Here is a 57,671-nt window from a genome sequence, read left to right on the forward strand (position 1 = left end):
GCAGATGTAACAACAGGCATACCGTCACCGGCAATGGAAAGATTGGAGGTATCAATCAATCCTTTGGAGATGGAAACGGTTAAAAATTCATGGTTGTAAATCTTGAAAAGAGAAGCATATGGTTGGTCATCAATAGAAAAAGAAGAAGATTCCATGGATTTAAAAAGTTGTTCCACTGTGATTTTTTCAATAGATTCTGCTTTTTCTCCCTTCTGTTTTGGCTTTTGCACTTTTTTCTTTTTTAAAGGATGTATATGGGGAGAAAGATTATCAGAATCGGAATCCCAAAGCCTGTTAAGAAAGTCATAGAAAGTGCCGACTCCAGGAGTGTCACCAAAGCGAAACCCACTGAGGATTGCATAGAGTGGATTGATTTTCAATTGAGCAGCCCAGTCGGTAAGTGAATGAACTTTAAAATCAATGGAGAGAAGATAAGAACGCTGCATACAGGAAGGAGTCCTTGGTTTTGGACCAAAGACAGAATATTTGCTGCGGAGCAGTTCGTCGGTATAAGAAAGATCAAGATTCCAGAAACGTTCGATGATATCCCACGTTGATTTAGAAAAAACAGTGGGATCAGGATAATATTTACGAAGGTTTTCAAGTAAAAAAGTCTGATAGGCGGTATGACCGCCGGAATAAACAGGTAACATAAAAATCGCCCTCCAGTCGATAAAAATAAAATATATTTAATCGGCTTCGCCGCAAATTTTGAGCGATTTGTCAAGTCTTTTTTGACAAAAAAGTGGGGGATTTTAATAAAATGGAATCTACAAGCCTTGATTTTACTGGGCTGAAGATTCCGAGAGATTATTTTATAAAAATGGAGGTAAGAGTATTATGAAGAAATCCACTATGAATGAGTATCCTTTGAACGTTCCTTCTCCAAGTCATTACAGTTTTGCAGTTCGGGATATCCCGAGTGTGACAGTAGAACAGCGGGAACGTGCACTGAAAGCTACCCATTACAACGAGTTTGCATTTCCGGCAGGTATGCTGACGATTGATATGCTGTCCGACTCAGGAACGACAGCAATGACAAATCAGCAGTGGGCATCCTTGTTTCTGGGGGATGAGGCTTATGGGCGTAATACAGGATATTATGTCTTGCTGGATACCTTCCGTGATATTTTTGAGCGCGGGGGTGAAAAGAACTGGAAGAGATCCATTGATTTAGTCCGCACAGATTGCAGGGACGTCGAAAAGATGATGGATGAGTTGTATCTGTGCGAATATGAAGGAGGCCTGTTTAACGGTGGTGCTGCACAGATGGAACGTCCTAATACTTTTATTATTCAGCAGGGCCGTGCAGCAGAATCTGTTCTGATGGAGATCGTAAAAAAGATTTTGGCTCAGCGCTATCCCGGAAAAGTTTTCACTATCCCGTCAAATGGTCACTTTGACACTACTGAAGGAAACATAAAGCAGATGGGTTCAATTCCTCGAAATTTATACAATAAGGAGCTGTTGTATGAGATTCCGGAAGGTGGAAAGTATGATAAGAATCCATTTAAGGGAAATATGGACATCGAGAAGTTGGAGCAGCTGATCCAAATCTGTGGACCTGAAAATGTACCATTAGTTTTTGCCTGCATTACCAACAATCCGATTTGTGGTCAGGCTGTATCTATGGAAAATCTGAAAGAAATCAACCGTGTTGCGCATAAGTATGATATTCCTTTGGTGTTTGACGTCGCTCGCTGGGCTGAGAACTGCTACTTTATTAAAATGAATGAGGAAGGCTATGCTGACAAATCAATCGCAGAGATTGCTACGGAAATGTTTTCTTTATGTGATGCGTTCACTATGTCTGCGAAGAAGGACGGTCATTCTAATATGGGTGGCATGCTGGCATTCCGCGATAGAGGATTGTTTTGGAAGAAATTTTCAGACTTCAATGAAGATGGAACAATCAAGACGGACGTGGGTGTTTTATTAAAGGTAAAGCAGATTTCCTGTTACGGCAACGATTCCTATGGCGGTATGTCAGGGCGTGATATTATGGCTCTTTCCGTAGGTCTGTATGAGAGCTGTGATTTCAACTATATGCATGATCGAGTAGGTCAGTGTAACTATTTGGCTGAGGGCTTCTATAATGCCGGAATTAAAGGCGTGGTACTGCCGGCCGGCGGGCATGCCGTGTACATCAATATGGATGAATTCTTTGATGGAAAACGTGGTCATGATACTTTTGCCGGTCAGGGATTCAGCATTGAACTGATTCGGCGTTATGGGATTCGTACTTCTGAGTTAGGCGATTATTCTATGGAGTATGATCTGAAGACACCTGAACAGCAGGCGGAGCTGGCAAACGTAGTTCGGTTCGCAATCGACCGAAGCCGGTTGACCAAGGAGCATTTAGATTATGTCATTGCTGCTGTGAAGGCATTGTACGAAGATCGTGAGAATATTCCTAATATCAGGATTGTCTGGGGACACAACTTGCCAATGCGTCACTTCCATGCGTTCCTGGAACCTTACCCTAACGAAAATAAATAATGATCTATAATTTGTAATCTTATAAATTTTGCGTCGACTTTTATGCGACCGCAGGCGGTCTTTTTGAAAGGTGGCTTGCGGTCGTATTTTAGGATTGCGGGAAAGGCCTTGATTAATACAAAACTTCAACCGCATCCAAACTGTGAATTTAAAGAAGATCGGTATTATCCGAAGGAGGGATACCAATGAAAAATGTTAATACAATTCAAAAAAACCGTGACGGATTTCAATCAAAATGGGGCTTTATTCTGGCCTGTGTCGGTTCTGCAGTTGGTATGGGTAACATCTGGCGTTTGCCCATTATGGTTTCCAAATACGGTGGTTTGACTTTTTTGATCCCCTTTTTTATTTTTATTGTGTTGATTGGAGCTTCCGGCGTTATTGGCGAATTTGCGCTGGGCCGTTCCGCTGGCGCTGGCCCTGTAGGCGCATTTGGCAAGTGTACAGAACTGCGTACTGGAAGCAAAAAGCTCGGTGAAACTATCGGTGCTATTCCAATCATCGGCTCGCTGGCGCTTGCTATCGGCTACACATGTGTCATGGGCTGGGTATTTAAATATACAATCATGGCAATTTCCGGTTCTATGTTTTCTATGGGGCAGGATATGAATGTTATTGTTGGAACTTTCAATTCTACTGCGAGTAGCTGGGGCGCTAATACCTGGATTCTAATCGCTGTTATTGCCAGTTTTGCCATCATGTCCATGGGAATTTCAGGCGGAATCGAAAAGGCTAATAAAATCATGATGCCTCTTCTGTTCATAATGTTTATGGCTCTCGGAATTTATATTGCTACACTGCCAGGAGCGTCCAACGGGTACAAGTATATTTTTTCCTTAAATCCTGAAGTGTGGATTTTTGCTTTTGGACAGGCGTTCTTTTCCATGTCTGTTGCGGGAAATGGATCTGTCATTTATGGATCATATCTTGGAAAAAGTGAATCCATTCCAGGGGCAGCCCGTAATGTAGCATTTTTTAATTCTTTGTCTGCGATGCTGGCAGCTTTCGTCATCATTCCTGCCATGGCAGTTGGAAATGCGGAATTGACTGCTGGCGGTCCCGGCTTGATGTTTATTTATTTAGTAAATGTTATGAATGGAATGGTAGGAGGACGGATTGTCGGAGTGATTTTCTTCCTGTGCGTGACTTTTGCCGGTATCAGTTCTATAATCAATCTGTATGAGGCTCCGGTGGCTTTTTTACAGGAAAGATTCGGAATTAAACGGATCTTTGCTACAGGTACGGTTCTGGTACTGGGAGCTGTCGTAGCTTTGTTTATTCAAGCAATAGTCTCTGGATGGATGGATATTGTTTCTATCTATCTTTGTCCTTTGGGGGCTCTATTGGCTGCTGTTATGTTTTTTTGGGTTGCGGGGAAAGAGTATGTTCTCAAGGCAGTAAATGAAGGGGCGAAAAAACCAATTGGTTCGTGGTTTTATCTGCTGGCAAAGTATGTCTACTGCCTTTGTGCGATCGTTGCTTTGATCGCTGGTGCATTTTATGGCGGTATCGGATAAATTATTTTAAAATACATAAAAAATAAAGATTAAAAGCTTGTATTTACGAATTTTATGGAAATACGAGCTTTTTTAATGCAACCCATGGAAATCCCCTTGACAAACGATTTTCTCCCACTTATAATTAGAAAATGCGCGTAGATATCTATGTGCAACAACAGATCATAAGTAACTACAGCAGAAAACATGCATGGAGGTGAAAATTAATGCCAACTTTTAACCAATTAGTTAGAAAAGGGAGAAAGACATCTACAAAGAAGTCTACCGCACCGGCTCTTCAGAAAAGTTTTAACTCTTTAAAGAAGAGATCAGTAAACGCAAGCTCTCCTCAGAAGAGAGGGGTTTGTACAGCTGTTAAGACTGCGACTCCTAAAAAGCCTAACTCTGCTCTTCGTAAGATTGCCAGAGTACGTCTTTCTAACGGTATCGAAGTAACAAGCTATATCCCGGGTGAGGGACATAACTTACAGGAACATAGTGTTGTTCTGATTCGTGGTGGTCGTGTTAAGGACTTACCAGGTACCCGTTACCATATCGTTCGTGGAACACTTGATACAGCAGGTGTTGCAAACAGAATGCAGGCTCGTTCCAAATACGGAGCTAAGAGACCGAAGAAATAATCAAACGAAACTAAATTGGTACAAAGCAGCGTAACATTACGCTACCTTGTATAGTTGTGCCGGAAATGAATGTTTTCCCTGTAGTACAGGAGATAGATATAAATTCTGGCACGATCAGGCATTGAGCGCTTGAAGACCGGCGGAAAGCCGGTAACTGCGCAAGGATGAATGAGTACCGATGAATTAAGGCCGGCGGCATGTCAGAAAAAGGTATAATATTTCTGCCGTTGGCAATTATTAAGGAGGGAAGAAACGTGCCACGTAAAGGACATATTGCGAAAAGAGATGTTTTGGCGGATCCTATTTACAATAACAAAGTTGTGACCAAACTGATCAACAACATCATGTTAGACGGTAAAAAAGGAGTTGCCCAGAAGATCGTATACGGTGCATTCAACCGTATTGAAGAGAAAGCTGGAAAGCCTGCCCTTGAAGTATTCGAAGAGGCAATGAACAATATCATGCCTGTGCTGGAAGTTAAAGCAAGACGTATCGGTGGAGCCACCTATCAGGTACCGATCGATGTACGTCCGGACAGAAGACAGGCCCTTGCACTCCGCTGGTTGACTTTATACTCTCGTAAAAGAGGAGAAAAGACCATGGAAGAAAGGCTTGCAAATGAAATCTTTGATGCATCCAACAACACCGGAGCATCCGTAAAGAAAAAAGAAGACATGCACAAAATGGCAGAAGCAAACAAAGCATTCGCACATTACAGATTTTAATCTGGTGTGCGGGGCCTACCGCTTTATCCGAAAAACAATAGGAGGAAAAGATCTTGGCTGGAAGAGAATATCCATTAGAGAGAACCAGAAATATTGGAATCATGGCTCATATCGATGCTGGGAAAACCACTTTGACAGAGCGTATCCTCTATTATACTGGTGTAAATTATAAGATCGGTGATACTCATGAGGGAACTGCTACCATGGACTGGATGGAGCAGGAACAGGAAAGAGGTATCACGATCACTTCTGCAGCGACCACATGTCACTGGACTCTCCAGGAAAACTGCAAACCGAAGGATGGAGCATTAGAACACCGTATCAACATCATTGATACACCGGGACACGTTGATTTCACAGTAGAAGTAGAACGTTCCCTGCGTGTACTTGACGGTGCGATCGGAGTATTTGATGCAAAGGGTGGAGTAGAGCCACAGTCTGAGAACGTATGGCGTCAGGCAGACACTTACAATGTACCTAGAATGGCATTCATCAATAAGATGGATATTTTAGGTGCTGATTTCTACGGATCTGTGGAACAGATCAAAGACCGTCTCGGTGCCAATGCAGTTGTAATTCAGCTGCCAATCGGCAAAGAAGATGATTTCCAGGGTATCATTGACCTGTTTGAAATGAAAGCCTACATTTACAATGATGATAAGGGAGAAGACATTTCAATCACAGATATCCCTGATGATATGAAAGATGATGCAGAAATGTATCACACTCAGTTAGTAGAGCAGATCTGTGAGTTAGACGACGATCTGATGATGGAATACCTGGAAGGGGAAGAGCCATCTGTGGAAGCATTAAAAGCTGCACTTAGAAAAGGAACATGCGAATGTACAGCAGTTCCGATCTGCTGCGGTACTGCTTACCGCAACAAAGGTGTTCAGAAATTACTGGACGCTGTTCTTGAGTTCATGCCGGCACCGACAGACATCGCTGCCATCAAGGGTGTGGATGAAGACGGAAATGAAATCGAAAGACATTCATCTGATGATGAACCTTTCGCAGCACTTGCATTTAAGATCATGACAGACCCATTCGTTGGAAAGCTTGCTTTCTTCCGTGTGTACTCCGGAACAATGAATTCAGGTTCCTACGTATTAAATGCTACAAAACAGAAAAAAGAGCGTGTTGGACGTATCCTTCAGATGCATGCCAACAAGCGTGAAGAGTTAGACAAAGTTTACGCAGGTGATATTGCAGCTGCCGTAGGTTTCAAGATCACAACAACAGGTGATACGATCTGTGACGAGAAGAGTCCGGTAATCCTGGAATCCATGGAATTCCCAGAGCCGGTTATCGACGTAGCGATCGAGCCTAAGACAAAAGCAGGCCAGGGCAAGATGTCAGAAGCACTTGCAAAACTTGCAGAAGAAGATCCGACCTTCAAAGCTCATACTGATGAAGAGACAGGACAGACAATCATTTCCGGAATGGGTGAGCTTCACCTGGAAATCATCGTAGACCGTCTGCTTCGTGAGTTTAAAGTAGAAGCGAATGTAGGTGCGCCTCAGGTTGCTTACAAAGAGTCCTTCACGAAAGAAGTGGATGTGGACAGCAAGTATGCAAAACAGTCTGGTGGACGCGGTCAGTACGGACACTGTAAAGTACACTTTGAGCCAATGGATGCCAACGGTGAAGAACTGTTCAAGTTTGAATCCACTGTTGTCGGCGGTAACATTCCTAAGGAATATATCCCGGCAGTCGGAGCTGGTATCGAAGAAGCTGCTCAGTGCGGTATCCTTGGAGGATTCCCGGTACTCGGTGTAAAAGCTACAGTATACGACGGATCTTACCACGATGTCGATTCCTCAGAGATGGCGTTTAAGATCGCCGGTTCCATGGCCTTCAAGGAAGCGATGCAGAAAGCCGGGGCTATCATCTTAGAGCCGATCATGAGAGTCGAAGTTACAACTCCTGAAGATTACATGGGAGACGTTATCGGTGATATCAACTCACGCCGCGGACGTATTGAGGGTATGGATGATGTCGGAGGCGGAAAGATCATCAGAGCTTTCGTTCCTCTTGCAGAAATGTTCGGATACTCAACAGACCTTCGTTCCAGAACACAGGGCCGTGGAAACTACTCTATGTTCTTCAACAGCTACGAGCCGGTACCGAAGAGCGTACAGGAAAAAATCATCGCAGACAAAGCAAAATAAGCAGGTTTTTTTGATAAAAAATATGCTTGAATTCTTCAAAGAAATGAAATATAATCAAGGGTAGGACGGCCTTTGGTAAGGTGATTCGTCGACCCGGTAGTAAATAATAATTTATCTATTTGCCCAAAGGGCTAATAAGGAGGACATTTAAAATGGCTAAAGAAAAGTTTGAGAGAACCAAACCTCATTGCAACATTGGTACCATTGGTCACGTCGATCATGGTAAAACTACTTTAACAGCTGCTATCACAAAGACATTAAGTGCCAGAGTAGATGGAAACGCAGCCGTTGATTTCGAAAATATCGATAAAGCTCCGGAAGAAAGAGAACGTGGAATCACTATCTCCACAGCTCATGTAGAATATGAAACAGATAACCGTCACTACGCACACGTTGACTGCCCAGGCCATGCCGATTATGTAAAGAACATGATCACTGGTGCTGCTCAGATGGACGGAGCTATCCTTGTAGTAGCTGCAACTGACGGTGTTATGGCTCAGACAAAAGAGCACATCCTTCTTTCCCGTCAGGTAGGCGTACCTTACATCGTAGTATTCATGAATAAATGTGACATGGTAGACGATGAAGAGTTATTAGAATTAGTAGAAATGGAAATCCGTGAGTTATTAAGCGAGTACGAATTCCCAGGTGATGACACTCCAGTTATCCAGGGATCTGCTTTAAAAGCTCTTGAAGATCCTAACAGCGAGTGGGGAGATAAGATCATGGAACTTATGGCTGCAGTTGACAGCTGGATTCCAGACCCACAGCGTGACACAGACAAACCATTCCTTATGCCAGTAGAGGATGTATTCTCTATCACAGGACGTGGTACTGTTGCAACAGGTAGAGTTGAAAGCGGTGTACTTCACGTATCTGAAGAAGTTGAAATCGTTGGTATCAAAGAAGAGACAAGAAAAGTTGTTGTAACTGGTATCGAAATGTTCCGTAAACTTCTTGACGAAGCTCAGGCTGGTGACAACATCGGTGCTCTTCTCCGTGGTGTTCAGAGAGAAGAAATCGAAAGAGGGCAGGTTCTTTGTAAACCAGGTTCTATCACATGCCACACTAAGTTTACAGCTCAGGTATACGTTTTAACAAAAGACGAAGGTGGACGTCATACTCCTTTCTTCAACAAATATCGTCCTCAGTTCTACTTCAGAACAACCGACGTAACAGGTGTTGTTGAATTACCGGAAGGTGTTGAAATGTGCATGCCTGGTGACAACGTAGAAATGACAATCGAACTGATTCACCCAATCGCTATGGCTCAGGGATTATCTTTCGCTATCCGTGAAGGTGGACGTACAGTTGGATCAGGACGTGTTGCTACTATCATCGAATAATATACGCGTTAGCATTAAACCATGCTAAAATGAAAAAATGAAACCGCTGAGTGCTTTGCACTCAAGCGGTTTTTGTTATATACACGGAATTTCTTTTATTTAAAAATTACCACATTTTATCTATTGTTTTTTGGAGGATTTACTGGAAAAATAAAAAAATGTACCATATTAAAACGCCCGTAATTGATAATCTAAGTAAAAGGAACCGTGCTATAATTTAAACCATCATAAGGGAGGAGGTGCAGACAGAACTTACATAATGATTGAGAGGAGACGAAGGAAGAATGAAACGTTCGAAAGAGAAGTTTTATATGAAACAGATTTTAGGTTGTATCATGGACGGCGAAATCATGGCGACCGGGAAAATTGCAAAAGAAGTCGGACTCTCTGAAAAATCCGTAAGAAATAAACTTAATGAACTGGATGATTTTTTAACTCAAAATAATCTTGGAATTATTCAGAGAAAACCAAGAGTAGGTATTTGGCTGGAGATATCAGAAGAAAAAAAAGAAAAATTGGAAGCCTATCTGGATCGGCCGGGAGAACTTCAGTTAGAATCTTATAATCCGAAAGAACGAGTTACGGAAGCTTTAAAGGTTTTATTTAATTTACGACCGTGGCAGACAATTACTACACAGAAGTTATCAGAGAAACTATATTTAAGTGTTCCAACAATGCTGAAGGTAATGAAAGAATGTGAAGAATGGCTTAGTTACTATAACATCAAACTGGTAAACGAAAGAAGTCGCGGATATCGATTGTTAAGCAGAGAAAATGAATATCGGATTGCATTGAGGAATCTGATGATGGAACGAAGTACCTCGGCTACAATTAATCAGAATCTGGATTATTTTTTTCCGAACATTGATGTATCAACAGTGCGAAAATGTATCATACAGGCAGAAAACGAATGGGATTATCGATTTACAGATGAATCATTTTATGAAATTCTTATTTACTGTTGTATAGCATATCAGAGAAAAGAGTTCGACAATCCATTGATGATGGAGAATCATATGGAAGAACTGGAAATTCTTCAAAAATATAATGAGTATGCGTTTACTGTAGCTATCTTTGAAAAATTGGAAGAAGTATTCCATGTACGCTTTTCCCAGGAAGATATTCTTTTTCTTTCCATACAGATTCTATGTTCAAAATTTATAGGAATTTCAGAGATTGAAATTACACTGGAACAAGTAAAAAAATATGACAATCAGCTGGTGAAATTTGTGGATCGGCTGCTGACGGTCATTGGAAACATTATGAATGTAGATTTAGTATCGGACCAGAAAGTAAAAGAAAGCCTTATTGTACATTTGAGACCGACCATTTTCCGACTGCGATACGGAACCCCGCAAAGCAATGATTTAATCGATTTTATTAAAAAAGAGTATAAAAACGTATTTCGGGCAAGCTGGGCAATTAGTATTCTGTTTGAAGAGTGTTACAATGTACAGATTACCGAAGATGAAATCGGATACATCGTTTTGTATATTCAGGCGGCAATTGAGCGGAAGATACATCAGTACAAGGCAATCTTACTGACGAATTTCAATATGGGACATGCGCAGTTGATGAAAGAAAGAATTAAAAAGGTTGTTCCGGAAATTAGAAGTCTGGAAATTGTCAGTACCCATGATTTTAAATTGGATGATTATTATGATATTGATATTATCATCTCATCAAAAGAAACAAAAGTGAAAGACAAACGAATTGTAGTAATTCCTAATATTTTAAGTGAAAATGGTATTCTTGCTTTAAGAAATTATCTGGACACTATTAACTCTAATGTAAGTGAGAATCCTTTTTCTCCAGAATGTTGTCTGCTGTTTTCTCCAGAACTGATTTTCACACACATGAAGGTTCAGTCAAAGGAAGAAATCTTAAAAGTTATGTCAGATGCCATGAAAGAAAAGGGCGTTGTGACAGAAGAATTTTTTGATACGGTAATGGAGAGGGAAAATAAGACAACAACAACGATAGGCAACGGTGTCAGTCTTCCCCATGGTTCACCTGCTGCAGTTAACGAATCCAAGGTTGCAATAGCAATTCTGGATGAGCCAGTGATGTGGGACGATGAGCCAGTGGAAGTAGTATTTCTACTTGGATTCAAGCTAATTACCAAAGATGAAATTAACAGAATTCAGTTATTTTACAAAGAATATGTTTCATTAATTGATACAGATGAAAAAATTCTCATGTTAAAAAGTATGGAAACCAATATTGAAGTTTACAAATATTTAATTCAATGATGAGGAGGAACTATCATGAATGTAAAAGATGTATTAGATGAAAGAGTAATTGACTTGAATATGAAAGCTGCAGATAAGAAAGAAGCTATTACAAATCTGGCAGGAAAGCTGAAAAATGCAGGATATATTGCAGATGTAGAATCCTATGTGAAAGATATTTATCTTCGCGAATCTCAAGGGCAGACAGGAATCGGACATTATGTAGCAATTCCTCATGGAAAAAGTGATTCCGTAACACAGGTTGGAATTGCCATTGGAAAAATGGAAAATGAAATTGAGTGGGAGACACTGGATGGAAAGGGTGTAAAACTGATTTTTTTGTTCGCAGTAGGAAATGACAATGAAAATGCGAAGACACACTTAAAGCTGTTGGCAGAAGTAGCAAGAAATCTTGGAAATGATGAAGCTGTTGAACAGCTGCTTTCTGCAAAAACAGTGGAAGATATAAAAGCAGTATTTTAATCTAGGGAAAATTTAAAATTCAATGCTTAAAACATTCATAAAAAGATCATCGGATTCCCGGTGGTTTTTCTTTTATGAACTATTTACAGCTTAAAAATTACCGTATTAAAATGCCCGGAAAAACAAAAAAATAAAAAAAACAGAAAAAAAGTGCCACATTAAAAAGCCCTTAATCAATGAACACAGAAAGAATATCCATGCTACTATTTTAGTGTAAGGAATAACAAATAGGAACTATGAAAGGAGATGTTAAATTATGAAAATTGTTGCAGTTGCAGCATGTACATCAGGTATTGCACATACGTACATTGCGAAAGAAAAATTAATTCGTGCTGCTGAAAGTATGGGACACACCATTAAGGTGGAGACACAGGGTACAATTGGTATCGAAGATGAATTAACAGCAGATGAGGTGAAAGAAGCTGACATTGTAATTCTGGCAGTGGATATTGCAATTACTGGAACAGAGCGCTTTGAAGGAAAACCTACAATTAAAGTACCTACAAATGTGTGTGTGAAGGCACCCAAGCAATTAATTCAGAAAATTGAAAATGAATTGAAAAAGTAACAAAGGAGAAGAGAGATTATGAAAAAAATAGGAGCAGAATTAAAACAACATGCGTTGACTGCTATTTCATACATGCTGCCATTGGTTGTAGCATCAGGATTATTAATTGCAGTTGGTAACTTAATGGGTGGAGAAAATGTAACAGAATTATCAAAAATGACAATTCCAAATGCATTGACTTCTCTTGGTGTTTTAGGAATGGGATTATTACCATCATTTATTGCAGGGTATATTTCTTATTCTATTGCTGATCGCCCTGGTATTGCACCTGGTTTCTTAATGGGACAAATTGCTTCATTCTTGGGAGCTGGATTCTTAGGTGGTATGATCGGTGGTTACCTGGTTGGATATATTGCATTATTTATTAAAAAGAATTTGAAAGTTCCAAAATGGGCAGAAGCTCTTATGCCAATGATGATTATTCCAACATTATCTGCAATTATTGCCGGATTGATTATGTTCTTTGTTATTGGAAATCCAATTGTATGGGCAACAAACGCATTAACAAACTTTATTACAGGGTTAGACCAGTCTTCTAAAGGAGTATATGGCTTTGTTATCGGAGCATTAGGGTGTATTGACTTTGGTGGACCAATCAGTAAGGTGCCAAACCTGATTTGTGATGGTTTGCTTCTGGAAGGAATTACAGAACCTGAAGCAATCAAAGTGTTAGCAGCTATGGTTCCTCCTCTGGGAGTTACATTCTCATTAGTATTATCTAAATTTATGAAAAAACCTATTTATTCTTCTCAGGAAGTAGAAAATATCAAAATTGCATTTCCGATGGGATTATGTATGATTTCTGAAGGTGTTATTCCAATTGCGATGAACGATTTAATTCGTACAGTGATTTGTACAGCAACAGGTTGTGGAATTACAGGAGCGATTAGTTTTTCATTGGGTGTAGGAAGTAAAGTACCGTCTGGAGGAGTCTTTGTTATTCCAGCAATGTCAAATCCAATCGCTGCACTGATTGCTTTACTGGCAGGTACTGCAGTAACGGGCGTATTGTTAGTTTTAATTAAGAAGAAAAAAACAGAAGTTGACGAGCCGGTTGCAGATGAAAAAGAAGAGGAAATGGATTTATCAGGAATCAGCATTTCATAAGGTACCAGATTAGAAAGGAAATTGTAAAATGTACGTATCAATGAAGGGGATGCTTGAAAGAGCAAATGAAGGTAATTATGCAGTTATGGCGATTAATTGTTTCAATATTGAAACGGCCAGAGCGGTGATTCAGGCAGCACAGTCATTAAGAGCACCAATTATTGTAAACATTGTGCAGGAACATATGGTAAATCACTGTGATAGTGATTTGATTGCACCGATTGTAAAAAAACTTGCCGAGAGAGCTAGTATAGAGGTGGCGTTGAACTTTGATCATGGAGAAGAAGTTGGATTATTAAAGAAAGCACTTGCAGATGGATATTCCAGTGTTATGGTAGACGCTTCCAGATATGATCTGGAAGGAAATATTAAAATGACCAGAGAAATCGTGGAGTTCGCAAAACAGTTTGATGCCAGTGTCGAAGGGGAAATCGGATGCATGGGTGCAAGTGATGGGGATAACTATACAGATGATGATATGAAAACAAATCCAGATGAAGCACTGCGCTTTGCACAGGAAACCGGAATTGACGCATTAGCAATTTCTTTTGGAAGTTCCCATGGAAACTATCCAGAAGGTTATGTACCGGAATTTGATTTTGAAAGATTAAAGGAAATCAAAGAAAAGACACAGATGCCTCTGGTACTTCATGGAGGCAGCGGATCTGGGGATGAGAATATCCAAAAATGCGTCGAATACGGCATTAATAAGATTAACGTAGGCTGTGATTTTATGAATGCCAACGTTGACAGTATTAAAAAGCATTTAAAAAAGGAACCAGATATTAACTATTGGGTCATGATGCACCAGGTGGAGATTGACAGCCAGGAACTGGTAAAGAAATACATCAAATTATCAAAATCAGAAGGAAAATCATTATAAGAGATTAAAGGAGATATTTACTATGTTAATGAACATGAAAGAGCTGTTAAAAGTAGCGGACGAAAAAAGATTTGCAGTACCAGCATTTAATATTGGAAGCGATCAGTTATTGAAAGCTGTGATGCAGAAAGTCAAGGAAATGAAAAGTCCTGTTATTTTGGAAATGTCACCGGATGAATTTAACTTTGTAGAAAACAGCTTAATTCAGGCTATGATTTATGAAGCATCCAAAACAGATGTACCAGTCGTTATCCATCTGGATCATGGAGACAAATTTGAAACAGTTGTAAGAGCAATTCAGGCAGGATTTACTTCTGTAATGATTGACGCATCCAAGCTTCCATATGAAGAAAACGTAGCAGTTACACAGAAAGTTTGTGAAGTTGCCCATTTAGCAAATGTATCTGTGGAAAGTGAATTAGGAACCATCGGAACAACAGGAAACTCCATTGAAGGCGGAACAACAGGAATCATTTATACAGATCCGGATCAGGCAAAAGATTTCGTAGAGAAGACTGGAATTGATACATTAGCTGTTGCAATCGGAACTGCACATGGAATTTATCCAAGCGATATGAAACCAGAATTACGTCTGGACATCTTACAGACATTAAAAGATACTTTGGATATCCCATTAGTATTACATGGCGGCTCCAGCAATAAAGATGAGGAAATTGCAAAAGCAGTAAAAATTGGAATTTCTAAAATTAATATTTCCAGTGATATTAAGGTCGCATTTTATGAAAAATGCAGAGAAGTATTGAATGCTCATCCAGAATACAGAGAACCTCTGGAAATCTATCCAGAACCAATCGAAGCTTGTAAAGCAGTCATTGGAGATAAGATTAATTTATTTGACTCTGCGGATAAAGTAAAATATTACTACCAATAGGAAAAGCGTATGAAATATGCAGTTGGAATTGATGTAGGCGGAACAAATACAAGGGTAGCCTTAATTGATGAAAATTATAAAATCATAGAACGCAGACAATTTCCGACCAATGAGGAGGAACCAGAAACAACTCTGAATGACATAAAAACAGTTATTGACGGATTTGGATATCCAGTGGAGGGAATCGGTATTTCCTGTCCGGGACCGTTGGATTTAATCAATGGGGTTGTACTGACTCCTCCGAATCTTCCGGGATGGCATTATTTTGAACTGACCAAATGTCTGGAAGTAAAAACAGGACTGTCTGTGTATTTGGAGAATGATGGAAATTTGGCGTGCTTGGCTGAGGCAGCAATCGGAGCAGGAAAAGGAAAAGGTTATGTGCAGTTTCTGACGATTTCCACAGGAATTGGGGCAGGTTTTTGTGTAAATCAAAATATTTTCCGAGGAGCAAAGGGATTTGCACAGGAAGTTGCCAATTCTATTTTGTGGAAAAACGGTCCATTCCAGGGGAATTTAAAGAAAGGTTCCATCGAATCCATTGCCAGCGGAACAGCTATTACCAAGAGGGCAAATGATGCGGGACTTAGGGCAGCTCATGCTGGAGAGGTTTACCAGATGGCACAGGAAGGTAATCAGACAGCAGCGGATATCATGGAAGATGCCTATGAATATCTGTCTAGTTTCCTTGGAATTCTATATGGTGTTCTGGACCCGGATATTTTTGTGCTGGGTGGCAGCGTAGCATTAAAAGTTCCTAGATTTGTTGAAGAAATTGAGGAACGAGTGAAAGAGAAAGTATACGATGCCTTAAAAGATAATGTCCATGTAGTACCCGCAGTGTTAGGAGAAGACTGTGGATTGATTGGAGCAGCATGCCTTGTATTTCAGTCAAAGAAATAAAACCAATATAACTGTTAGCTATATTATCATGAAAAGACCTGAGAGATTTTGATGGGACTATCCCAAAGTTTGTATAAACCTTCAAACTGATGTAAGATAATACTATTCAGTTTGGAGGTTTTATTTATGGCAAGAGGCCCAGTATTTGGGAAAAGGCCATATAAAGACGATCGATTGCACTGCTGATGACTGATAAGGAAGGGAAGTTTTAAAATCGAAAGAAGGATAGATCAAAACTATTGCCGCAGATTGCTGCCAGAGTTTATTTTCTGGCCCTTTACGGTAATCATCGGGTGCAGGAGCGAATATAGTTTAAGAGCAGAATCAGACTCCAGGGAGGAACAGGTATGAACAGGAGATTCAGGCAGCCAGTGACACTGGGACTGTCCATATTATTTATTTGCACTGCTTTATACTGTTATTGGGGAAGGCTGGGATACATGCATGAACTGACCTTTCTCAGCAACTTTTCCGTTGGTATTTTCTTGTTTGATACTGTTCTCTGCAGACTTTCAGGAAGGAAAGTTCCACAGATCCTGTATCTCGATTGTATGATGTTGTTATTCCTGGTCATGATGGTCTGCACGGCATTCACAAACGAATTCAAATTTAACGGCATGTTTCTTTTTCTGCATATGCTTAACCCTGTTTTCATGATACTTTACTATTTTCTGTTCTGCGACATGAACCGTGTACAAAAAAGCAGTCAGGTCCTAAGCGTCATGATCGTTCCGCTTCTCTATCTCATCTTTGCGGTGGCATATGGAAAAGCTACGGGGGATTATATCTATTTTTTTCTGAATATAAAAGAACACGGTTATGTCTACTGTGTTTCCTTTGTGCTAATCCTTTCTGCCGCCGTGGTGATGATGGGCTGTGCCATGTTTTGTCTGAACAGGATAATATTCAAGAATAGGAAGAAATATTGGTTTTGAGAGTTCGGGGATGCTGACATTTCAGTATCCCGCTGTTTCCCTCTCTGTTATTTAAAAATCGTACAGACAAAATGTTCGACAGTAGTTTTACTGACGGAAAACGGGTAATCAAAGAAAAACGCAAACTTTCATTTGTACATCTGGGACATACATAATAAATTTAAAAAACCTTCCTGTTGCAGGAAGGTTTTTTTTGTTATTTTATCTATGATATTGGCTGTATTTTTAATATTTTTATGCAATTTTTTTGTTAACGGGTGGCAGTTTGTTAAAAATAAAACTAAAATTTCTTTTTTTTAAAAATACAAACAATTATTTACTGGTAGTTTATAAAAGTTTGCATTAACTAATCTTAAGGAAAACTAAAAAATTATCTCTTTACTCTCCACATCGTGTATCCGATACAATGAACTTAACAAATAACAGAAACGCAATAAGAAAGGAGCAACTATGAGTGTAATAATGGCCAATGCCATCGGTACCGGAATTTTCTGCTGTCTCTGGCAGGGAGTCGGCTCTGCCCTCGGGCTCGCCACTTGGATAGGATTCGTCGGATGCACGTCGTATTTTTCTGCCGGATGCGGGAAGACAGGGTTTATCAAATCGATGTGCAGCAACTACACAGGGCTGCTGTGGGGAATGCTGATCATCCTGTCCGGCGGCATCAACAACACGATCATATTTGGAGCAGTCGTAACGGGATTCTTTTCCTGGCTGATCGTATTCCAGTCCCACATTGATGTTCTGTCTATGGTGCCCAATACGTTTATGGGAGGCTTTTCTGCATTCGCCAGCGGCGGAGATTGGAAGATGCTCTTAATCTGTCTTCTGTTAGGCAATATTCTCGGAGTGTCCTGCGACTATTCCGGAAGATTCCTTTTTAAGAAATTCGGAAAAGAATAGTGCCGGCTGAACGTCTGAATGTCCCAGTCTCAGATGGAAAACCATGAAATTGATCATATAAAAGGAGTGTGAAACAACCATGAGTAAAATTACAAAAAAAGAGTATGGAGAAGAAATGGAAAAGGGCTTTAACTTGAGAACTGCAATGGAAGAAGCATCCAGATGTCTTCTCTGCCATGATTCACCTTGCAGCAAAGGATGCCCGGCAGGAACAGATCCCGGAAAGTTCATTCGTTCTCTCCGTTTCCGCAATATTAAAGGAGCAGCAGAGACGGTCCGCGAGAATAACCCGCTGGCAGGATGCTGTGCCCAGGTCTGTCCATACGGAAAAATGTGTGAACAGGCGTGCAGCCGGACCGGTATTGATAAGCCGATCGAGATTGGAAAGATCCAGCGTTTCCTCGTAGAAGAAGAGAAAAAACAGAATATGGAATTTTTAAAAGCGGCAGAGCCAAAGAAAGAAAAGATCGCCTGTGTAGGTGCGGGACCGGCCTCTCTTTCCTGTGCAAGACAGCTGGCTCTGGAAGGATATTCTGTGACTGTCTATGAGGCTCAGGATAAAGCAGGCGGTGTCCTTACATATGGTATTATTCCAACCAGACTTCCTCAGGAAGTAGTTGATTTTGATATTCAGACTATTGAAAAACTTGGGGTAGAATTTAAATTTAATGAATCCATAGATGCGGCAAAGCTTGAGGCACTCAAAAGTGATTACGATGCAGTATTCGTAGGAGCAGGTCTCTGGAAATCAAAGATGGTGGATATACCGGGCAAAGATCTGGAAGGTGTGGTAACTGCCATTGACTTTTTGAGGGAAGCTAAGACAAATACAGATCAGCTGTTACTTGGAGAAAATGTAATCGTCATCGGAGGCGGTGATGTGGCTATGGACTGTGTCACAACTGCGAAACAGCTGGGAGCGAAAGCGACTATCGTTTACCGCAGAACCATTGAAGAAGCTCCGGCAGATATGGATGAAGTCAGCTTCGTACAAAGTATGGGTATCCCGATCATTCAGGAATTTGCACCTGCAGAGATCGTCGGAGAAAACGGACATGTCACCGCAATGAGATTTGAAGGACGTGACGGGGAATCCGGACTGACCATGAAAACCGATCAGGTTGTGCTGGCGATCGGACAGGTGGTCGGAGATGATGTAGCAGGCATTGCAGACGGCGATAACGTCTTCACAGGCGGAGACATGGTAAACGGCGGAAAAACCGTAGTAGAAGCTGTCGCTGAAGGCAAAGAGGCCGCAGAAAAGATTGCAGACTATTTTAACAAATAGAAAGGAGGCATTGAATATGTCCGTAAAGAAAGATTTATCAATCGATTTTTTAGGAGTCAAATGTGAAAACCCATTTTTCCTCTCATCCTCTCCGGTGGGAAGCAACTATGAAATGTGTGCCAAAGCGCTGGAGGCAGGATGGGCAGGAGTTTACTATAAGACCATCGGTATTTTTATACCAAATGAGTGTTCTCCGCGTTTTGATATTACCTCAAAGGAAGGAACACCGTGGACCGGATTTAAAAACATGGAAATGATTTCAGATAAACCTCTGGAAGACAATCTGGAATACATGAGAAGGCTGAAACAGGATTACCCGACAAAAGTCATTGTTGCCAGCATTATGGGAAGCAATGAAGAAGAATGGGAGATCCTTGCAAAGAAAGTAACAGAGGCCGGAGTCGATATGATTGAGTGTAACTTTTCCTGCCCTCAGATGACTTCCTCTGCCATGGGGTCCGATGTAGGACAGAATCCGGATCTTGTGCGCAGATACTGTGAGGTTGTTTCCGGTGCTACCCATCTTCCGGTAATTGCAAAGATGACTCCGAATATCGGAAACATGGAGATTCCTGCGATTGCTGCCATGGAGGGCGGAGCTAAGGGAATCGCTGCCATCAACACAGTAAAAGCCATCACAAATATTGATGTTGAAAATATGACTGCAATGCCGGTAGTCAACGGTAAATCATCCATCTCCGGCTATTCAGGAGCGGCAGTAAAACCGATCGCGCTGCGTTTTATCACACAGATGAAACAGCATCCGGAATTAAAAGATGTCCCGATCACAGGAATCGGAGGTATTGAGACATGGAAGGACGCATTGGATTTCATTCTTGTGGGATCTTCCAATCTCCAGGTGACAACGGCGGTTATGCAGTATGGATACCGTATTGTAGAAGACATGATCAGCGGTCTGTCCCATTTCATGGAAGACCATGGAATTGATAAATTGTCTGATCTGGTAGGCGTGGCTCTGCCGAACATCGTACCTGCTGATGACATCGACCGTACTTTCATCCTCTATCCGGATTTCAATAAGGATAAGTGTGTGGGATGCGGAAGATGCTATGTATCCTGCTTTGACGGCGGACATCAGGCCATTACATGGGATGAAAAAGAGAGGAAGCCGGTTCTCAATGAAGATAAGTGCGTCGGATGCCATTTATGCCTGAATGTCTGTCCGGTTATGGACTGCATTACCCCTGGAAAGGTTGAGATGAAGCCGGGAGTTAAAGACCATGAAGTGAAAATAAAAACCATGTATGAGTAAAGCATAAGTCAGATTGGGGGACAATCATATGAAAAAATTCGACTTAGTGATCAAGAATGGTACTGTTGTGACAGCTTCTGATATGTTTTCTGCGGATTTAGGTGTGAAGGACGGAAAGATCGCAGCCATTGCAGAAAATATAGAAGCAGATGCAGATGAAGTGTTTGATGCTGCAGGAAAGCTGGTACTTCCGGGAGCACTGGACGTACACACTCACCTGGCAATGCCGTTCGGCGGTACGATTTCTTCAGACAGCTATCTTTCAGGAACCAGGGCCGCTGCCTGCGGAGGAGTCACAACGGTCTTTGATTATCCGGTTCAGCATACCGGAGAAACAATCCGCGGAGTCATTGCAGAGAAAAAAGCTGTTCTGGAGAAAGAAGCATGTGTGGACTTTGCTTCCCACTGCTGTATCACTGATCTTTCTGACGGAGCGATCATTGAGGAGATGGAAGAGGCCGTAAAAGAGGGAATCACAAGCTTTAAATGCTTCCTGGTGTATAAAAAAGAGGGATGGATGGTAAGCGACGGAACTCTTGCAAAGCTGATGCTGCGCGCGAAGGAACTGGGAGCCATGATCAATGTGCATGCTGAGAATCCGGATCTGATTGATATGTATACAGAGCAGTTCTTAAAAGAAGGCAAGACGAGTGCTTGGTATCATTACATGAGCCGGCCGGAATTTGTGGAGGCTGAGGCAGACAAAAGAGCTGTGCACTGGTCAAGGCATTTGGATGCGCCGCTGTATCTGGTGCATATGGCGGATAAGGAAGGCCTTGAAGCCTGTATTCAGGCAAAAGAAGAAGGGGCACCGGTATTCGTGGAGACTTGTCCGCAGTACCTGGAATTCACCTGTGACGTTTATAAGAGAGAGGACGGACGCAACTTTGTATGCTCCCCTCCGATCAAAGGCCAGGAAAGCCAGGATGCACTGTGGAAAGCGATAAAGAACGGTTCCATTGATACGGTGGCAACGGATCACTGCCCGTTCCAGAGCTATGAGAAAGACTGGGGCAGGGATGATTTCACCAAAATCCCGAACGGATGCTCAGGAATAGAGAACTTATATCCATATATGCTGGATGCGGCAAACTCCGGAAAAATATCTTTTTCAAGGGCAGTAGAGCTTTGCTCCACGAACCCTGCGAAGATTTTCGGATGTGACCAGAAAGGTTCGATTGCAGTCGGTAAGGACGCAGATATTGTTATTTACGACAAGGATAAAGATTTCACGATCAGTGTTGATACAATGCATTCAGATTGTGACCACACGATCTGGGAAGGTAAGAAACTTCACGGATATCCGGTTCGCACATTCCTCCGCGGAAATGTAGTGTATGCAGACGGAGAGTTTAAGGGAACTCCCGGAATGGGCAGGTTTGTGAAACGGAGCCCCAGAAAACTGAAATAAAAAAGAGAGGGTACCATGGGCAAGGCAGTGACTAGAAAAGAAGCGGAACAGATGCTTGAAAATGCATTGGAGATCGGCGCACGTATGCTGATCTCCGGTGCAGAGATCAGCCGCGTGGAAGATTCCATCCTTAGAATCTGCACGGCTTATGGATCTGAACGGACTGAGGTGTTTTCTATTACGTATACAATTGTTGCCACTATTTCCTCCAAGAATTTCGGTATCATAACCCAGTCCAGGAGAATCCATGGTTCAGCGTTTAACCTTCAGGAGCTGAAATATCTGAACAACCTGTCCCGGAATGTGTGTGAGAACCTTCCGGACATGGATGAGGTTAGAAGGGATCTGAAACAAATCCATGAACTGCCCAGGTATACCAACCGGCAGGGCATGCTCATTTATGCATTGATATCATCTGCTTTTACCCTGTTTTTCGGAGGGACACTGCTGGATGCTGTGATTTCTGCGGCCATAGGAGTCATGATCAAGGCTGTGGAAATCCCTTTGAAAAACATGAAGATGAACCGGTTTCTGGTCTCATGTCTGTGTTCGCTGGCAGCAGCGGCGCTGGCAGTCATGGCGGCGCGTACAGGCATTGGCTGTTCCTCTGATAAGATCAGTATCGGCAATGTGATGATCCTGATTCCGGGGCTTATGTTCACGAACTGTATCCGGGAGATGATATCCGATAATTTTTTATCCGGCCTGACCCGTTTTGGAGAAGCGGTCCTGCTAAGCCTTTCGATTGCTCTGGGCTTTGCAGCGGTCAGCTGGCTGTGAATTTTTCAGCACTATCTCCGTCCTGCTTTAAAATGCACTCCTCCGATAGTGCTGAAAAACTTTCGCAGGATGCTGCAAGATGAAGTTGAGAGGAGTTTGAGATGAGTGAATTAAATCAAATCGCCGCAGCATTTTTTGGAGCCCTTGGCTTTGCATTTTTATTTAATCTGCATGGGAAAGAGATATTTTATACTTCATTAGGAGGATGTCTTGCGTGGTGTGTATATCTTGCGGCAGGATTTATAGTCCCACAGTACGGAAAACAATATTTTGCAGCGGCATTATTTTTAGGAATTTATGCAGAACTTTTGGCAGTCAGGACAAAGGTACCCGCGACATTATATCTTGCAGTCGGCATGATCCCTCTCATTCCGGGGGCAGCATTGTTTATGATGATGCAGAATGCATTTAAAGCCGACTGGGAACAGTTTGCACAGTACCGGCTCGAAGCGTTTATCACGGGCGCTTCTATAGCCTTTGGAACGATCGTGGCAGCTGTGTGCTGGAACATTTTTAAAAACTATTGGTTCAACAAAAAATAAGGAGGTTCATTTATGTATACATGTGATTTAGGCCGGATGGCGGATAAGATTACAACAATGAGTAAATTTGGAGATGCCGGACACGGAGGCATCACAAGATACTCTCTTTCACCGGAAGCTTTACAGGCAAGAGGAGAATTCGTAAAACGAATGGAAGCCATCGGAGCAGAGATCAAAACAGATGATATGGCAAATGTCTATGCAACTCTCAAAGGTTCTGAGCCTGATCTTCCGAACATCGTTATGGCTTCCCACTGTGATTCAGTAAAGAACGGCGGAAACTATGACGGCATTTTGGGAGTCATGGGAGCGATGGAAGTTCTCGAGACGATTGCGGATCAGGAGATCCCTCATAAACACAACATCACGGCAATGATCTGGACGAACGAGGAAGGTTCTTTATATCCGCCGGCTATGATGTCTTCCGGGGTTATCTGCAACGATTATCTCCCGGATGATATTAAGAAAAATTTCCTCCATGAAAATATGCTGGCGTCTAAATCAGTTCTCGAACCTGAAAAAACATTCGGCGAGGCGTTAGAGGCATCCGGTTATAAAGGAGCAAGAGAAAACCGCCTGAACAACAAGGATTATATGGCAATGTTTGAGCTGCATATTGAACAGGGCCCGATCTTAGAGGCAGCTAATAAAGACATTGGTGTCGTTACCTGTGTTCTCGGAATGATCAACTACAAGATCAAGGTTTACGGACAGTCAGACCATGCCGGAACCACACCGATGCAATACCGCCAGGATGCGTTATATGGGGCGGCAAAGGTTCTCCAGTATCTCCATGATGAATTGGATAAGCTGGACCCTGAATTAGTTTATACAACCGGAGAAATCTACTGTCATCCGAATGTACATACTGTTATTCCTGATTATGTAGAATTCTCTATCGATGCAAGACATGAGAAACCAGAAGTGATTGAACAGGTTGTCAATGTCATCAAGTCTATGCCGAAGGAAGTAGTAAAATGTAAAGTAGACTACGAAGTAGCATGGACAAGAGACACGGTTTACTATGACAAAGAACTGGTTGGTTATGTACAGGAAGCAGTCGATGAACTTGGCTACTCCAACCAGAAAATCAATTCCGGAGCAGGACATGATGCACAGTTTGCGGCATATATGATGCCCACCACTATGGTATTTGTTCCGTCAAAGGACGGACATTCTCACTGTGAACCGGAATATACATCCCCGGAACAGTGTACTCAGGGAGCATCTGTACTCCTGAATGCAGTTCTCAAATGTGATGCCGGCAAGTAGGTAACATCGTTTTCCTTTACGTTAAAATAAGCAAAAAGAACGCTGTGGATTTCAGCGTTCTTTTTGCCGCTATATTCTGGTATAATAGCATTGGCATTTAAAATGTACTGAGGGAGGTGTTTCTTATTTTTATCGACAAGCCTTATTACAGCATAGGGGAACTTTCGGCGATCTGCGATATTCCGCAGAAGACATTGAGATATTATGACGAGATCGGCCTGTTTACTCCGGACCGCAGAAACGAGGAAACCCATTACCGCCTTTATTCAAAGGGGCAGATCATTACCGTCGTCATCATTAAGAATTTGAAACAAATGGGGTTTTCACTGAAGGAGATCAAAGAGATCGTCTCTGAAAATGAAGCCAAGGCGTTAGAAAAGAATATGCTGAAAAAGCTGCAGTCTATGAAGCAGGAGATCGAAGACAGTATCAACCGTTATACGGAATACTGCTATTTTCTTAAAAAAATACAGAGTGGAATTGATATATTGGAAGAACTGTCTGACAGCTGTTCTGACGAGATGAAGATTTCCGTAGAATTTATCCCGGAGATCAATCTCTTATATGATCGCCGTATCATGAAAGATTATGATTATTCTGAGATTTCCCTTGAACGGTGGCTTGGAATCACGGATAAAGCAAAGACAATGAACTGTAAAATCACAGGGCCAGTATATGTCACTTTTTATGACAGTAATATACTGAATAAATTTCTGTCCCAGGACTCTGAGATCGAATTTGCCGTCCAGGTAGAGGAATCAAAGCCCGCTGAACATATACGGCCTTTTGGAGGGATGCTGGCTGCCACAGTCATTCATATCGGAAACTATGAAGAAATTTCAAGCACCTACATACATCTCATCAAGTGGATCAAAAAACATAACTATAAAACGGTTGGGCCGGCTACCGAAGAGTTCATCCTTTCACCTCTGGATGTGAATGATGAAACCAGAAGGGTTACCAAGATCATCATACCCGTAGAAAAGGATTCCTGAAAATTACTTTGTGACAGGGATGATGATTTTAGTAACATGTTCATTTTCATTTCGCAGGTCCACAGGGGAAATGATAAATTCTTCTGAAACCGGACCTGCAACCTTGTAATGATTTTGATTGATCCACTGAATGATTTTGATGTGGGATTTGATAACATCGCTGTACGGTCCAACATGAAAAGCGGTAGCTGCAAGAAAGCCGCCGAACTTTCGGACATGTTTGGAACCGCTTTCTTCTACCTGAATGCCGAACTCAATATCACAGTCTTTAGAAAGAAACTGGTCCAGCAGATCCGTGTAATAGGTGACTGTTATCGGGCCGCATACCTTAAGGCCGTGTCTTGAGACTTCATCGTTGATCTCTACCCACCGCTCAAGGGAGACCTCGTCATTGTGATAAGACTGCATGATCCTGCGGGAGTGATAAAGATTTACTTCAGGCACTTCTTTGACCGTGATCGCATCCATCTCACCGGCCTGGATCTTTTTCAGATCATCATCATAGAGATGAAGGATCTGGGCACCTTCTTTTAATCTCTGTAAAAACTGCTCCCCCTCAAAGTATTTCTGATTCAGAGCTTCAATTTCCTTTTTTATACATACCAGTTTGTCTTCAATTTTCTGTTCCAGGTTCCGGACCTGGTTTGCAGAAACAATTTCTTTAATTTCCTTAATCGAAAAACCGAGCATGCGCAGTTTCCGGATGATAGAGATGGTTACCATCTGATCTTTGCTGTAATAGCGGTATTTGCTCTCCTCTTTCCGGACCTCCGGAACTACCAGCTTGATCTCGTCATAGTAACGAAGCGTCTTAATCGAAGTATTGCAGGTGGCTGCCACTTCCCCGATAGAATAGTAATGATTCCTGTCCAAAATTTTGTCCCTCCACAAATTTCAACCTTTAAAAATATTATACCTTATTGCGCAAGGCACGTCTATTTGAACGGTTTAAAATTTAGTTTTCAAGAAAACAATTCTCAATTTGTCCACAATGCCCATGTGCCATAAAGTAGAATATAGGTATCAAGATAATATTTATTAAAAAATAACCGATTTAGCTAGTATAATCTTTATAAGATATAGATAAACAATAAATAACATGGTATTATTTGTATAACTAAGACATTTATCGCAGCACAAAATGATAATGAAATTGAAATTGTAGATATGAAGCTTGAGAAAGAAGCGGATTTGTTTGCGGTACGTTCCTTAATATCAGAAGATGATTATAATGAATTTATAAGTGAGTCCAATTTTACCAGGCAAAGTATACTGGACTTTGCTGGTCAAATGGGGATTCATCCTGGTATTGTAGTGGGGCGATTACAGCATGACAGATTTGTGGATTTTAGATCACTGAATGATTTAAGAGTAAGATATCAGATTCAATAGACTGATGGTACAAAGAGTAAAGTATACGTTGTCTCCCACATTGTCTTGCTCCCAATGCCGGCAGACAGCAAGGCCTTGGGAGCATTTCAAAATTTGAATTCTTTTAATGCTTACGATATGACTCTGTCGTTTTCATAAAGGCAATGTAGTTAACAATCAGATTCAAGAAAAAGAAGATAAGAATAAAGCTTCCCCAATATATGAAAAGGCTGTCATAGCTCAAATTAAAACTTCGGTAAATAACCTTATGGATACCCACTGTTAATAATATTAAAATGCAATTAATAAAGGACAATGTAACTTTTTTCATTTTCAAATTCCTTTCTCACAAGTGAAGAATTCTGTCAGCGCTTTTTGCCATTTCCATATCATGTGTAACACACACGATAGTCTTGCCCATTTCTTTCATCTGCAAAAACAGTTCAATGATTTTTTTCTTATTATCCTCATCCAGATTCCCCGTAGGTTCGTCAGCTAATATAATCTCACAGGGTTTTAACATTACCCGTGCAAGTGCGATTCGCTGCTGTTCTCCACCGCTCAATTCAAACACTTTTTGATTTTTGCACTCTGTATTCAGACCAACCTTTTGCAAAATTTTATCTGCCGTTTTTTTTGAAAAATCTTTGCTGTAGGGCTTTGACAGGAGCAGATTTTCCATCACAGTCTCATTTTCTATGAGGGCATAATTTTGGAATACATATCCGAGAATGTATCTGCGGAAATATTGAAGATCCTTACCCGATATTCTGCTTTTTTCTTTGATCTGAACCGTTCCTGTATCAGGAGTATCCAATAGTCCGATTAAATTTAAGATTGTAGTTTTTCCTGATCCGCTTGGTCCCATAATGGAGACAAATTCATGCTCCTTTATGTCCATGGAAAAATCTTTGAGTACTTGATGATTTCCAAATGCCTTATCAATATGTTGAAGCGATATCATAGCTGCTCTCCTTTCAAAGTCATTAAGACTCCTTTTTTATTTAAATATTTATATTCTATTCTCAGTACGATTCCCTGCAAAAATATTGAGGCGGCAGGATACAGGAGAATGACATAGCTCCGATTAATAAGAAATATGATTAGTCCCGCCAGAATATCAATCATGAGGAATGAGACAGCAAGTTCTTTCACACTTTGCCAGAAGGAATATCCAAACAGAAATTCCAGGCTCATCCGGTACAACTTTGAATTAAAATAGCACCATATCGCACTGGTTAGAAAAATAAGACCACAAATTCCAGCCGTGATCAGCGTGATTACCTGCTGAAACAATGCATTGTGGATTCTCACAAGTGCTGAACTTGCCTCCCCATAGACATTCTTAACACTATCTACCCCTGTTGATTTCAGATGTTTGACAATAGGAGCAATTTTTTGATATGCATCTCCTTTTGAATGATCTTCCATAAACAAATAAGTATTATACATTGATGCAATATTAGAGGAATCTATCACATTTGTATATACGATGGCAATAGGGTCGGTCACCTGATTCTTTTCGTTTCCTGTGCCGGCACAATAAGTAAAATATGTTTGGTTCGGCTTTGTATAGATAATGTGAACAGATAACTGTTTTTTGGGAGTCTTATTAAGAGTCTTTTTCATTGCCTTTCGATAAATATTGTCTACATCTACTTTTTGAAAATAAAAATAATCTTTATATTCTTTTAAAATATCTTTCTCGTATTTCTTATAGTTTAAAGGTACCAACACGTTTAACGTATTTTTATTGTAAATCATTTGATCTTGAATGGAAATTCCATTTGTGGTCCTGATCGGATTTCGTTTTAAGTAATTTAAATCAACAGTAATGCGTTTTCCATAGGGAGAGCAGACAGCCTCCTTTTCAGACATTCCATCTTCGTAAGCGTAAACTTTTTTTCCACCGCTTTTGGCTGATACTGCAAAATTATCTGATTCGATCATAAAAACTCCGGCCTGATTTTTGGCTGTCTCATAAAATCTCGACAGTTTATCATTTGTCTTTCTCTCAGGAACCAGATCATGCCAAACCGCAGGATTATACTCTGAGTACTCAATCTTAAATATGCTTTTTGACTGATTCCAGAATTCCAGCCCCTGTTTCTTTTCCTCTAGTCTTTGGTAATTTAGTGATGTCAGATTTACCATATAAAAGATGCCCAGCATAGCAGCCGCAAGCAGAGACAATGAAATCCATTTGGCATTTCCAAAAATTCTTTTTCCTTTCACTTGCGACGCAGACAATTCCAAGCATGTTACAACATAAAAAGCAGCCAGATTGATAAGGCTTATGGCAGCAAATATGAAAATGTTAATGGTTAATGCAGCCAAAAAATATTTTATAAAATTGGAGGGACCTTCGGTTCTGTAACATGCCCCGATCCATAAAAATATTTGGGTGGCCCAGATTCCAGCCAGCAGTTTCATAAACTGTATCTGCAATTGACAGAACATCTGTTTTTTAGAATATCCCCAAAGCCTCATGAGGGCAAACTTTTTTGTATTGGAAATCATAAACACAAGAATGCCGGCAATATAAAGCACAAACGCTAAAACTACGATAGATAACATAGAAAAATTCAACAGTTTCAGACTGTCTGCATAGGAAGGATGTATGTCGATTTTTCCATAAACCGAAAACTCTTTCAAAAAAGTTTTTCTTGATTTCTCAGTCATGTTATGAAAATAAAAGGTATCCCCCAAGCCCACGTTTTTAACATCTTGAAACCGATAGACATGAATGTTCCACTTTGTAAAAGGAAACCAGAATGTTCCGGATACTTTGTTTTTATTCCCCTTTTTGTTAGACAAGAATTGTCCCGTCATGGGAAAACTCCCGGTTTTCAACTTTTTTTGTGTGTGAAACATTTCATCAGTGGCATAAACATTCAAATCTGTTTCACTCATGAATTCATACTGCATAACGCCTGTATGAGTATGTTGGGAAAAATCAATCATAGCCTGACGCATATCTTTTGTGTCCGCAGCAGTCCGGTCCGATGTATGATAGTATTCAAAAACTGCTGTCTTTTTATGAAAAAGCTCCTCGGCAAAGCGATAATTATTAAATAGATGAAATCCAAAAATATTTGTGATAGTGATGGTCAGTGCAAGCAGTAAATACATAATCTTTTTCATAATTTAGATTCCTTACAAGAGATATTAATAGAGCCACATACTAAGGCATTCTCCACATGATTTCCGTTCGGCTCTTAGAATGCCTCTCTCCAATCATGCAGAAAATGCCTTTTTAATATTTCAGACAGATAATTATGAGCAGATAATTGCTAAATATATTTTATCCTAGTCTCTAATTAATTATCTTGTACTCCATTTTGCTTTGTTGCCTGTTAAGGTTGAGTAAATCCATTTATGCGCTCTTTTTCCTTTTACAGTCCAAGAACTGGAATAGTATTTACTTGAATTGGAATTTTTTAAGGATACTCGATGTTGATAATAATTATTGTCAAAATAGCCATGTAATTTTTCTGGCTCCCACTCTACCCAGAAATATCCTTTTCTGGCGTTTGGTTTTTTTGGTCTTGATCTGAGCATACTTTGTTTATCGGAAGCATCTTTTTTCACACCATAGATTATCTGAGATGTACTTGGCTTTGAACCTTGCATATATTCGTCCAAATTAATTTCCTGTTCTGTATCGTTATTAAATGTATTAGCAAAAACACCAATTCCCGTGACACAGAAGCAAGTACATAAAATAAGTGCAGTAATAAATAATTTTTTTTTCATAGTTGGCTCTCCTTGATTAAAGTTAAAATTATTCATATTATATAATATTATTGCCTGTAAAAAAATTCTAGAATTGTAGAGTATAATACACATTTTTTTAAATCGTGTCAATATTGAATATATAAAAATATGGTAAATATTTTAGAAGCGTAAATAGAATATTTAAATTCCATCCCTGTAACATCCCCTATGGAAGTTATCCTTGCAATTTTTAGTATATTCTTATCTTGTGATGCTGGTATTGATTGGAGATTCTCATTATGAACAAATATAAACACTTAACCCTGCAAGAACGTTCTACTATTAAACTTTTGTTGGATGCGTTCTCTTCCTTTAAAGTGGAACGTTCCTTTTTTATTTCAACATTAAATTACTTTTTGAATAATAAATATTGCGATAGGAGAAAAATACAATTAAAATGAGAATACATAGAGTAATTAGAGATGAACGAGCATTATGATAAAAAAGTTCTACCTAAAAGGTTATTTTATTTTTACTGGTTTGTTGTGGTACTATAAAATAAAAAAGAAGGTATTTGAAAATGATTCAATTATATAGAAATAACAAAATAAATTTAGATTTTCCTATGCCGACCGTGCTGAAAAAACTAATCAAGGAAGCAGATGCATATTATGAAAAAGATGACTGGTTCTGGTATGATATTCGGGTATCAGAGATAGAGTCTACAACCAAACAATATTTGTTATGCGGGCTCATCACACAAGGGATGTTTCAAAAGATATGGAAGCGATATGGAATCAGCTAGACAAATTTCTTAAACCATTGTCTAGGCAAATACATAAGACAGTAAAATCTAAATGACCCGGCAGACAGCCGGGCCTTTGACTCTTATTTCTTTGATTCAGCGGAACAAACTGCCGCTGATCACAAGCTTCTGAATTTCATTGGTGCCTTCATAGATCTGTGTGATCTTGGCATCTCTCATCATGCGCTCTACATGGTATTCTTTCATGTAACCGTTGCCTCCGAGCATCTGTACGGCTTCCTGTGAAACCTGCATAGCCGCATCGGTACATACCATTTTTGCTTTAGCCGCAGAGATAGAGTAACTGCGTCCTTCCTGTTTATCCATAGCAGCTTTATAAAGCATATACTGTGCCTGTTCAATCTGTACAGAGAGTTCCGCCATTTTAAACGTCAAATACTGATTTTTAAACAGTGGTTTTCCAAACTGCTGGCGGTCTTTCAGGTACTGGAGAGCGATGTCATAAGCGCCCTTTGCAATTCCAAGACCCTGGGCAGCAACACCGATTCTTCCGCCGTCCAAGTCTTTCATGGCAACAGCAAATCCCCTGCCTTCCTCACCTACCATATTTTCTTTTGGAACTCTTACATTTTCAAAGATAATCTCTGAAACCTGAGCACTTCTGATCCCACATTTGTTTTCGATCGTGCCGACAGAAACTCCCGGCATAGCTTTTTCTACGACAAAAGCAGATAATCCTTTTGTTTTCTTTTCCGGATCTGTCAGGGCAAATACAAGGAAGTAGTCAGCCAGAGGTCCGTTTGTGATAAAACATTTCAGACCGTTCAGAACATAAGCTTCGCCGTCCCAGAGAGCGGTTGTCTTACATCCGGCAGCGTCAGAACCTGCTTCCGGCTCAGTAAGACAGAAAGCACCCATCTTTTTACCGGACAGGACATCCGGAAGATATTTCTTTTTGAGCTCTTCGCTGGCAGAGTTGATCAGACCGCCGGAGAAGAGGGAAGTACATACAGAATAAGCAATTCCTACGGAAGAGTTTACTTTGGAGATTTCTTCTACAGCTAATACATAAGAGAGATAGTCGGCTCCCTGTCCGCCGTATTCTTTTGGAAATGGAAGACCGATCAGGCCCATCTGTCCCATTTTTGCATAGGCTTTTTCAGGGAATTTCCCTTCTTCATCATCTTTTAATACAGTTGGAAGCAATTCAGTCTGAGCCAGTTGTCTTGTAATATTCTGAATGGATAACTGCTGGTCGGTTAATTGAAAATTCATATTGAAACCTCTTTCTGTGTGAGCTTGGCAATCATTGCCGGAATCACATCATTTAAATCTCCTACAATCCCATAATCACAGATGCCGAAGATCGGCGCTTCTGGGTCTTTATTAATTGCAACAATATATTTTGATTCATTCATTCCTGCCAGATGCTGGATTGCGCCTGAGATACCACAGGCGATATAAATATCCGGACGTACCGTGGTTCCTGTCTGTCCTACCTGATGGGAAGCATCGATCCATCCAGCCTCTACACAAGCTCTGGAAGATCCAACTTCCGCACCGAGGACATCAGCTAACTCTTGAATCAAATGGAATCCCTCTGCGGATTTCAATCCCCGGCCTCCGGATACGATGATCCGCGCGTCTGTCAGATTGACCTGTTTCTTTTCTTTTTTAATAATTTCTACAAGCTTTGCTCTGATATCATTTTCTGAGAGATCCGGAATAAAAGTTTCCATTGTTCCGGCAGCCGTTTCCTGATGGATGGCTTTCTCCATGACGCCGGGTCTTACCGTAGACATCTGCGGCCGGTTCTTTGGGCAGACAATGGTGGCCATAAGGTTCCCTCCGAATGCAGGCCTTGTCTGAAGAATTTTTCCGTCTTCTGCGTCAATCTCAAGTTTTGTACAGTCTGCGGTAAGCCCTGTTCCAAGCCGGGCAGCAATCCTTGGTCCGATATCGCGGCCGATCGAGGTTGCGCCTACCAGAACAATCTCGGGTTTCTTTTCCTGGATCAGCTGTACAAAAGCGGAAGTATAGCCGTCGGTTGAAAAGCTTGCAAGGAGCGGATGTGACATATAGTAAACGACATCAGCGCCATAGTGAAGAAGCTTTTCAACTTCTGATTCAATTTTGTAACCTGGTATTACAACAGCAAGTTTTTTCTTAAGCTGATCGGCCAGCTTGCGGCCTTCTCCCATCAGTTCGATCGTAACGGGCTGTATGTTCCCTTCCCGTTGTTCTCCAAGGACCCAGACATCTTCATATGCACTCAGGTCGATTCCCTGGTTTACTTTTGCTCGTTCCATTTTCTGTCCTCCTTAAATCAAATTTGCCTGCAGAAGCTTCTCAATGAGGGTTTCCGCTTTGTCTGAATCCGTTCTTCCTTCGATGATCTCACTTTGTTTCGATTTAACAGGGACAAAGGAACGGTAAACATTGGTGGGAGAACCTTTTAGTCCGATCTGAGTCTGATCTACATCCAGATCAGAAAGACCTAACATCTTGATTTCTACATCTCCGTCATAAGCTCTGAAAATTCCCTGTACGGTCGGGAATCTTGGCTCGTTCAGTTCCTTGATGGCAGTCAGGAGTACCGGCAGTTTAGTGCGGATCTTATAGTCTCCTGTTTCCGTAAATCTTGTTACATTCAGAGCGTCTCCATCGCACTCGATATGTTTTGCATAGGTGATCTGTGGAATGCCAAGAAATTCAGCGATTTCAGGTCCTACCTGTGCGGTATCACCGTCAATGGCCTGTCTTCCGCATAGGATCAGGTCATAATCTCCGATTTTTTCAATGGCTGCCGCAAGGATTGTGGCAGTAGCCCATGTGTCAGATCCTCCGAATGCCCGATCGCTCACCAGATATGCATGGTCTGCTCCCATTGCAATCGCTTCTTTTAATGCATCTGCAGCCTGAGGAGGTCCCATACTTACGACGGAAACTTCGGCTCCTGTTTCTTCTTTCAGGACAAAGGCAGCCTCCAATGCATTTTTATCATCCGGATTGATAATGCTTGGGACTCCTTCCCGGATCAGTGTCCCGGTCTCCTGGTTGATCCGGACTTCGTTGGTATCCGGAACCTGCTTTACGCATACAATGATCTTCATGCTTTCCCTCCCATTACTTTCCGTTAGAATTTAAAACGGCTCTTGAGATCACGACCTTGTGGATCTCAGAAGTACCTTCATAGATTTCAGTGATTTTGGCGTCTCTGTACATGCGTTCTAAAGGATAGTCTTTCATATAGCCATAGCCGCCATGGATCTGAAGGGCAAGATTCGTAACAAATCTTGCATTTTCAGAAGCGTTTAATTTTGCGATGGCAGCTTCTTTTGTGTGTGGCTGGCCAGTGCTTTTTAAATAAGCGGCATAGTAGATCATCCATTTTGCACACTCGGTTTTTGTGGCCATATCTGCAATATACCACTGAAGACCCTGAAGAGCTTTGATCGGGTTTCCGAACTGAACCCTCTCGTTCATATACTTGACACTCTCATCAAGCGCACCTTCTGCGATTCCCAGCGCCTGTGCTGCAACACCGATTCTGGCGCCGTCCAGAGCATTCATGGCCATCTTGAATCCGGCGCCTTCTTTGCCTACAAGATTTTCTTTTGGAACACGGCACTGGTCAAAGATTAATTCTGCGGTTTCTGAACCGTGGATTCCCATTTTGTTCTCAATCTTACCGACAGAGAATCCTGGTGTTCCCTTTTCTACTAAAATACAAGATAATCCTTTGACTCCTTTGGATGGGTCGGTCAGAGCAAAAATAAGAAGATATTTTGCCTGGCCTCCGCCGGAAATAAAGCATTTTGTACCATTTAAGACATATTCTCCAGTTTCCTCATCAAAAACAGCCGTTGTCCTTACCGCAGCGGCATCGGAGCCGGCATTGGGTTCTGTCAGCGCAAAAGCTGCAAGGTGTCCGCCGGATGTCACTTCCGGTAAATATTTTTTCTTTTGTTCCTCACTGCCGAACTTTAAAAGTACAGAAGCAAAGATGGTGTGAATAGACAGAATACCTGCCGTGGCTGCACATTTTTTTGCAAGTTCTGTGACTGTGATCACCTTATCAATGTCATTGCCTCCGCTTCCGCCGTATTCTTCCGGAGTCCCGATTCCAGTAAGACCGAGCCTTGCCATCTGCTCAAATGTATCTCTCGGAAAGATCCCGGTCTGATCCACATCTTCGGCCCGGGGCCCTACCACTTTTTCAGCAAATTCACGAACTGTCTTTTTCAGCATTTCCTGTCCGTCTGTCAGTTTAAAATCCATTTTTACCTCCCGCTCTCCTAATTACATTACGCCTTCGGCTTTTAGTGATTCCAGCTCCTCATCCGTGAGACCAAACACTTCTTTGTTATGCTGTCCCAACAGAGGAGCAGGAGTGTCTACACTGCCTGGAGTCTCAGTCAATTTGATCGGACAACCCTGGAAATACATTTCTCCGATGGTCGGATGATCCATGTGAACCATCATCTCTCTCGCCTGGAAATGCGGATGGTCGATGGCTTCCTGCATATCCAGTACAGGACCGCATGGGATACCGGCTTTGTCAAACAGAGCTTCGATCTCTTTTTTTCCTTTGGAGGAAGCCCATTCACTTATGAGCTGCTGCAGACCATCTTTGTAGTTTTTGCATCTCAGATCATTTGTCTTATAACGCGGATCATCGAGCAGGTCTTCCCGGCCGATGGTCTCACAGAAAGTTTTAAACAGGCGGTCGTTGCCCACACCAATCGCAATATATCCATCTTTGGCTTCATAGATATCAAATGGAGCGATCGAAGGGTCGATATTTCCCTGACGCTGAGGGATCACACCATCCATAGTCGTCGTAACAATGGCGTTTTCCAGCAGACTGAAAATGGTGTCTGCCATAGCAACATCTACCTGCTGTCCCTGTCCGGTGCGTTCTCTGTTAAACAGTGCCATCAGGACGCCTACACACAGATAGATTCCGGTCACATTGTCAGCGATAGAAGGCCCTACTTTGGTAGGAGGAGAGTCCGGGAATCCCGTCATGTTTACCATTCCTCCCATAGACTGGGCAACAATATCGTAACAAGGACGGTTAGACAGCGGACCGTACTGTCCGAAGCCGGAACCGGAAGCATATACGAGGCTCGGATTGATCTTTTTTAATGTTTCATAATCTACTTTTAATTTTTTGGATACACCGGCCCGGAAATTTTCAACGACCACATCGGCATCTTTAACTAAATCATAAAAGATTTGTCTGGCCTTGTCGTTTTTAAGATTCAGGGTGACCCCTTTTTTATTACGATTTAAGAATGCATAAAACCCGCTTTCACCACTTTTTTCATCGATCGGTCCCCAGCTTCTGCACTGGTCTCCCTGGATAGGCTCAAATTTTATGACATCGGCTCCGTTGTCTGCCAGCAGGGTCGTGCAGAACGGTCCGTTATATGCATGTGTCAGATCCAGAACTTTAACGCCTTCTAATGCTTTCATGTACTCCTCCTTTTATCTAAGCTTTCATTTTATGTTCCGGAATTTCATAAACAAAGAATGCCTCGGTTGAGATCTCCGGATCGCTGAGCATATCAATAGAACTTTCAAATTCAGGTTCTTCAGGAATTTGGGCCACTTTAAAAGAACGGCACTGAATGTAGACTTTATTTCCTTCAGTTTTTGTGACTCTTGCGATGAATTCCATATAATCCCCGGCAAAGACAGGGTTATATAAACGGATCTTTTCCACAAGGCAGCATCTTCCTGTATTGCCGCATACTTTTGCCATTAAGCGGTCTGCGGTATCACCCATATAAGTAATGGAGCGTGCGCCGTTTACTACACCTCCGCCATAAAATTCATCTCTGCTTGACATTCTGTATCTCATTGTTACTGTCTGTTCGCTCATATCAAAACCTCCTTGATTTGTTTATATCTATCCTAATATGTAATATTAATCGATTGCTTTCCATGGATCTTTGACCGTTCCATCCGGCTGTACTCCCCGCTGAAGTTGTTTTTTAACTACGAGGATAACGTTTCCTTCTGTGATCAGCTTAGGTTCATCAAAATAGTACATATCTCCATCCTTAGCGCCTTCGATTCTGAGTCTCTTTGCAGGAGTAGCCACTTTAAAAGTCTGGATCAGGCAGGTCCTTGATGTGTTTCCTACTTTGACCATAGTTGCCTTAAAGTTCAGCTGGTCTCCCACGTAAGCATCTTCCATGAATTTCACATCGTTATAACCGAGGCAGAGGGATTCGTCCCCATCATTTAAAATCATCAGTTCTGTCTCTACATCGCCGATGAAATCAAACTGTCTGCCAACCGGGATTACACCTTCCGGATTATTGGCATCTGCTGTAGTCATTTTGTAGCTTAAAAATGCTTCTGTTCTCATAATTTCTTACCTCCTGTGGCTGTTTAATTTCTGCTCTTGACTTTACTTTAATGCATCCGGCAAATGCATAGTCAATGGCTATTTTAGAAATGGCGGGGGACTTTTTTAGGTAAAAGAAAACAACTGTCCTGTGGGGGAGGGTTGATTTTAATGATAATTATCAGAGATCTTATGAAACGGTAAGAACTTTTTGCTTCCATGGTTACGTTTTACATGTGGATATACATTAAGGAGGGATAAAAATAGGGAAGACTTTTGTCTGAAGAAATTATCAGATATAGGCAAATGAGTATGGAAATAGTATAATGACATTAGTTGTAAAAATGACACACAAAGTTTGAGACAGGGGGCAGCAAATGAAAAAGTATATAGTCAGTATTGGCTTGCTTGTATTTTTCGAGACGGATGTTACATTGAAAACAGATGGGAGTTATTTTATAACCGAAGGAATTTAGGTGGATTTTCTTAAACCCAGGCACGGTATTTATCGGAACATACCGGTTCGCGGAATGCAGTCTTATAAAGATAAAGAGAATAAGGAGCATAAACTTTTATATTATGCTGATTTGAAATTAGATGTAAATAATATCAATACATATGCATCGTATGCTAAAAAGAATGGAAATTTTGTACTAAACTGGGTAATGAAAAGACAAAAGTAAACAGTGGAAATATTCTATTCCAAAAGGAAGTCGGTTTACGATACATTTCCCGAAAAAAATAAGATCTTCACAGATTAAATTTTACACAGGAGGAACCATTTCTTTCGACGATGAATGTTCCGGAGCGAATGACAGGGGCAGTAGAAGCAACAGAAGAAAAATTAAAGAATTATTATCAGGATATGATTTATACAGAAGGGTCCAGAGTGGCAAGATTCATCAGCAGTATTCTGACCATGATACCAATAGCAGCATTTATGATATGTAGTACACAGTACGGGATATTAAGTGAAGATGAGCAGCACTATGAAATGTATATGTTTGCTGCAGTGTGTATTGGCTTTTTTATTATATTGCATGTTACAGATCACTGGTATTCTTTGTCTTTGGAAGACAGAAAAAGAGATCTGATTACTGCAGGTATTTTATTGACCGCATATATGAAAAAAAGAACGAAGCAATGTGTTGAGTGGATGGGATATCTTGTCGGGCTAAGAGATTTCATAGAAAATGCAGAACTGGACCGAATGAAAGCTCTGGGTGAACAGTTTCCGAATCTATTCTATCATATATTTCCTTATGCTTATGTATTTGGTCTGTCAGAAATCTACGCAGATAAGCTGGAGAAGCTGAATGTGGAAATGCCGGTTTGGAAGCGCTGAAGGGGATTACATATTCAGGGCTCAATATATGAAAGACTTTCATCAGGATTTTAATACATCGATTAACATAGACAGTTCTTCAGGTTCCGGAGGAGGTTTCGGAGGAGGCGGCAGCCGGTGAGATCGGTGTGGCAAAAGGAGTGTTTTTCCAAAAGAACTTGTAGAATCCTGTAACGGCATGGTAATATAAAGGGAAATACAGGAGGTTGAAAAAGTGGGAAACAAAAAAGTTCTCAGAATGGTGCAGATTGCTCTGTTCATAGCCATCATTTTTATTATGACATTTACACCGCTTGGATATTTACGACTTGGGATACTGGAAATATCGCTCCTTACGATCCCGGTAGGGGTGGGAGCCATGATTTTTTCACCGGCAGCCGGAGCAGTGCTGGGACTGTCATTCGGACTTATCAGTTTTGCAAGATTTTTTGGGATGAATCCATTCGGGGCAGTCCTGGTTGGGATCAATCCGTTTTATGCCTTTTTGGTGGCAGTGCCTACAAGGACGCTTATGGGATTTTTGACAGGAGTGATCTTTAAGGCGCTGAGCAGAGGCAAAAGCGCTAAGACTGCCCGCTATTATATCGGAGGTTTTTGTGCGCCGTTTCTAAACACCGTATTTTTTATGGGTGTCATGGTACTGTGCTACTGGAATACAGAATACTTCCAGAACCTCAATTCTACCATGGGCAATCTGAATCCGCTGATGTTTATCTGTGCATTTGTGGGAGTCAATGCAGTGGTCGAAATTCTGGCAGGGTCTGTCGTCGGAGGCACAGTCGCGAAGATCCTTCATAAGGCACTGAAAAATACTTAGGCAGCATGCAGAGTGAAAAGCAAGAACAGCAAGACAAAAACAGGTTCCGCTGGTTGGACGGAACCTGTTTTTATATTTAATGAAAAGAGAGGATTAAAATATATGAAAAACTATATTTAAAGTATATCAGAATCCTTTCGAGATACAATGTATAGAAAATAAACAATTATAAACGAAATATAAACAAATCTTAGAAAATTCTTAGGGAACTTATTTTGTATACATATTGTAATATTCTTCGCTTGTCATTACATCTGCAAACTTCTCATTTAAGGAGGCCATATAAACATTATGAACGGTATCGGCAGACAGAACTGATCCGTTCCAGTTTAAATCTTTTGCTGCACATGTATCTGAAAGAAGAGTTACATGATATCCATAATCCTTTGCAGCACGTACTGTTGTGTCCACACACATGTGCGTCATCATTCCGCATATGACGAGATCCGTGATTCCTGCATCGCTGAGTTCTTTTTGTAAGTCTGTCTTATAGAAACTATTGGGATAATTCTTAACAATAATTTTTTCACTTTCAAGTGGAGTAATTGAATCGTGGATACATGACCCGAGTGTTTCCGGAATAAAAAAATTTGCATTTGAATCAGATAAATGCTGAACATAAAATACGGGCAGGTTTTCAGCCCTGAATGACCGGAGCAGCCTTTTGATCGTATTTAATGCCTCATCTGGATGAACCAGCTCACATTTTCCGCCTGCAAAATAATCATTCTGCACATCGATAATCAATAATGCTTTTTTCATTCTAACATATCCTTTCTGTAATGAAATTAGTTGTTACAGAAAAGAATAAAAGAAAGATATGAGAAAGTAAATTACTTACTTTTTCGTATATACAATATTTAATAAGGGATACCTTTTCTGTCCAGTGAATCCTTCATGCCATGGTGAAGCATATGATCGATTCCGATTTCCTGCATGATCTTTACAGCAGCAAGCATTTTTTCACCCTGTTCTGTTAAATAGTATTCCACTCTGAGGGGATATCCCTCAAATGTTTTTTTAGTTACTAATTCAAACTGCTTCAACTCATTTAATTGTTCTAAAAGCATTTTTTGAGTAATACCTTCAATGCCGCGGTGAAGTTCAGAAAAAGAACACTTTCCTTTTCTTAGCTGGAAAATAATTATAGTTTTCCATTTGCCTCTTATCATGTCGTGGACAAGTTCTAAAGGACAGGTATAATTCTCTCTAAGTTTCATTTTATCATCCTCCATTATAAAGAGAATAACATAGAACAAGGGTGTTTAAAACAGCTGATACTGGTCAGTTGTCTTAAAACACCCTTGTCCTATGTTTAATGAAAAGAGAGGATTAAAAATATATATGAAAAACTATTATACCAGGCAGGGAATACATCCGGTAATTATGTACCCTGCAGGATTAAGGCATGTTTAAAGTATATCAGAATCAATACTTAATTCAATGTATAGAAGATAAACATTTCTAAATGAAGTATAAACAAACCTTAGAGAAATCTTATGAAACAAAAGAAAAAAGGCTTATCCTTCTTTAATAAAAAAGTTTTGTATACTCCGTTTGTGTATCTGCAATATGATAAATATATATGATGTCTTTCATCTGCCGATAGATTGCTATATGTTTTTTACAGATCACCATTCTGTATACTTTTTCATTCAGCCAGGTATCGGGAGTTACAGATCCTGAATTGGGGAATTCCGACAGGCGTTCTATGGTGTCTAAAATGTGTTCGCTTACCTTTAGTGCTGTTTCTGAGTCAAACTGTATAAGATAATAATCCTCTATTTTTTTCAGGTCTTCCCATGCAGTCGGAAGAATTTCAATTTTACATTTCATTTGCCCGCTCCTGCAGTTTTTTTCTTGCCTCTGAAACACTGAGTGTTTTTTCTCCCTCAATTCGTTCCTGTTCTGCCTGAAGAACTTTTGCCCGCAGCTGTAAAATCTGATCTCTCTTCTCAAAAGCAGCAATGTCCATGAGAACCAAATCTCCTTCGCCATTTTTGGTTATATATATCGGCTCCTTGGTTTCTTTTGCAAGTTTTGAAATAGTAGTATAGTCATTTCGCAATGATGCGGATGCTTTGATGATCATTTTTCTACACCTCTCTTATATACATATTTTTATATAATTATATCAATATAATGATATAAAGTAAAGGGCGTTAAAAATTTTAAAAAAACCGTTGACAGATAAAAAAACAAATGATATTATTATCTCAACAAGAAAACAATAACAATTACTGTTATTAAAAAATCTTGGACAGAAAATAAAAAAAACAAAACATAGAATCAAAAGAAAAGGAGATCATTATTATGAAGAAATGGGTTTGTACAGTATGCGGTTACGTTCACGAGGGAGATACTCCACCGGAGAAATGTCCTACATGCGGAGTTCCGGCAGAGAAGTTCAAAGAGCAGACAGGAGACAGAGAGTGGGCTGCTGAGCATGTAGTCGGAGTGGCACAGGGAGCCAGCGAAGACATCATGACAGATTTAAGAGCAAACTTTGAAGGAGAATGCTCCGAAGTAGGCATGTATCTTGCGATGAGCCGTGTAGCACACAGAGAAGGATATCCAGAAATCGGATTATACTGGGAAAAAGCTGCACTGGAAGAAGCAGAGCATGCATCAAAATTTGCCGAACTGCTCGGAGAAGTCGTGACAGACAGCACAAAGAAAAACCTTGAGATGAGAGTAGAAGCAGAAAATGGGGCGACAGCAGGTAAGTTTGACCTTGCAAAAAGAGCGAAGGCAGCAAACTTAGACGCAATCCATGACACCGTACATGAGATGGCAAGGGATGAAGCCCGCCATGGAAAAGCTTTTGAAGGATTACTGAAGAGATACTTCGGATAGACCTTAAGTATTTCCCACAGCCAGATCAAAGGCTGTAAAAAAGAAATTCATACACTTTTCTTGATCATACACCTCTATTTCATATGAGAAGCCGGGAGCATTCCCGGCTTCTTTTGCACATAAATGAATCTTACAGCATACCCTATGAATATGCTGCGTCGTTTGCGCTGAAAGATGCGCACTACGCGCCGGGATGTTTTCCGTCTGTTCAGGATGGGTATACTAAAGATAAAGATCCGAAACAGCTAAGCAAAACGAATTATGAGGTGAAGATTGAGATGTTAAATGAAGAAAAGATTTGTTCAAGAATGGTAGAAATGGCAAACCGCTCAGACGGAAAGAAAGGACTTTACTGTATTTGCAGCCATATGGGCTGGGCAGGCTTCCTTTCAGACGGCGGCAGGGTTGAAATTCCATTGGAAGGAATACCGGGACATATTAAAACAGACAGCATTAGGATTGATCGGAGAATACCCGGGGAATGGCTGCACAACTACCGGGTTTCAGCAGAAAAAATTTGTTTTTCCAATTATATTCCCGGGGAGGTAATGCTGAAAACAGACGACCGGATGGGAAGAGAAAAGAGTATTGTGCTGCATGTGAAGATCCACAGGGACAGAATGTCATAGTTCCCTGCAAAGATATTTAGTGGTATACTGGTATCAAACATAAAAGGAGGAAAAGAGAATGATAGCATTGATAGTTATATTAGTAATTGCTGCAGTATTGGTGATCTGGCTGATCAGTTCGTATAACGGGTTTATTACCCTGAGAAATAAGACAGAGGAGGCATACTCTGCGATGGATGTATCCCTGAAAAAGCGGTATGATTTAATCCCAAATTATGTGGAAACCGTTAAGGGTTATGCAAAACATGAGGCGGGGACGCTGGAAAAGGTAGTGTCAGCCAGAAATATGGCCATGGGAGCTTCAGATCCGGAAGAAAGGCTTGCCAATGAAAATGTACTTACCGGCGCACTGCGTTCTTTATTTGCGGTCGCGGAAGCTTATCCGGATTTGAAAGCAAACCAGAATTTTATACAGCTTCAGGATCAGCTTCAGAGGATCGAAGAAGAGATCGCAGGTTCCAGAAGATATTACAACGGAGTTGTCAACAAGTACAATACCAAGGCAGAGATGTTCCCTGGAAATATTGTGGCAGGTATTTTTAAATTCACAAGAAAACCATTGTATGAGATCAGCGATGAGGCTGAGCGTGAGAATGTAAAAGTATCGTTCTAGTGCTCTGACGCAGGGAGGTCATTATGAAAAAATTATGGGGCTCCGGCTTCATCGCAGTTGTCCTGCTGGTCCTGTGTATAGGGGCAGGATCTGCACTGGAAAGCATATCAGGGCTGTCTCCGTCCAGTGTGGAGTCAGACCCTTACATGTATACAAAGCAGTTTGAGACAAAGGTTGTGGTTGGAAACGACGGTTCCTATGACATTACAGAAAAAATAAACGTGAGATTCATGGAAGACCGTCATGGCATTTACCGCTATATCCCAAGAAAAGGGACCATAGCTTCCTATGATAAAAAGGGGAAGATTCAGAAAACACCTTTCTATGCTTCTGTAAAACTGCTCCGTGCCAATGAAACTGTGGATGAGAGCAGTGAAAACGGCAGCAGTGTCTTCCGGTTTGGAGACGAAGACAAGACAGTGAGGGAAGGGATTTATAAGTTTGAATACCTTCTCAGCCCGAAATTCCAGCAGAAAAGTTATGATAACATCTACTATAATATTTTTCCGACACAGTGGCAGAACCAGATTCCGGCAGGGAGCAGGTTTACCATCCAGTTTCCGAAAAAGTTTGATATGGACCGGCTGAAGTTTTACTGTGGGGAATATGGATCGACAAAAGAGGCCGGAGATATTCTGTCGCTGGAAAAAGACGAAAAAAATCTTACAGTGACAGGGACTTTGAAGAAAAGTCTTCCACTTGGTTCCGGTCTTACCTGCTTTGCAGAAATGGATGCCGGATATTTCAGCGGGAACCAGCAGCTCACTGCAGTCCCATGGATAATATTAATTCCATCGGTGATCATATTCGCAGTTGTCCTCTGTATGTTCCTTATGTTCGGCAGGGATGAAAAAATTATTCCATCGATCCAGTATCAGCCGCCGGAGGGACTTGACAGTGCCGGAGTGGGCTACATCATCGATGGAAAAGTTCAGGACAAGGAAATGCTCTCCCTGATTCTTTACTGGGCAGACAGGGGCTACCTCACCATTGAAGAAAAGAAAGGGAAGCTTACCTTCCATAGAAAGTCGGATCTTGAAGCTTCGGCGCCGGCATACCAGAGGATTATGTTTGACGACTTATTCAACGGTAAGGATGATGTAAAGATTGACGATCTGAAATATAAATATGCGGATACTCTTAATGTGGCAAAAAGTAAACTCATCCGGTATTTCGGAAGAGAAAAGCATTTTAGTATTTATACATCGGCTTCAAAAGCGGCAAGAGGGATCTCAATGGTGCTTGCGGCTCTTCCTTTGGGATTATTTATGGCCGTTACAAGTGTTTATTCGTATACGGGGATCGCAAGGATCATCGTTCAGACCATTTTATGGATGTTGTTGTTCGGTGGGATGATCTTATTTACAGCCGCGGTGGACAGCTGGTATGCCAAAAGCAGGGACAGCAGGAGGCTGTGGGTATTCTGGGGTCTTGCTTTAAGTTTTCTGTCTGCGGCAGCTTACACAGGAAGCTATGTTGTAAGAGTCAGAAATGGAGAGATTTTCAGCTATATCTGGGTCCTGGCCGCAGTGCTTGTTATGACCGGCGGAATGATCCTGATGACCGGATTTATGAAAAAGAGAACCCATCAGTGTATTGAGTGGATGGGGTATTTGGCGGGACTCCGTGATTTCATTGAGACCGCGGAGCTGGACAGAATGAAAATGCTGGCAAAAGATCAGCCGCAGATGTTTTATCACATCATGCCGTATGCCTATGTATTCGGTCTTTCCGATGTGTTTGCTGAGAAATTAAAAGATCTCGGTCTGTCTGCGCCTGACTGGTATGAAACAGACCGGCAGTTTACATTTTTTGATTATTATATCTTTAACCGGTGTTTAATGGGAAGTATGGCCCATGTGACGAATACTCTTTCCGTGCCGGAACCCCCGAAAACATCATCCGGAAGCGGAGGCTTCGGAGGAGGCTCCTTTGGCGGAGGGGGATTCTCCGGGGGCGGTTTCGGCGGAGGCGGAGGCGGAAGCTGGTAGAAGAAAATGAAAGGTGGAGGAACAAGTGTATAAAAATGTTTCAAAGTTATTGATCTATGGTGATATGGAGCCTGACTCCATTCTGATGCAGCTCAGTGATATTTTCCGCTGCATGGATGAGAAAAGCCAGACGAAGGAAGTTTTGACGACCAGGGTTTTCAGGCAGATCAAACGTATCCTTCAGGTGGCGACAGACTATGGATTCGATGAGAACCTCTGGCATAACTACCTGACATTTCTGCTGATCACCAATGAAAATCCATTCAGCATTACCTGTGAAAAGGTAGGCGCCAGAGAAGGAAGCGTGAATTATTTTGCGGAAAATGATTTCCGGGCATTTAAGGAGCTGTTTGACTATGACTTTTCGAAGATTGAAGAATATCTGGGAGTGGACTGCTTCAGCCGTCTTTCTGACTATAAAGCGATTGGAAAGCCGGAGCTTATGTATAACAAAAATGTCAGCGAGAAAGTCCGGGCGCTGAGCCGGGAGTTGGAGCAGACGAGCGATGAACATGAATATTTCCGGGTAGTCACAAACTTTTATAAGGCTTACGGCGTGGGAATGTTCGGACTTAATAAGGCTTTCAGGATCGAGGAAAAAGCCGGAGGGGGCATTACATTCCGCGCAATCAACAATATGGATAAGGTGACTCTGTCCGATCTGGTCGGATATGAGATCCAGAAGAAGAAGCTGGTCGATAACACGGAAGCCTTTGTCCAGGGGCGCAAGGCGAACAATGTGCTGCTGTTCGGAGACAGCGGTACCGGTAAATCTACCAGTATCAAGGCCATTGTCAATCAGTATTATGACCAGGGCCTGAGGATGATCGAGATATACAAGCATCAGTTTAAAGATTTGTCCAATGTGATCGCACAGATCAAAAACCGGAATTATCGTTTTATTATTTACATGGACGATCTGTCTTTTGAAGAGTTTGAGGTAGAATATAAATTCTTAAAGGCAGTTATTGAAGGCGGCGTGGAGACAAAGCCGGAAAATATCCTGATCTATGCTACATCCAACAGGAGGCATCTGATCAAGGAGACTTGGAGCGACCGGGATGATGTGAAGAATGAAAACGGTATGCACAAGTCCGATACGATGGAAGAGAAATTGTCTCTGGTAAACAGGTTCGGTGTAACAATAAGCTACTCTAAGCCTACTCAGAAGGAATACTTCAACATTGTGATACAGCTTGCAAGAAAAGAAGGGATCACGATGCCGGATGAGGAACTGCAAAAAGAGGCCAACAAATGGGAACTGTCCCACGGGGGAATATCCGGAAGGACGGCACAGCAGTTTGTGAATTATCTGATGGGAATTGAAAAGAGTGAAACCTGATAGGATAGAAGAGGGGCCATGCAATGATTTTGCTGCATGGCCCCTTTTGTAGACACAGCATTTTTTAGAGAAGATGGAATTTCATACCCGTCAAGTTGTTTTTGTTTACAATGCTTCCACGCTTCAGATTTTAAAGGCCTCTCTGGCCTGCTTGGAACACCTTCTTCCGACGGTGAGAATAATACCGGTGTGCCCTGTGGGAATACTTTTTCAGGAAGACGGCATCATCATCACATAAGATGATTCTCATAATCAGGCACCTCCATCTGATCTGCAATTTCTAAAAACGTGTCTACAATGTCGGGGTCAAACTGTGTGCCGCGGTTATTTTTCAGTTCCTGCAGTGCAATTTCCGGGTCCATTCCTTTTCGGTAGCACCGGGTGGCAGTCATAGCGCTCGTGGTGATATAGTGTCCCTTCACAGAGTCCGGGAAGCATTTTAATATCCTTTAGGATGTGAGCACCGACAATGGTATGGTTTTTCATCATTTCATATTCTTCTGGAGTCAGTTTGTCCTGTTTTTTCAAAATAGCATCTGGAACGCCTATTTTTCCTACATCATGTAGTAATGCAATAAAATATACGTTCTCACAGTCGTCTTCTGTCTGATCACCTGTACCGGAAGTTAAAAAGATTACTGATAGGAATCTTTCAGGAGCATCATGACCTGGTTCAGGACAGTCTTGCTGTCATCAATGATCAATATTTTGTGCATGGGGCATATCCTTTCATAAACAGTTATATATCAGTGTGGAGTAACGGTTCAGATCACTGTATTCAAAATTATCGTAAGCAGTTTTCAAACAGCCAAGAAGATGCTGCATTTCATGTGGATAACAATAACGGTCAAGGACGGAGATGGCCTCGGAAGCCTTCACGAAAGGAATCACCGTAGGCAAAGGCCATTTTGTCATCAGTGCCAATCAGATTTATAAGTTTAAGAAGAATCAGAGATAGAAAATGCGGGCTGTATCCTGTTATAATCAATCTGTAATTAATCATCAGCTGAGGAAGGACAGCTCCAAATTTTTTTCCTCAAAAATGAAATAAACTCCTTTTGCAGAAGAGCCGTCCGGCAGACCGGGCGGCTCTTCTGGCAATTCAAAGTACATTTTATTTCTTATACCGATACACATCATTGGCACTCACCACAACATCTCCCGGATGCAGGGTGATATTTCTCGCTTCTAAGAGCTCCGATACCGTACACACCTGAAAGCCTTTCTTTTCAAGCTTAGGGAGTACCTTTTTCACAGCTTCCGCCGTAGGAGCATGAATGTCATGCATCAGGATGATATCTCCATCCCTGGCCTGCTTTAAAATGGCATCAGCGGTCTTATCTGCATTCAGTGTTTTCCAGTCCAGAGTATCAATACTCCACAGGATCAGCGGATCTTTGACCGTATTTTTGACGGTTCTGTTAATAGACCCGTAAGGCGGCCTTAAAAGTCCTACATCAGATCCGGTGACAGAAGCAATGGCTTCATTCATCCGTGACATCTGTTTTTTTACACCCTTTTTACCGAGCTTTGTGAGCAGAGGATGGTTCCAGGAGTGTCCGGCGACTTCATTGCCTGATTCCTCAACTTTTTTTACAAGGTCAGGATAATATTTTGCATTCTGGCCAAGCATAAAAAAGGTAGCCCTTGCATTGTTTTTATCCAGGGCTTTGAGTATTTTCTCCGTATTTTTTCTGGAAGGTCCGTCATCGAATGAAAATGCAATGAGTTTTTTCTCGGGATTGACTCGTTTGGGAAGAAAGGGGAAATCACCCAGATTAAATTGTGTAATTTCGCGGAGAATCTTCCGGCTCTTTTGAATCTCTCCATTGGCAGCCGAGGATTCCTGAAGAGAACTTGTCTCTTTACTGGTCCTGAACAGGTAGATGCCCTGAAAAACAATGATTGACAGCATTAAGATCAGCACTGCAGTTTGTCCTTTGTTTAATCCTTTTTTCATTTGTGCCTCCTATCCATACATAGTATTTCCGTTTTCCAGCAATCCTTGACAAAAGAACATGGAAAGGCAGGGTGAAATTACAAGCTATAATTTATTGTATGTGAACAGATCTGAATATATAATGAGTTTTTTTCATTGTTTTTGGGCGGAAGCTTCTGTTTGGAAGATTACATGGAACAAGAAAAATTTGTGTTATAATAAATATCATATTGTGAGAATTTTTGAATAACCCTTATTTGACGGAGTATAAAGGAGATGGTCTTTATGGACATCAAGAGAATCGGAGAGGCGGGACAGCTCAGATCGATGGATGTGGTAAACGGATTTGAGGTCCGTCCGGGGTTTTACTTACAGAACGGCGCCACAGCGATCGAAGGAGGCGTGAGTTTCACCGTACATACGAAAAACGGGACTGCATGTACATTAGTTTTATATGAAAGAAAGGCAAAGGAACCTTTCGCTGAAATACCGTTTCCGGAAAATTACCGGATCGGAAATGTTTACTCGATGATCGTTTTCGGCCTGGATATCCGGAAAATCGAATACAATTACAGAGTTGACGGACCGAAGGATTTAAAAAAGGGACTCTTGTTTGACAAGGAGCGGTATCTTTTAGACCCTTACGCAAAAGCCGTCACAGGTCAGAGCAACTGGGGAGAAAAACCCGAGTACAGCAGGGACTGCTACCGGGCCAGAGTCGTCTCCAATGACTTTGACTGGGGAAGAGCCAGGAGAAAACCTGCGGATATGCGGGACCTTATCATCTATGAGCTTCACACCAGGGGATTTACAAAACACCATACGTCAGATGTAAAACATCCGGGTACCTTTGACGGGATCAGGGAAAAGATTCCCTATCTGAAGGATCTGGGTATCAATGCTGTGGAACTGATGCCTATTTTTGAATTTGACGAGACGAGGGATACCAGGTATGTCAATGGAAAGAAACTTCTGGACTACTGGGGTTACAATCCTGTGAGTTTTTTTGCGCCGAATACAAGCTACAGCTCGGAGAAAGAATTTAACAGAGAGGGTACAGAGCTTAAATACCTGATCCGGGAACTTCATGACAATGATATCGAAGTGATCCTGGATGTGGTGTTCAACCACACGGCGGAGGGAAATGAGAACGGTCCGTTCATATCTTTTAAAGGATTTGACAACAATATATATTATATGCTTACGCCGGACGGAAAATATTATAATTTCAGCGGCTGCGGCAATACACTGAACTGTAACCACCCGGTCGTTCAGAATATGATCCTGGACTGTTTAAGGTATTGGGTGACGGATTACCGGATCGACGGATTCCGGTTTGATCTGGCGTCTATTCTCGGAAGAAGTGAGGACGGTTCACCCTTAAGCAAGCCTCCGCTTTTGGAAAGGCTGGCATTTGACCCGATCCTAGGCCGTGTGAAATTAATCGCAGAGGCATGGGATGCCGCGGGTCTTTATCAGGTGGGTACGTTCCCGTCATGGAACCGGTGGTCTGAGTGGAACGGCAGATACAGGGACGATATGAGAAGATTCCTGAAAGGAGATCCGGGCCTTGTGAAAGCCGCGGCCCAGAGGATGAGCGGCTCCAGGGATATCTATGACAGGGAGAGCCGCGGCGATACAGCTTCGGTAAATTTTATTACCTGCCATGACGGATTCACTATGTGGGATCTTTATTCCTATAATGAAAAACACAATCTGGATAACGGATGGGACAATACAGACGGAGACAACAATAATAACAGCTGGAACTGCGGTGCAGAAGGGTGGACTGACCGGCAGGATGTGATAAGGCTCAGGAAAAAGCTTGTGAGAAATGCTTTTGCGGCGCTGATGACCAGCCAGGGTGTCCCGATGATGTATGCGGGGGATGAATTTTTAAATACCCAGTACGGCAATAACAATGCCTACTGTCAGGATAATGAAATCTCGTGGCTGAATTGGGATCTGCTTTTGGAAAATCATAAGATCTCTCAGTTTGTCAAAGAGATGATCCGGTTCAGAAAAAAACATCCGGTGTTAAGATCCAGAGGGAAGAATGCGCTGTGCGGACTGCCCTCGGTCAGCTTTCACGGAGAAGAGCCGTGGAAGTTTAAGGAGGATTACGAAAACCACCTTCTGGGCGTCCTGTTTGCCGGGAGAGAAAAAGATAGTGACACAGATGACATTGTTTATGTTATGATGAATATGCATTGGGAGCCGCATACCGTGAGGCTTCCGGAACTTCCACTGGATTATTTCTGGGAGATTTTTTCAGACACGGCCGACGAGCCGAAAAACGGCCGGCTGCCCGGAGGGGAGATCCGGCTGGAAGAGCGGAGTATTATCATATTAGAAGGGAACCAAATGGGACGGAAGGGAAATGTCATCTGTCTCTAAAGATAAAGTTTAAGTAAAGGAAGAGAATGTAAGATGTGGATTGCAGATCAGTGGAACGATTATGAAGTTTTAGATACTTCTTGTGGTGAAAAATTAGAAAGATGGGGAGACTATTATTTAGTACGGCCGGACCCTCAGGTTTTATGGCAGACACCAAAGAAGTTAAAGCAGTGGAAGAAGCCCAACGGACATTATCACAGGAGCAGCAAAGGCGGCGGACAGTGGGAGTTCTTTGATCTCCCGAAGACCTGGGATATCAGGTACAGGGAGCTTATATTTCATTTGCAGCCATTCAGTTTTAAACACACAGGAGTTTTTCCGGAGCAGGCGGTGAACTGGGATTGGTTTTCAGATAAGATCAGAAAGGCCGGGCGCCCTGTGAAGGTGCTGAACCTGTTTGCCTACACAGGAGGCGCGACATTAGCGGCAGCCGCAGCCGGGGCAGCCGTCACCCATGTGGACGCTTCCAAAGGCATGGTAAACTGGGCAAAGGAGAATGCCCAGGCTTGCGGCCTGAAAGACAAACCAATCCGATGGCTGGTGGACGACTGTGTGAAATTTGTAGAGAGGGAGATCCGCCGGGGGAACCACTACGATGGGATCATCATGGACCCTCCGTCATACGGCCGGGGACCGAAAGGAGAGATCTGGAAGATCGAGGAGAAGATTTTTCCGCTTGTTCAGCTTTGTACAAAGATTTTGTCGAAAAACCCCTTATTTTTTCTGATCAATTCTTATACGACCGGACTTCAGCCGGCTGTGCTTTCCTATATGCTGGGAACGGAAGTCAAATCAAAGTTCGGCGGGAAAGTGACGGCAGATGAGATCGGGCTGCCGGTTTCTTCAAATGGCCTTGTTCTGCCATGTGGAGCCTCAGGCAGATGGGAATCGGTATAGATATTTCAGAAATCTTAATTTTTGCTGAATTTTGTTGGAATACGTAAAAAACAATTGAAATTTTTCTAACTTTGTTTATAATTAAAAAGAGCGTGTATACGAATAATTGACATTTAACATAATGATAATAATAGAAAATTCGAAAGGGGAATTTTGAAACATGGCAGGTTCAGATATCGGAATTGATTTAGGTACGGCCAGTGTCCTGGTTTACGCAAAGGGCAAAGGAGTCGTTTTAAAAGAGCCATCCGTAGTGGCATTTGACAGAGATACAAACAAGATCAAGGCAATCGGGGAAGAAGCCCGTCTGATGCTGGGAAGAACACCGGGGAATATCGTGGCAGTGCGTCCGCTGCGCCAGGGTGTGATTTCTGACTATACAGTGACAGAAAAGATGTTAAGCTACTTCATCAACCGCACCGTCGGAAAGTCTATCTTCGGACGGAAGCCGCGCATCAGCGTGTGTGTGCCAAGCGGTGCCACAGAAGTAGAGAAAAAGGCAGTTGAGGATGCGACCTATCAGGCAGGTGCAAGGGAAGTATCCATTATTGAAGAACCTGTTGCGGCAGCCATCGGCGCTGGAATTGATATCGCAAAGCCATGCGGAAATATGATTGTTGACATCGGAGGAGGAACAGCCGATATCGCCGTTATTTCCCTTGGAGGCGTTGTTGTCAGCACTTCCATCAAAGTTGCCGGAGATGATTTTGATGAGGCAATCGTGCGCTACATGCGCAAAAAACATAACTTACTGATCGGTGAGCGTACTGCTGAGGACATTAAGATCAACATCGGTACAGTCTACAAACGTCCGGAAAATGCAACGATGGATGTCCGCGGAAGAAACCTTGTGACAGGACTTCCAAAGACCGTTACCGTTACATCCGAAGAGACAGAAGAGGCTTTAAGAGAGCCTGCTTACCAGATCGTAGACGCTGTTCACAATGTACTGGAGAGAACTCCGCCTGAGCTTGCGGCCGATATCTCAGACCGCGGGATCGTTCTGACCGGAGGAGGATCTCTGATTCAGGGTCTGGAAGAACTGATCGAATCTAAGACAGGAATTAACACGATGACAGCAGAAGATCCTCTGACAGCAGTTGCCATCGGAACGGGAAAATACATTGAATTTTTATCCGGAGAAGACAAAAAGGGCGAGAAATAATCACTTAGTTTTTCAGCACTTTTTTATGCCGGAAGAGGACAACCAGGGTATTTTATCCTGGTTGTTTTGTTACGCCGGGCGTTTGGATAAAGGAGGGGAGAAGCATGGGACGGATTTCCGGATATGTTGACCATGTCCGTTTTCGGAATGAAGACAATGGATATACGGTTCTGAGTCTTGATATGGACGGCGATGAGGAGACTGTGGTCGGTGTGTTCCAATTTCTGCACGAAGGCGAGTATATGGAACTGGAAGGTGAATATGTGGAGCATCCGGTACATGGACCCCAGTTTCAGATGACTTCTTATGAGGTTACTATGCCGGATGACATTCAGAGCATGGAACGGTACTTGGGTTCCGGGGCCATCAAAGGGGTTGGCCCTGCGATTGCCAAGAGGATTGTCAAAAAGTTTAAGATGGATACCTTCCGCATCATTGAGGAGGAACCGGAGAGGCTTGCAGAGGTAAAAGGAGTCACTGAAAAGAGAGCACGCAGCATTGCAGTGGAGTTTTCCGAGAAGCAGGAAATGCGTCAGGCCATGATGTTTCTGTCCGACTATGGAATTACCACCAATCTGGCGGTGAAGATTTTTAAGGAATACGGTGATAAGCTGTACGGCGTAATTCAGAATAATCCTTATCAGATGGCGGATGATATAGAAGGCGTAGGATTTAAGATTGCTGATGAGATCGCCAGACAGGTAGGCATCGGCAGCAGTTCGGATTACCGGATCATATCGGGCATTTTTTATACCCTGATGCAGGGCCTTGCGTCGGGGCACATCTATCTGCCCAAAGAAATCCTTTTAAGAAATACTTCAAGGATGCTTGAGGTGGAAGAGGAGATGATTGAACCTCATCTTTTGGACATGATGATAGAGAAAAAGATCATAATAAAGGAAGAAGAGGACCAGACAAGAATTTACGGGGCGGCCCAGTATTATCTGGAACTTAACACGGCCAGGATGCTGTGTGATCTCAATATGACTTACGATGTGTCTGTTTCCGAGGTGAGGACCATGATCGCAAAGATTGAAGACGGTCTTCAGATCACCTTTGCGGAGAAACAGAAAGAAGCCATAGAAGCTGTTGCCGAAAATGGAGTCGTGATTCTGACCGGAGGACCGGGAACGGGAAAGACAACTACGATCAACGGAATGATCCGCTACTTTGAGTCTGAAACTCTGGATATCAGACTCGTGGCCCCCACAGGGAGGGCGGCAAAGCGGATGACAGAGGCTACCGGATATGAGGCAACCACCATCCACAGGCTGTTGGAACTGAACGGGGATTCCAGCAGCGGGGACAGCATGAAGTTTGAACGAAATGCCGCTAATCCTGTTGAAACCGATGTGATCATCGTGGATGAGATGTCCATGGTGGATATTTTTCTGATGAATTCCCTTTTAAGCGCTGCGGTTCCGGGTACAAGGTTTGTGTTCGTCGGAGATGCCAACCAGCTTCCTTCCGTCGGCCCGGGAAATGTGCTGAAGGATATGATCGCTTCGGGATCTTTTAAGGTGGTGGAATTAAATCAGATCTTCCGGCAGGATGAAGCCAGTCACATTGTAAGCAATGCCCACAGGATCAATGAGGGGAAGTCTATTGAGCTCGATAACAAGAGCAGGGACTTTTTCTTCCTTGAGAGAGAGAGGCTCGGAGATATTTTAGGTGTTCTGGTATACCTGGTGAGAGATAAGCTGCCCGCTTATGTAAATGCCAAGCCGTATGATATCCAGGTGCTGACCCCTATGCGCAAGGGGGAACTGGGCGTCGATAAGCTCAACGAAGTTCTTCAGGAATATCTGAATCCTCCGGCGAAGGAAAAGCAGGAGAAACAGGCGGTCTCCTGTCTGTTCCGGGAGGGTGACAAGGTCATGCAGATCAAGAACAATTACCAGATGGAGTGGGAAGTAAAGAATGAGAAGGGATTTACCGTGGAAGAGGGCAAAGGTGTCTTCAACGGCGATATCGGACGGATCACAAGGATCAATGACTACACGGAGAAAGTCACCGTAGTCTTTGACGACATCAGAGTGGCGGAATACTCTTATTCCATGCTGGATGAGCTGGAACTGGCCTATGCGGTGACGATCCACAAGTCACAGGGAAGTGAGTATCCGGCAGTGGTCATGCCGCTGCTTACGGGACCGAGAGTTTTGTTTAACAGAAATCTTCTCTACACTGGAGTAACCCGTGCAAAACAGTGTATTACGATGGTGGGCCGGAAGTCAACAGTACAGCAGATGATCGAGAACGTAAATGAACAGAAGAGATATTCGACGCTTTGTCAGAGGATCAATGAACAGGAAGAACTGATGCCTTAGGTGCCTCGGTTCTTTTTGATCTTTAATACTGATATCATCCTTTTTCAGACGGCAAAGTCTGCATAAGTGCAAAGAAATATTGAGGTTCACCGGTACTGAAGTATTTGTACCACGATTCCAATGTGTCTGATTGAAAAACATCTAAATACTCAATAATGTGTTTTGTCCACAACAAAGCCCCGGTGCAGCTTGCAGTAATAAGGTTGTTTTCTGCTACTGATGGCTTGTCTATATAAAAACTTTGTCCGTTATAATCAGGAGAAACCATTTCAAGAAATCCCGGCCCGTTACTGGTATGCGGACGCTGATCTAATAGCCCAAAGTTGGCAAGCGCTGCAGTAGCCCCGCAAATTGCACATACCGCAGCACCTAAAGTAAGAAATTCACTTGCTTTCTCGATGACAGCGACATGCTTTGGGTCGTTCCATGTATCTGCTCCCGGCAAGAGCAACATACTTGTTTTACTCACAACAATATCATTAATTAAGCAATCCGGCACGATGGTCAGCCCGCCCATTGTATGGATTGGTTCCCTAGAATAGCTGACCATTTTAAGCGATACATGTTGCGCGCCCTTTTTGAAAAATCTTCCGGAATTAAGCTCCGAAATAACATGTCCCAGTTCCCAGTCGGCTAAAGTATCAAGAACATAAACATAAATTGTAAACATAAATTTCCTCCATTTTCATTGTTTCATTGATTTGTTTGCTTCATCATTGTACTATGTAATTGTTGACAGCATTATGGCCATAATCTAAATCGAAAGGCGATTATTAAATGAAAGTAGACAGACTGGTCAGTATTATTATGATACTCCTTGATAAAAAACGTATAGGCGCACAGGCGTTAGCAGATATGTTTGAAGTTTCACCCCGCACAATCTACCGCGACATAGACGCTATTAACATGGCGGGGATTCCTGTTCGCGGGGCATCAGGAGTAGGCGGCGGCTTTGAAATCATGCCGGAATACAAGATTGATAAAAAGGTCTTTTCTACTGCTGACCTTTCCGCTCTTCTGATGGGGCTTTCCAGTCTTTCCAATATAGTCCGGGGTGATGAACTGGTGCATGCTCTTGCGAAAGTAAAAAGTTTTATCCCTGCCGACAGAGCGAAAGATATTGAATTAAAATTAAATCAAATATGTATAGATTTAAGTCCATGGCTGGGTAACAGCAACATACAAACATATTTAGAAATTATCAAATCAGCTTTGCAGGAAAATAAACTACTTTCGTTTGAATATATAGCCCACCGCGGAAAAAGCACCACGCGAACAGTTGAGCCGTATCAGCTTGTAATGAAAAGCAGTCATTGGTATTTACAAGGATATTGCCATAAAAGAAAAGATTTTCGTTTATTCAGACTATCTCGTATGTCAAACCTACAAATGCAAGAGGAAACTTTCGCACTTCGAGATTATCAAAAACCAATTTTAGACTTTACAGATACGTTGGAGACTTTGCAAACAGAAATCAAAATCCGAATTCATAAATCTGTGATGGATAGAGTGCTTGATTTTTGCTCTTATGAAGACTTTTCACCAGCCGGTGAAGAGCATTACATTGTCAGTTTTCCCTTCATAGAGAACGAATACTACTACGATATTCTTTTAAGTTTCGGGGATAAATGCGAGTGTTTAGAGCCATCACATATCCGCGAAGAAATGAAACGCAGAATTCATGACATAGCTGCCTTGTATCAAAACTAAGATAAAAATTAAATAAATTTAATTAAGAGATTTATGAAAAAATCCTGTCAACAGGCGTTTCAGATGTTGGCAGGATTTTTTCAT

Annotated in this window: 55 protein-coding genes and 2 pseudogenes; 36 read left to right on the forward strand and 21 right to left on the reverse strand. The window is 41.9% G+C overall.

The window, feature by feature from the left end:
* Positions 1 to 653 (reverse strand): annotated as a pseudogene (locus tag CI597_RS18645) (hypothetical protein); the annotation flags it as partial.
* 202 nt (positions 654 to 855) lie between these two features.
* Between CI597_RS18645 and CI597_RS12605 the strand changes: the two are divergent.
* From CI597_RS12605 to CI597_RS12710, 22 genes are all read left to right on the forward strand, one after another.
* Positions 856 to 2,499, forward strand: coding sequence for a tryptophanase (locus CI597_RS12605; protein ID WP_024729153.1), 1,644 nt, complete (start codon positions 856 to 858; stop codon positions 2,497 to 2,499).
* Between the two features lie 185 nt (positions 2,500 to 2,684).
* A complete protein-coding gene (locus CI597_RS12610) occupies positions 2,685 to 4,016 on the forward strand; it encodes a sodium-dependent transporter (protein ID WP_095142956.1) in 1,332 nt (443 codons plus the stop codon).
* Between the two features lie 206 nt (positions 4,017 to 4,222).
* A complete protein-coding gene (gene rpsL, locus CI597_RS12615; RefSeq protein ID WP_006568221.1) occupies positions 4,223 to 4,636 on the forward strand; it encodes a 30S ribosomal protein S12 in 414 nt (137 codons plus the stop codon).
* A gap of 254 nt (positions 4,637 to 4,890) precedes the next feature.
* Positions 4,891 to 5,361, forward strand: a complete 471-nt coding sequence (gene rpsG / locus CI597_RS12620) for a 30S ribosomal protein S7 (RefSeq protein WP_024729154.1) — start codon at positions 4,891 to 4,893, stop codon at positions 5,359 to 5,361.
* A 53-nt stretch (positions 5,362 to 5,414) separates the two neighbouring features.
* Positions 5,415 to 7,532 (forward strand): elongation factor G, encoded by a 2,118-nt coding sequence (fusA, locus tag CI597_RS12625; RefSeq protein ID WP_024729155.1) that lies wholly within the window; start codon positions 5,415 to 5,417, stop codon positions 7,530 to 7,532.
* Positions 7,533 to 7,684: 152 nt separating this feature from the next.
* Positions 7,685 to 8,878 (forward strand): elongation factor Tu, encoded by a 1,194-nt coding sequence (tuf, locus tag CI597_RS12630; protein WP_006568224.1) that lies wholly within the window; start codon positions 7,685 to 7,687, stop codon positions 8,876 to 8,878.
* A 284-nt stretch (positions 8,879 to 9,162) separates the two neighbouring features.
* Positions 9,163 to 11,130, forward strand: a complete 1,968-nt coding sequence (locus CI597_RS12635) for a BglG family transcription antiterminator (protein WP_024729156.1) — start codon at positions 9,163 to 9,165, stop codon at positions 11,128 to 11,130.
* Positions 11,131 to 11,145: 15 nt separating this feature from the next.
* The gene (locus CI597_RS12640; protein ID WP_024729157.1) at positions 11,146 to 11,592 is read left to right on the forward strand and encodes a PTS sugar transporter subunit IIA; all 447 of its coding nucleotides are present in this window, start codon (positions 11,146 to 11,148) and stop codon (positions 11,590 to 11,592) included.
* Positions 11,593 to 11,848: 256 nt separating this feature from the next.
* Entirely contained in the window at positions 11,849 to 12,160 is a 312-nt protein-coding gene (locus CI597_RS12645; RefSeq protein ID WP_024729158.1) for a PTS fructose transporter subunit IIB, read from the forward strand.
* 18 nt (positions 12,161 to 12,178) lie between these two features.
* Complete coding sequence (locus tag CI597_RS12650; protein ID WP_024729159.1) at positions 12,179 to 13,267, forward strand: PTS fructose transporter subunit IIC; 1,089 nt, start codon at positions 12,179 to 12,181, stop codon at positions 13,265 to 13,267.
* A 28-nt stretch (positions 13,268 to 13,295) separates the two neighbouring features.
* On the forward strand, positions 13,296 to 14,150 hold the full coding sequence (locus CI597_RS12655) for a class II fructose-bisphosphate aldolase (protein WP_024729160.1): 855 nt from the start codon (positions 13,296 to 13,298) through the stop codon (positions 14,148 to 14,150).
* Positions 14,151 to 14,172: 22 nt separating this feature from the next.
* Positions 14,173 to 15,042, forward strand: coding sequence for a ketose-bisphosphate aldolase (locus CI597_RS12660; protein ID WP_024729161.1), 870 nt, complete (start codon positions 14,173 to 14,175; stop codon positions 15,040 to 15,042).
* 9 nt (positions 15,043 to 15,051) lie between these two features.
* Positions 15,052 to 15,945, forward strand: a complete 894-nt coding sequence (locus CI597_RS12665) for an ROK family protein (RefSeq protein ID WP_024729162.1) — start codon at positions 15,052 to 15,054, stop codon at positions 15,943 to 15,945.
* 347 nt (positions 15,946 to 16,292) lie between these two features.
* Entirely contained in the window at positions 16,293 to 16,880 is a 588-nt protein-coding gene (locus CI597_RS12670; protein WP_024729163.1) for a Pr6Pr family membrane protein, read from the forward strand.
* 450 nt (positions 16,881 to 17,330) lie between these two features.
* The gene (locus CI597_RS12675) at positions 17,331 to 17,783 is read left to right on the forward strand and encodes a DUF1097 domain-containing protein (protein WP_024729164.1); all 453 of its coding nucleotides are present in this window, start codon (positions 17,331 to 17,333) and stop codon (positions 17,781 to 17,783) included.
* A 79-nt stretch (positions 17,784 to 17,862) separates the two neighbouring features.
* On the forward strand, positions 17,863 to 19,071 hold the full coding sequence (locus CI597_RS12680) for an FAD-dependent oxidoreductase (protein ID WP_024729165.1): 1,209 nt from the start codon (positions 17,863 to 17,865) through the stop codon (positions 19,069 to 19,071).
* 16 nt (positions 19,072 to 19,087) lie between these two features.
* Positions 19,088 to 20,344 (forward strand): NAD-dependent dihydropyrimidine dehydrogenase subunit PreA, encoded by a 1,257-nt coding sequence (gene preA, locus CI597_RS12685; protein WP_024729166.1) that lies wholly within the window; start codon positions 19,088 to 19,090, stop codon positions 20,342 to 20,344.
* 28 nt (positions 20,345 to 20,372) lie between these two features.
* A complete protein-coding gene (gene hydA / locus CI597_RS12690) occupies positions 20,373 to 21,755 on the forward strand; it encodes a dihydropyrimidinase (protein WP_095142957.1) in 1,383 nt (460 codons plus the stop codon).
* A 15-nt stretch (positions 21,756 to 21,770) separates the two neighbouring features.
* On the forward strand, positions 21,771 to 22,535 hold the full coding sequence (locus CI597_RS12695; RefSeq protein WP_024729167.1) for a threonine/serine ThrE exporter family protein: 765 nt from the start codon (positions 21,771 to 21,773) through the stop codon (positions 22,533 to 22,535).
* A 101-nt stretch (positions 22,536 to 22,636) separates the two neighbouring features.
* Positions 22,637 to 23,077 (forward strand): threonine/serine exporter family protein, encoded by a 441-nt coding sequence (locus CI597_RS12700; RefSeq protein ID WP_024729168.1) that lies wholly within the window; start codon positions 22,637 to 22,639, stop codon positions 23,075 to 23,077.
* 12 nt (positions 23,078 to 23,089) lie between these two features.
* Positions 23,090 to 24,349 carry a Zn-dependent hydrolase gene (locus CI597_RS12705; RefSeq protein ID WP_024729169.1) on the forward strand — a complete coding sequence of 420 codons (1,260 nt, stop codon included), beginning with the start codon at positions 23,090 to 23,092 and terminating at the stop codon, positions 24,347 to 24,349.
* Positions 24,350 to 24,465: 116 nt separating this feature from the next.
* Positions 24,466 to 25,344, forward strand: a complete 879-nt coding sequence (locus CI597_RS12710) for a MerR family transcriptional regulator (protein ID WP_024729170.1) — start codon at positions 24,466 to 24,468, stop codon at positions 25,342 to 25,344.
* Between the two features lie 3 nt (positions 25,345 to 25,347).
* Here CI597_RS12710 and CI597_RS12715 read toward each other — a convergent pair whose 3' ends face one another.
* On the reverse strand, positions 25,348 to 26,217 hold the full coding sequence (locus CI597_RS12715; protein WP_024729171.1) for a MerR family transcriptional regulator: 870 nt from the start codon (positions 26,215 to 26,217) through the stop codon (positions 25,348 to 25,350).
* Positions 26,218 to 26,511: 294 nt separating this feature from the next.
* Between CI597_RS12715 and CI597_RS12720 the strand changes: the two genes are divergently transcribed.
* Positions 26,512 to 26,736, forward strand: coding sequence for a hypothetical protein (locus CI597_RS12720; protein WP_024729172.1), 225 nt, complete (start codon positions 26,512 to 26,514; stop codon positions 26,734 to 26,736).
* 103 nt (positions 26,737 to 26,839) lie between these two features.
* Here the strand turns inward: CI597_RS12720 and CI597_RS19515 are convergent, their stop codons facing one another.
* From CI597_RS19515 to CI597_RS12740, 4 genes are all read right to left on the reverse strand, one after another.
* Positions 26,840 to 27,046 (reverse strand): bacteriocin-like WGxF protein, encoded by a 207-nt coding sequence (locus CI597_RS19515; RefSeq protein ID WP_081723922.1) that lies wholly within the window; start codon positions 27,044 to 27,046, stop codon positions 26,840 to 26,842.
* 15 nt (positions 27,047 to 27,061) lie between these two features.
* Positions 27,062 to 27,679, reverse strand: coding sequence for an ABC transporter ATP-binding protein (locus CI597_RS12730; RefSeq protein ID WP_024729173.1), 618 nt, complete (start codon positions 27,677 to 27,679; stop codon positions 27,062 to 27,064).
* Positions 27,676 to 29,859, reverse strand: a complete 2,184-nt coding sequence (locus CI597_RS12735) for a hypothetical protein (protein ID WP_024729174.1) — start codon at positions 29,857 to 29,859, stop codon at positions 27,676 to 27,678. Before CI597_RS12735 ends, CI597_RS12730 begins: the two co-directional genes overlap by 4 nt.
* 180 nt (positions 29,860 to 30,039) lie before the next feature.
* Positions 30,040 to 30,471 (reverse strand): hypothetical protein, encoded by a 432-nt coding sequence (locus tag CI597_RS12740; protein ID WP_024729175.1) that lies wholly within the window; start codon positions 30,469 to 30,471, stop codon positions 30,040 to 30,042.
* A gap of 541 nt (positions 30,472 to 31,012) precedes the next feature.
* Here CI597_RS12740 and CI597_RS12745 point away from each other — a divergent pair.
* Positions 31,013 to 31,237 (forward strand): hypothetical protein, encoded by a 225-nt coding sequence (locus CI597_RS12745; RefSeq protein ID WP_024729176.1) that lies wholly within the window; start codon positions 31,013 to 31,015, stop codon positions 31,235 to 31,237.
* Positions 31,238 to 31,333: 96 nt separating this feature from the next.
* On the opposite strand, the gene CI597_RS12750 is transcribed toward CI597_RS12745, so the two are convergent.
* Genes CI597_RS12750 through CI597_RS12780 form a run of 7 tightly spaced genes read right to left on the reverse strand, consistent with a single transcriptional unit; the run spans position 31,334 to position 37,580 of the window.
* Entirely contained in the window at positions 31,334 to 32,473 is a 1,140-nt protein-coding gene (locus CI597_RS12750) for an acyl-CoA dehydrogenase family protein (RefSeq protein ID WP_024729177.1), read from the reverse strand.
* Positions 32,470 to 33,507: an electron transfer flavoprotein subunit alpha/FixB family protein gene (locus CI597_RS12755; RefSeq protein ID WP_024729178.1), complete on the reverse strand. Its 1,038-nt coding sequence runs from the start codon at positions 33,505 to 33,507 to the stop codon at positions 32,470 to 32,472. The genes CI597_RS12750 and CI597_RS12755 overlap by 4 nt, the downstream gene beginning before the upstream one ends.
* A 12-nt stretch (positions 33,508 to 33,519) precedes the next feature.
* The gene (locus tag CI597_RS12760) at positions 33,520 to 34,311 is read right to left on the reverse strand and encodes an electron transfer flavoprotein subunit beta/FixA family protein (protein WP_024729179.1); all 792 of its coding nucleotides are present in this window, start codon (positions 34,309 to 34,311) and stop codon (positions 33,520 to 33,522) included.
* 13 nt (positions 34,312 to 34,324) lie between these two features.
* Positions 34,325 to 35,479, reverse strand: a complete 1,155-nt coding sequence (gene acrC / locus CI597_RS12765; RefSeq protein ID WP_024729180.1) for an acryloyl-CoA reductase — start codon at positions 35,477 to 35,479, stop codon at positions 34,325 to 34,327.
* Between the two features lie 21 nt (positions 35,480 to 35,500).
* Positions 35,501 to 36,679, reverse strand: a complete 1,179-nt coding sequence (locus CI597_RS12770; RefSeq protein WP_024729181.1) for a CaiB/BaiF CoA transferase family protein — start codon at positions 36,677 to 36,679, stop codon at positions 35,501 to 35,503.
* Between the two features lie 16 nt (positions 36,680 to 36,695).
* Positions 36,696 to 37,088: a hotdog fold domain-containing protein gene (locus CI597_RS12775; protein ID WP_024729182.1), complete on the reverse strand. Its 393-nt coding sequence runs from the start codon at positions 37,086 to 37,088 to the stop codon at positions 36,696 to 36,698.
* Between the two features lie 45 nt (positions 37,089 to 37,133).
* On the reverse strand, positions 37,134 to 37,580 hold the full coding sequence (locus CI597_RS12780) for a hypothetical protein (RefSeq protein WP_024729183.1): 447 nt from the start codon (positions 37,578 to 37,580) through the stop codon (positions 37,134 to 37,136).
* Positions 37,581 to 38,352: 772 nt separating this feature from the next.
* Here CI597_RS12780 and CI597_RS18650 point away from each other — a divergent pair.
* A complete protein-coding gene (locus CI597_RS18650) occupies positions 38,353 to 38,904 on the forward strand; it encodes a DUF2207 family protein (RefSeq protein ID WP_024729185.1) in 552 nt (183 codons plus the stop codon).
* A gap of 214 nt (positions 38,905 to 39,118) precedes the next feature.
* Entirely contained in the window at positions 39,119 to 39,721 is a 603-nt protein-coding gene (locus CI597_RS12790; protein ID WP_024729186.1) for an ECF transporter S component, read from the forward strand.
* A gap of 210 nt (positions 39,722 to 39,931) precedes the next feature.
* On the opposite strand, the gene CI597_RS12795 is transcribed toward CI597_RS12790, so the two are convergent.
* The 4 genes from CI597_RS12795 to CI597_RS12810 form a co-directional block, all read right to left on the reverse strand.
* Positions 39,932 to 40,483 carry a cysteine hydrolase family protein gene (locus CI597_RS12795; RefSeq protein ID WP_024729187.1) on the reverse strand — a complete coding sequence of 184 codons (552 nt, stop codon included), beginning with the start codon at positions 40,481 to 40,483 and terminating at the stop codon, positions 39,932 to 39,934.
* 98 nt (positions 40,484 to 40,581) lie between these two features.
* Positions 40,582 to 40,941 (reverse strand): winged helix-turn-helix transcriptional regulator, encoded by a 360-nt coding sequence (locus tag CI597_RS12800; protein WP_024729188.1) that lies wholly within the window; start codon positions 40,939 to 40,941, stop codon positions 40,582 to 40,584.
* 310 nt (positions 40,942 to 41,251) lie between these two features.
* The gene (locus CI597_RS12805; protein WP_024729189.1) at positions 41,252 to 41,557 is read right to left on the reverse strand and encodes a type II toxin-antitoxin system RelE/ParE family toxin; all 306 of its coding nucleotides are present in this window, start codon (positions 41,555 to 41,557) and stop codon (positions 41,252 to 41,254) included.
* Positions 41,547 to 41,813 (reverse strand): type II toxin-antitoxin system prevent-host-death family antitoxin, encoded by a 267-nt coding sequence (locus CI597_RS12810; protein WP_024729190.1) that lies wholly within the window; start codon positions 41,811 to 41,813, stop codon positions 41,547 to 41,549. The genes CI597_RS12805 and CI597_RS12810 overlap by 11 nt, the downstream gene beginning before the upstream one ends.
* A 221-nt stretch (positions 41,814 to 42,034) precedes the next feature.
* Here CI597_RS12810 and CI597_RS12815 point away from each other — a divergent pair, with 221 nt between their 5' ends.
* From CI597_RS12815 to CI597_RS12835, 5 genes are all read left to right on the forward strand, one after another.
* Positions 42,035 to 42,577 carry an NADH peroxidase gene (locus CI597_RS12815; protein ID WP_024729191.1) on the forward strand — a complete coding sequence of 181 codons (543 nt, stop codon included), beginning with the start codon at positions 42,035 to 42,037 and terminating at the stop codon, positions 42,575 to 42,577.
* Between the two features lie 113 nt (positions 42,578 to 42,690).
* Complete coding sequence (locus tag CI597_RS12820; protein WP_235824626.1) at positions 42,691 to 43,206, forward strand: hypothetical protein; 516 nt, start codon at positions 42,691 to 42,693, stop codon at positions 43,204 to 43,206.
* A gap of 58 nt (positions 43,207 to 43,264) precedes the next feature.
* Entirely contained in the window at positions 43,265 to 43,819 is a 555-nt protein-coding gene (locus tag CI597_RS12825) for a LemA family protein (RefSeq protein ID WP_024729193.1), read from the forward strand.
* A 23-nt stretch (positions 43,820 to 43,842) separates the two neighbouring features.
* Positions 43,843 to 45,810, forward strand: coding sequence for a DUF2207 domain-containing protein (locus CI597_RS12830; protein WP_024729194.1), 1,968 nt, complete (start codon positions 43,843 to 43,845; stop codon positions 45,808 to 45,810).
* 25 nt (positions 45,811 to 45,835) lie between these two features.
* On the forward strand, positions 45,836 to 47,152 hold the full coding sequence (locus CI597_RS12835) for an ATP-binding protein (RefSeq protein WP_024729195.1): 1,317 nt from the start codon (positions 45,836 to 45,838) through the stop codon (positions 47,150 to 47,152).
* 230 nt (positions 47,153 to 47,382) lie between these two features.
* Here the strand turns inward: CI597_RS12835 and CI597_RS18655 are convergent, their stop codons facing one another.
* The 3 genes and pseudogenes from CI597_RS18655 to CI597_RS12845 all read right to left on the reverse strand — a co-directional run bounded on the left by CI597_RS18655 (position 47,383) and on the right by CI597_RS12845 (position 49,112).
* On the reverse strand, positions 47,383 to 47,574 hold the full coding sequence (locus CI597_RS18655) for a hypothetical protein (RefSeq protein ID WP_235824627.1): 192 nt from the start codon (positions 47,572 to 47,574) through the stop codon (positions 47,383 to 47,385).
* A 25-nt stretch (positions 47,575 to 47,599) separates the two neighbouring features.
* Positions 47,600 to 47,788, reverse strand: a pseudogene (locus CI597_RS19755) (HD-GYP domain-containing protein); the annotation flags it as partial.
* 478 nt (positions 47,789 to 48,266) lie between these two features.
* Positions 48,267 to 49,112, reverse strand: coding sequence for a polysaccharide deacetylase family protein (locus CI597_RS12845; RefSeq protein ID WP_024729196.1), 846 nt, complete (start codon positions 49,110 to 49,112; stop codon positions 48,267 to 48,269).
* Between the two features lie 264 nt (positions 49,113 to 49,376).
* On the opposite strand from CI597_RS12845, the gene glgX reads away from it, so the two are divergent.
* The 4 genes from glgX (at position 49,377) to CI597_RS12865 (ending at position 55,877) form a co-directional block, all read left to right on the forward strand.
* A complete protein-coding gene (gene glgX, locus CI597_RS12850) occupies positions 49,377 to 51,488 on the forward strand; it encodes a glycogen debranching protein GlgX (RefSeq protein ID WP_024729197.1) in 2,112 nt (703 codons plus the stop codon).
* 33 nt (positions 51,489 to 51,521) lie between these two features.
* Positions 51,522 to 52,385: a class I SAM-dependent methyltransferase gene (locus tag CI597_RS12855; protein ID WP_024729198.1), complete on the forward strand. Its 864-nt coding sequence runs from the start codon at positions 51,522 to 51,524 to the stop codon at positions 52,383 to 52,385.
* A gap of 160 nt (positions 52,386 to 52,545) precedes the next feature.
* A complete protein-coding gene (locus CI597_RS12860) occupies positions 52,546 to 53,550 on the forward strand; it encodes a rod shape-determining protein (RefSeq protein ID WP_006568322.1) in 1,005 nt (334 codons plus the stop codon).
* Positions 53,551 to 53,654: 104 nt separating this feature from the next.
* Positions 53,655 to 55,877, forward strand: a complete 2,223-nt coding sequence (locus CI597_RS12865; RefSeq protein WP_024729199.1) for an ATP-dependent RecD-like DNA helicase — start codon at positions 53,655 to 53,657, stop codon at positions 55,875 to 55,877.
* A 34-nt stretch (positions 55,878 to 55,911) separates the two neighbouring features.
* Here CI597_RS12865 and CI597_RS12870 read toward each other — a convergent pair whose 3' ends face one another.
* Entirely contained in the window at positions 55,912 to 56,547 is a 636-nt protein-coding gene (locus CI597_RS12870) for a DJ-1/PfpI family protein (protein WP_024729200.1), read from the reverse strand.
* 107 nt (positions 56,548 to 56,654) lie between these two features.
* On the opposite strand from CI597_RS12870, the gene CI597_RS12875 reads away from it, so the two are divergent.
* Complete coding sequence (locus tag CI597_RS12875) at positions 56,655 to 57,587, forward strand: helix-turn-helix transcriptional regulator (protein WP_009290063.1); 933 nt, start codon at positions 56,655 to 56,657, stop codon at positions 57,585 to 57,587.
* Positions 57,588 to 57,671: the final 84 nt, after the last annotated feature.

Source organism: Anaerostipes hominis (ex Lee et al. 2021) (assembly GCF_002270485.1).
GTDB lineage: Bacteria > Bacillota > Clostridia > Lachnospirales > Lachnospiraceae > Anaerostipes > Anaerostipes hominis.

Coding starts and splice junctions, on each gene's coding strand:
- CI597_RS12605 (WP_024729153.1), top strand. CDS start 856: ATGAATGAGTATCCTTTGAACGTTCCTTCTCCAAGTCATTACAGTTTT.
- CI597_RS12655 (WP_024729160.1), top strand. CDS start 13,296: ATGTACGTATCAATGAAGGGGATGCTTGAAAGAGCAAATGAAGGTAAT.
- CI597_RS12670 (WP_024729163.1), top strand. CDS start 16,293: ATGAACAGGAGATTCAGGCAGCCAGTGACACTGGGACTGTCCATATTA.
- CI597_RS18650 (WP_024729185.1), top strand. CDS start 38,353: ATGAATGTTCCGGAGCGAATGACAGGGGCAGTAGAAGCAACAGAAGAA.
- CI597_RS12810 (WP_024729190.1), bottom strand. CDS start 41,813: ATGATCATCAAAGCATCCGCATCATTGCGAAATGACTATACTACTATT.
- CI597_RS12745 (WP_024729176.1), top strand. CDS start 31,013: ATGATTCAATTATATAGAAATAACAAAATAAATTTAGATTTTCCTATG.
- CI597_RS12675 (WP_024729164.1), top strand. CDS start 17,331: ATGAGTGTAATAATGGCCAATGCCATCGGTACCGGAATTTTCTGCTGT.
- CI597_RS12845 (WP_024729196.1), bottom strand. CDS start 49,112: ATGAAAAAAGGATTAAACAAAGGACAAACTGCAGTGCTGATCTTAATG.
- CI597_RS12695 (WP_024729167.1), top strand. CDS start 21,771: ATGGGCAAGGCAGTGACTAGAAAAGAAGCGGAACAGATGCTTGAAAAT.
- CI597_RS12860 (WP_006568322.1), top strand. CDS start 52,546: ATGGCAGGTTCAGATATCGGAATTGATTTAGGTACGGCCAGTGTCCTG.
- CI597_RS12680 (WP_024729165.1), top strand. CDS start 17,863: ATGAGTAAAATTACAAAAAAAGAGTATGGAGAAGAAATGGAAAAGGGC.
- CI597_RS12720 (WP_024729172.1), top strand. CDS start 26,512: ATGAAGCTTGAGAAAGAAGCGGATTTGTTTGCGGTACGTTCCTTAATA.
- CI597_RS12865 (WP_024729199.1), top strand. CDS start 53,655: ATGGGACGGATTTCCGGATATGTTGACCATGTCCGTTTTCGGAATGAA.
- CI597_RS12750 (WP_024729177.1), bottom strand. CDS start 32,473: ATGAATTTTCAATTAACCGACCAGCAGTTATCCATTCAGAATATTACA.
- CI597_RS12855 (WP_024729198.1), top strand. CDS start 51,522: ATGTGGATTGCAGATCAGTGGAACGATTATGAAGTTTTAGATACTTCT.
- CI597_RS12755 (WP_024729178.1), bottom strand. CDS start 33,507: ATGGAACGAGCAAAAGTAAACCAGGGAATCGACCTGAGTGCATATGAA.
- CI597_RS12640 (WP_024729157.1), top strand. CDS start 11,146: ATGAATGTAAAAGATGTATTAGATGAAAGAGTAATTGACTTGAATATG.
- glgX (WP_024729197.1), top strand. CDS start 49,377: ATGGACATCAAGAGAATCGGAGAGGCGGGACAGCTCAGATCGATGGAT.
- CI597_RS12610 (WP_095142956.1), top strand. CDS start 2,685: ATGAAAAATGTTAATACAATTCAAAAAAACCGTGACGGATTTCAATCA.
- hydA (WP_095142957.1), top strand. CDS start 20,373: ATGAAAAAATTCGACTTAGTGATCAAGAATGGTACTGTTGTGACAGCT.
- CI597_RS12700 (WP_024729168.1), top strand. CDS start 22,637: ATGAGTGAATTAAATCAAATCGCCGCAGCATTTTTTGGAGCCCTTGGC.
- CI597_RS12870 (WP_024729200.1), bottom strand. CDS start 56,547: ATGTTTACAATTTATGTTTATGTTCTTGATACTTTAGCCGACTGGGAA.
- CI597_RS12770 (WP_024729181.1), bottom strand. CDS start 36,679: ATGAAAGCATTAGAAGGCGTTAAAGTTCTGGATCTGACACATGCATAT.
- CI597_RS12815 (WP_024729191.1), top strand. CDS start 42,035: ATGAAGAAATGGGTTTGTACAGTATGCGGTTACGTTCACGAGGGAGAT.
- CI597_RS12730 (WP_024729173.1), bottom strand. CDS start 27,679: ATGATATCGCTTCAACATATTGATAAGGCATTTGGAAATCATCAAGTA.
- CI597_RS12830 (WP_024729194.1), top strand. CDS start 43,843: ATGAAAAAATTATGGGGCTCCGGCTTCATCGCAGTTGTCCTGCTGGTC.
- CI597_RS12775 (WP_024729182.1), bottom strand. CDS start 37,088: ATGAGCGAACAGACAGTAACAATGAGATACAGAATGTCAAGCAGAGAT.
- CI597_RS12705 (WP_024729169.1), top strand. CDS start 23,090: ATGTATACATGTGATTTAGGCCGGATGGCGGATAAGATTACAACAATG.
- tuf (WP_006568224.1), top strand. CDS start 7,685: ATGGCTAAAGAAAAGTTTGAGAGAACCAAACCTCATTGCAACATTGGT.
- CI597_RS12650 (WP_024729159.1), top strand. CDS start 12,179: ATGAAAAAAATAGGAGCAGAATTAAAACAACATGCGTTGACTGCTATT.
- CI597_RS12780 (WP_024729183.1), bottom strand. CDS start 37,580: ATGAGAACAGAAGCATTTTTAAGCTACAAAATGACTACAGCAGATGCC.
- CI597_RS12740 (WP_024729175.1), bottom strand. CDS start 30,471: ATGAAAAAAAAATTATTTATTACTGCACTTATTTTATGTACTTGCTTC.
- CI597_RS12735 (WP_024729174.1), bottom strand. CDS start 29,859: ATGAAAAAGATTATGTATTTACTGCTTGCACTGACCATCACTATCACA.
- CI597_RS12665 (WP_024729162.1), top strand. CDS start 15,052: ATGAAATATGCAGTTGGAATTGATGTAGGCGGAACAAATACAAGGGTA.
- CI597_RS19515 (WP_081723922.1), bottom strand. CDS start 27,046: ATGAAAAAAGTTACATTGTCCTTTATTAATTGCATTTTAATATTATTA.
- preA (WP_024729166.1), top strand. CDS start 19,088: ATGTCCGTAAAGAAAGATTTATCAATCGATTTTTTAGGAGTCAAATGT.
- CI597_RS12660 (WP_024729161.1), top strand. CDS start 14,173: ATGTTAATGAACATGAAAGAGCTGTTAAAAGTAGCGGACGAAAAAAGA.
- CI597_RS12795 (WP_024729187.1), bottom strand. CDS start 40,483: ATGAAAAAAGCATTATTGATTATCGATGTGCAGAATGATTATTTTGCA.
- CI597_RS12805 (WP_024729189.1), bottom strand. CDS start 41,557: ATGAAATGTAAAATTGAAATTCTTCCGACTGCATGGGAAGACCTGAAA.
- CI597_RS12825 (WP_024729193.1), top strand. CDS start 43,265: ATGATAGCATTGATAGTTATATTAGTAATTGCTGCAGTATTGGTGATC.
- CI597_RS12760 (WP_024729179.1), bottom strand. CDS start 34,311: ATGAAGATCATTGTATGCGTAAAGCAGGTTCCGGATACCAACGAAGTC.
- CI597_RS12875 (WP_009290063.1), top strand. CDS start 56,655: ATGAAAGTAGACAGACTGGTCAGTATTATTATGATACTCCTTGATAAA.
- rpsL (WP_006568221.1), top strand. CDS start 4,223: ATGCCAACTTTTAACCAATTAGTTAGAAAAGGGAGAAAGACATCTACA.
- acrC (WP_024729180.1), bottom strand. CDS start 35,479: ATGGATTTTAAACTGACAGACGGACAGGAAATGCTGAAAAAGACAGTT.
- CI597_RS12645 (WP_024729158.1), top strand. CDS start 11,849: ATGAAAATTGTTGCAGTTGCAGCATGTACATCAGGTATTGCACATACG.
- CI597_RS12800 (WP_024729188.1), bottom strand. CDS start 40,941: ATGAAACTTAGAGAGAATTATACCTGTCCTTTAGAACTTGTCCACGAC.
- CI597_RS12635 (WP_024729156.1), top strand. CDS start 9,163: ATGAAACGTTCGAAAGAGAAGTTTTATATGAAACAGATTTTAGGTTGT.